The sequence below is a fragment of the Kitasatospora sp. NPDC054939 genome (assembly GCF_053610105.1).
The window spans coordinates 1-51,537 of record NZ_JBSGXP010000017.1; the positions used below are offsets into that span (position 1 = coordinate 1).

General features: G+C 72.9%; 48 protein-coding genes and 6 tRNA genes. 40 read left to right on the top strand and 14 right to left on the bottom strand.

Annotated elements, in window-relative coordinates; translation table 11 throughout:
* Positions 1-23 precede the first annotated feature (23 nt).
* The 4 genes from ACWGB8_RS07300 to ACWGB8_RS07315 all read right to left on the bottom strand — a co-directional run bounded on the left by ACWGB8_RS07300 (position 24) and on the right by ACWGB8_RS07315 (position 428).
* A tRNA-Val gene (locus ACWGB8_RS07300) sits at positions 24-95 on the bottom strand.
* 41 nt (positions 96-136) lie between these two features.
* Positions 137-208 (bottom strand) — tRNA-Val (locus tag ACWGB8_RS07305).
* Between the two features lie 36 nt (positions 209-244).
* A tRNA-Cys gene (locus tag ACWGB8_RS07310) sits at positions 245-315 on the bottom strand.
* Between the two features lie 40 nt (positions 316-355).
* Positions 356-428, bottom strand: a tRNA-Gly gene (locus ACWGB8_RS07315).
* 298 nt (positions 429-726) lie between these two features.
* On the opposite strand from ACWGB8_RS07315, the gene ACWGB8_RS07320 reads away from it, so the two are divergent.
* The 3 genes from ACWGB8_RS07320 to ACWGB8_RS07330 are packed head-to-tail and all read left to right on the top strand — an operon-like array spanning position 727 to position 3,544.
* Positions 727-1,776 carry a chorismate-binding protein gene (locus tag ACWGB8_RS07320; protein WP_452211126.1) on the top strand — a complete coding sequence of 350 codons (1,050 nt, stop codon included), beginning with the start codon at positions 727-729 and terminating at the stop codon, positions 1,774-1,776.
* 48 nt (positions 1,777-1,824) lie between these two features.
* Complete coding sequence (locus ACWGB8_RS07325) at positions 1,825-2,655, top strand: aminotransferase class IV (RefSeq protein WP_452211128.1); 831 nt, start codon at positions 1,825-1,827, stop codon at positions 2,653-2,655.
* Between the two features lie 46 nt (positions 2,656-2,701).
* A complete protein-coding gene (locus tag ACWGB8_RS07330) occupies positions 2,702-3,544 on the top strand; it encodes a GNAT family N-acetyltransferase (protein ID WP_452211130.1) in 843 nt (280 codons plus the stop codon).
* Between the two features lie 7 nt (positions 3,545-3,551).
* Here ACWGB8_RS07330 and ACWGB8_RS07335 read toward each other — a convergent pair whose 3' ends face one another.
* Positions 3,552-4,052 (bottom strand): DsbA family protein, encoded by a 501-nt coding sequence (locus ACWGB8_RS07335; protein ID WP_452211131.1) that lies wholly within the window; start codon positions 4,050-4,052, stop codon positions 3,552-3,554.
* A gap of 113 nt (positions 4,053-4,165) precedes the next feature.
* On the opposite strand from ACWGB8_RS07335, the gene ACWGB8_RS07340 reads away from it, so the two are divergent.
* Complete coding sequence (locus ACWGB8_RS07340) at positions 4,166-4,636, top strand: hypothetical protein (RefSeq protein ID WP_452211133.1); 471 nt, start codon at positions 4,166-4,168, stop codon at positions 4,634-4,636.
* Between the two features lie 79 nt (positions 4,637-4,715).
* Here ACWGB8_RS07340 and ACWGB8_RS07345 read toward each other — a convergent pair whose 3' ends face one another.
* Both ACWGB8_RS07345 and ACWGB8_RS07350 read right to left on the bottom strand, forming a co-directional pair.
* Positions 4,716-5,285: a CGNR zinc finger domain-containing protein gene (locus ACWGB8_RS07345; protein WP_452211135.1), complete on the bottom strand. Its 570-nt coding sequence runs from the start codon at positions 5,283-5,285 to the stop codon at positions 4,716-4,718.
* A gap of 354 nt (positions 5,286-5,639) precedes the next feature.
* Positions 5,640-6,053: an SsgA family sporulation/cell division regulator gene (locus ACWGB8_RS07350; protein WP_030056266.1), complete on the bottom strand. Its 414-nt coding sequence runs from the start codon at positions 6,051-6,053 to the stop codon at positions 5,640-5,642.
* Positions 6,054-6,247: 194 nt separating this feature from the next.
* Here ACWGB8_RS07350 and ACWGB8_RS07355 point away from each other — a divergent pair, with 194 nt between their 5' ends.
* The 3 genes from ACWGB8_RS07355 to ACWGB8_RS07365 all read left to right on the top strand — a co-directional run bounded on the left by ACWGB8_RS07355 (position 6,248) and on the right by ACWGB8_RS07365 (position 7,186).
* Entirely contained in the window at positions 6,248-6,730 is a 483-nt protein-coding gene (locus tag ACWGB8_RS07355; RefSeq protein ID WP_452211137.1) for a TIGR02611 family protein, read from the top strand.
* A gap of 76 nt (positions 6,731-6,806) precedes the next feature.
* Positions 6,807-6,878, top strand: a tRNA-Val gene (locus tag ACWGB8_RS07360).
* A 236-nt stretch (positions 6,879-7,114) separates the two neighbouring features.
* Positions 7,115-7,186: transfer RNA gene (locus tag ACWGB8_RS07365), tRNA-Val, on the top strand.
* Between the two features lie 61 nt (positions 7,187-7,247).
* Here ACWGB8_RS07365 and ACWGB8_RS07370 read toward each other — a convergent pair.
* Entirely contained in the window at positions 7,248-8,015 is a 768-nt protein-coding gene (locus ACWGB8_RS07370) for an exonuclease domain-containing protein (protein WP_452211139.1), read from the bottom strand.
* A 180-nt stretch (positions 8,016-8,195) separates the two neighbouring features.
* Here ACWGB8_RS07370 and ACWGB8_RS07375 point away from each other — a divergent pair, with 180 nt between their 5' ends.
* From ACWGB8_RS07375 to ACWGB8_RS07390, 4 genes are all read left to right on the top strand, one after another.
* Entirely contained in the window at positions 8,196-8,750 is a 555-nt protein-coding gene (locus ACWGB8_RS07375; RefSeq protein ID WP_452211141.1) for a DUF4365 domain-containing protein, read from the top strand.
* Between the two features lie 35 nt (positions 8,751-8,785).
* Positions 8,786-9,943: a hypothetical protein gene (locus ACWGB8_RS07380; RefSeq protein ID WP_452211143.1), complete on the top strand. Its 1,158-nt coding sequence runs from the start codon at positions 8,786-8,788 to the stop codon at positions 9,941-9,943.
* An 84-nt stretch (positions 9,944-10,027) separates the two neighbouring features.
* Entirely contained in the window at positions 10,028-12,007 is a 1,980-nt protein-coding gene (gene thrS, locus ACWGB8_RS07385; RefSeq protein WP_452211145.1) for a threonine--tRNA ligase, read from the top strand.
* 76 nt (positions 12,008-12,083) lie between these two features.
* Positions 12,084-12,644, top strand: coding sequence for an HIT family protein (locus ACWGB8_RS07390; RefSeq protein WP_452211146.1), 561 nt, complete (start codon positions 12,084-12,086; stop codon positions 12,642-12,644).
* A 68-nt stretch (positions 12,645-12,712) separates the two neighbouring features.
* On the opposite strand, the gene ACWGB8_RS07395 is transcribed toward ACWGB8_RS07390, so the two are convergent.
* Complete coding sequence (locus ACWGB8_RS07395) at positions 12,713-14,359, bottom strand: hypothetical protein (RefSeq protein ID WP_452211148.1); 1,647 nt, start codon at positions 14,357-14,359, stop codon at positions 12,713-12,715.
* 186 nt (positions 14,360-14,545) lie between these two features.
* Between ACWGB8_RS07395 and ACWGB8_RS07400 the strand changes: the two genes are divergently transcribed.
* Positions 14,546-14,971 (top strand): thiol-disulfide oxidoreductase DCC family protein, encoded by a 426-nt coding sequence (locus ACWGB8_RS07400; RefSeq protein ID WP_452211149.1) that lies wholly within the window; start codon positions 14,546-14,548, stop codon positions 14,969-14,971.
* Here the strand turns inward: ACWGB8_RS07400 and ACWGB8_RS07405 are convergent.
* Positions 14,962-17,040 (bottom strand): elongation factor G-like protein EF-G2, encoded by a 2,079-nt coding sequence (locus tag ACWGB8_RS07405; RefSeq protein ID WP_452211150.1) that lies wholly within the window; start codon positions 17,038-17,040, stop codon positions 14,962-14,964. The two genes, ACWGB8_RS07400 and ACWGB8_RS07405, sit on opposite strands and share 10 nt — an antisense overlap.
* A 310-nt stretch (positions 17,041-17,350) precedes the next feature.
* Between ACWGB8_RS07405 and pgsA the strand changes: the two genes are divergently transcribed.
* The 16 genes from pgsA to ACWGB8_RS07485 all read left to right on the top strand — a co-directional run bounded on the left by pgsA (position 17,351) and on the right by ACWGB8_RS07485 (position 33,325).
* A complete protein-coding gene (gene pgsA / locus ACWGB8_RS07410) occupies positions 17,351-17,998 on the top strand; it encodes a phosphatidylinositol phosphate synthase (protein ID WP_452211152.1) in 648 nt (215 codons plus the stop codon).
* A gap of 10 nt (positions 17,999-18,008) precedes the next feature.
* Positions 18,009-18,980, top strand: coding sequence for a phosphatidylinositol mannoside acyltransferase (locus tag ACWGB8_RS07415; RefSeq protein ID WP_452211154.1), 972 nt, complete (start codon positions 18,009-18,011; stop codon positions 18,978-18,980).
* Between the two features lie 28 nt (positions 18,981-19,008).
* On the top strand, positions 19,009-20,193 hold the full coding sequence (locus ACWGB8_RS07420) for a glycosyltransferase family 4 protein (RefSeq protein ID WP_452211156.1): 1,185 nt from the start codon (positions 19,009-19,011) through the stop codon (positions 20,191-20,193).
* Positions 20,194-20,340: 147 nt separating this feature from the next.
* Entirely contained in the window at positions 20,341-20,706 is a 366-nt protein-coding gene (locus ACWGB8_RS07425; RefSeq protein ID WP_452211158.1) for a 5-carboxymethyl-2-hydroxymuconate Delta-isomerase, read from the top strand.
* 29 nt (positions 20,707-20,735) lie between these two features.
* On the top strand, positions 20,736-21,281 hold the full coding sequence (locus ACWGB8_RS07430) for a hypothetical protein (protein ID WP_452211160.1): 546 nt from the start codon (positions 20,736-20,738) through the stop codon (positions 21,279-21,281).
* A gap of 220 nt (positions 21,282-21,501) precedes the next feature.
* A complete protein-coding gene (gene pdxS, locus ACWGB8_RS07435) occupies positions 21,502-22,413 on the top strand; it encodes a pyridoxal 5'-phosphate synthase lyase subunit PdxS (protein ID WP_452211162.1) in 912 nt (303 codons plus the stop codon).
* 87 nt (positions 22,414-22,500) lie between these two features.
* Positions 22,501-23,130: a pyridoxal 5'-phosphate synthase glutaminase subunit PdxT gene (gene pdxT / locus ACWGB8_RS07440; RefSeq protein ID WP_452211164.1), complete on the top strand. Its 630-nt coding sequence runs from the start codon at positions 22,501-22,503 to the stop codon at positions 23,128-23,130.
* A 78-nt stretch (positions 23,131-23,208) separates the two neighbouring features.
* Positions 23,209-23,967 (top strand): YebC/PmpR family DNA-binding transcriptional regulator, encoded by a 759-nt coding sequence (locus ACWGB8_RS07445; RefSeq protein WP_049651428.1) that lies wholly within the window; start codon positions 23,209-23,211, stop codon positions 23,965-23,967.
* Between the two features lie 148 nt (positions 23,968-24,115).
* Positions 24,116-24,682: a crossover junction endodeoxyribonuclease RuvC gene (gene ruvC / locus ACWGB8_RS07450; RefSeq protein ID WP_452211166.1), complete on the top strand. Its 567-nt coding sequence runs from the start codon at positions 24,116-24,118 to the stop codon at positions 24,680-24,682.
* Complete coding sequence (gene ruvA / locus ACWGB8_RS07455) at positions 24,679-25,290, top strand: Holliday junction branch migration protein RuvA (RefSeq protein WP_452211168.1); 612 nt, start codon at positions 24,679-24,681, stop codon at positions 25,288-25,290. The genes ruvC and ruvA overlap by 4 nt, the downstream gene beginning before the upstream one ends.
* A gap of 65 nt (positions 25,291-25,355) precedes the next feature.
* Positions 25,356-26,441, top strand: a complete 1,086-nt coding sequence (gene ruvB / locus ACWGB8_RS07460; protein WP_452211170.1) for a Holliday junction branch migration DNA helicase RuvB — start codon at positions 25,356-25,358, stop codon at positions 26,439-26,441.
* A 227-nt stretch (positions 26,442-26,668) separates the two neighbouring features.
* On the top strand, positions 26,669-27,100 hold the full coding sequence (gene yajC, locus ACWGB8_RS07465) for a preprotein translocase subunit YajC (RefSeq protein ID WP_452211172.1): 432 nt from the start codon (positions 26,669-26,671) through the stop codon (positions 27,098-27,100).
* A gap of 142 nt (positions 27,101-27,242) precedes the next feature.
* Positions 27,243-29,042 (top strand): protein translocase subunit SecD, encoded by a 1,800-nt coding sequence (gene secD / locus ACWGB8_RS07470; RefSeq protein WP_452211174.1) that lies wholly within the window; start codon positions 27,243-27,245, stop codon positions 29,040-29,042.
* 4 nt (positions 29,043-29,046) lie between these two features.
* Positions 29,047-30,147: a protein translocase subunit SecF gene (secF, locus tag ACWGB8_RS07475; protein WP_452211176.1), complete on the top strand. Its 1,101-nt coding sequence runs from the start codon at positions 29,047-29,049 to the stop codon at positions 30,145-30,147.
* 28 nt (positions 30,148-30,175) lie between these two features.
* Positions 30,176-30,727 carry an adenine phosphoribosyltransferase gene (locus ACWGB8_RS07480; RefSeq protein WP_452211178.1) on the top strand — a complete coding sequence of 184 codons (552 nt, stop codon included), beginning with the start codon at positions 30,176-30,178 and terminating at the stop codon, positions 30,725-30,727.
* 165 nt (positions 30,728-30,892) lie between these two features.
* Positions 30,893-33,325, top strand: a complete 2,433-nt coding sequence (locus tag ACWGB8_RS07485) for a RelA/SpoT family protein (protein ID WP_452211180.1) — start codon at positions 30,893-30,895, stop codon at positions 33,323-33,325.
* 108 nt (positions 33,326-33,433) lie between these two features.
* Here the strand turns inward: ACWGB8_RS07485 and ACWGB8_RS07490 are convergent, their stop codons facing one another.
* Positions 33,434-34,663, bottom strand: a complete 1,230-nt coding sequence (locus ACWGB8_RS07490; protein ID WP_452211182.1) for a DUF349 domain-containing protein — start codon at positions 34,661-34,663, stop codon at positions 33,434-33,436.
* Between the two features lie 256 nt (positions 34,664-34,919).
* The gene (locus tag ACWGB8_RS07495; protein WP_452211247.1) at positions 34,920-35,750 is read right to left on the bottom strand and encodes a peptidylprolyl isomerase; all 831 of its coding nucleotides are present in this window, start codon (positions 35,748-35,750) and stop codon (positions 34,920-34,922) included.
* 259 nt (positions 35,751-36,009) lie between these two features.
* Between ACWGB8_RS07495 and ACWGB8_RS07500 the strand changes: the two genes are divergently transcribed.
* From ACWGB8_RS07500 to rpsD, 8 genes are all read left to right on the top strand, one after another.
* Complete coding sequence (locus tag ACWGB8_RS07500; protein WP_452211184.1) at positions 36,010-36,717, top strand: MBL fold metallo-hydrolase; 708 nt, start codon at positions 36,010-36,012, stop codon at positions 36,715-36,717.
* A gap of 11 nt (positions 36,718-36,728) precedes the next feature.
* The gene (gene hisS, locus ACWGB8_RS07505) at positions 36,729-37,991 is read left to right on the top strand and encodes a histidine--tRNA ligase (RefSeq protein ID WP_452211186.1); all 1,263 of its coding nucleotides are present in this window, start codon (positions 36,729-36,731) and stop codon (positions 37,989-37,991) included.
* The gene (gene aspS, locus ACWGB8_RS07510) at positions 37,988-39,769 is read left to right on the top strand and encodes an aspartate--tRNA ligase (RefSeq protein WP_452211188.1); all 1,782 of its coding nucleotides are present in this window, start codon (positions 37,988-37,990) and stop codon (positions 39,767-39,769) included. Before hisS ends, aspS begins: the two co-directional genes overlap by 4 nt.
* Before the next feature lie 180 nt (positions 39,770-39,949).
* On the top strand, positions 39,950-40,456 hold the full coding sequence (locus tag ACWGB8_RS07515) for a GNAT family N-acetyltransferase (protein WP_452211190.1): 507 nt from the start codon (positions 39,950-39,952) through the stop codon (positions 40,454-40,456).
* 93 nt (positions 40,457-40,549) lie between these two features.
* Positions 40,550-41,383 (top strand): polyphosphate kinase 2, encoded by an 834-nt coding sequence (gene ppk2 / locus ACWGB8_RS07520; RefSeq protein ID WP_452211191.1) that lies wholly within the window; start codon positions 40,550-40,552, stop codon positions 41,381-41,383.
* A gap of 131 nt (positions 41,384-41,514) precedes the next feature.
* Complete coding sequence (locus ACWGB8_RS07525; protein WP_452211193.1) at positions 41,515-42,129, top strand: hypothetical protein; 615 nt, start codon at positions 41,515-41,517, stop codon at positions 42,127-42,129.
* Positions 42,130-42,189: 60 nt separating this feature from the next.
* Entirely contained in the window at positions 42,190-43,539 is a 1,350-nt protein-coding gene (locus tag ACWGB8_RS07530) for a replication-associated recombination protein A (RefSeq protein ID WP_452211194.1), read from the top strand.
* A gap of 316 nt (positions 43,540-43,855) precedes the next feature.
* Complete coding sequence (rpsD, locus tag ACWGB8_RS07535) at positions 43,856-44,470, top strand: 30S ribosomal protein S4 (protein ID WP_452211196.1); 615 nt, start codon at positions 43,856-43,858, stop codon at positions 44,468-44,470.
* A gap of 83 nt (positions 44,471-44,553) precedes the next feature.
* Here the strand turns inward: rpsD and ACWGB8_RS07540 are convergent, their stop codons facing one another.
* The gene (locus tag ACWGB8_RS07540; RefSeq protein WP_452211197.1) at positions 44,554-44,883 is read right to left on the bottom strand and encodes a tetratricopeptide repeat protein; all 330 of its coding nucleotides are present in this window, start codon (positions 44,881-44,883) and stop codon (positions 44,554-44,556) included.
* A 52-nt stretch (positions 44,884-44,935) separates the two neighbouring features.
* Positions 44,936-47,134: an ATP-binding protein gene (locus ACWGB8_RS07545; protein WP_452211199.1), complete on the bottom strand. Its 2,199-nt coding sequence runs from the start codon at positions 47,132-47,134 to the stop codon at positions 44,936-44,938.
* 226 nt (positions 47,135-47,360) lie between these two features.
* Between ACWGB8_RS07545 and ACWGB8_RS07550 the strand changes: the two genes are divergently transcribed.
* From ACWGB8_RS07550 to ruvX, 4 genes are read left to right on the top strand one after another with little or no spacing between them, the layout of a single operon-like run.
* Positions 47,361-47,837: a DUF948 domain-containing protein gene (locus tag ACWGB8_RS07550; protein WP_452211200.1), complete on the top strand. Its 477-nt coding sequence runs from the start codon at positions 47,361-47,363 to the stop codon at positions 47,835-47,837.
* A gap of 4 nt (positions 47,838-47,841) precedes the next feature.
* A complete protein-coding gene (locus ACWGB8_RS07555) occupies positions 47,842-48,267 on the top strand; it encodes a DUF6167 family protein (protein ID WP_452211202.1) in 426 nt (141 codons plus the stop codon).
* A complete protein-coding gene (gene alaS, locus ACWGB8_RS07560) occupies positions 48,267-50,936 on the top strand; it encodes an alanine--tRNA ligase (protein WP_452211204.1) in 2,670 nt (889 codons plus the stop codon). The genes ACWGB8_RS07555 and alaS overlap by 1 nt, the downstream gene beginning before the upstream one ends.
* Positions 50,936-51,415: a Holliday junction resolvase RuvX gene (gene ruvX / locus ACWGB8_RS07565; protein ID WP_452211205.1), complete on the top strand. Its 480-nt coding sequence runs from the start codon at positions 50,936-50,938 to the stop codon at positions 51,413-51,415. The genes alaS and ruvX overlap by 1 nt, the downstream gene beginning before the upstream one ends.
* Positions 51,416-51,537 lie beyond the last annotated feature (122 nt).

Here is a 51,537-nt window from a genome sequence, read left to right on the forward strand (position 1 = left end):
AGCGGACCCCGGAGGATCCGACGTGCGCGATACTGGGATTGAACCAGTGACCCCTACCGTGTCAAGGTAGTGCTCTCCCGCTGAGCTAATCGCGCCTGGTAAGGCGTTCCTGCAGCGGACCCCGGAGGATCCGACGTGCGCGATACTGGGATTGAACCAGTGACCCCTACCGTGTCAAGGTAGTGCTCTCCCGCTGAGCTAATCGCGCGGGGAGGGCTCCCGGCGAACCGGGGGCACCTCTCGGAGGTGGAGACGGGATTTGAACCCGTGTAGACGGCTTTGCAGGCCGTTGCCTCGCCTCTCGGCCACTCCACCAGGCAACACTCGAAGGACGATCTTACACTGTCCTTCATCGAGCGGACGACGAGATTCGAACTCGCGACCCTCACCTTGGCAAGGTGATGCTCTACCAACTGAGCCACGTCCGCCTGTCTCCCGGGGGCTTCACCGCTTTTCCTCGGCTGCGCTCCCTGGCGACGTGTTGAACTCTAGCGGATTCCCGGGCCAGCTAAAAATCCGTTCCCGCAGCGTGCCGCCCCGGTCCCCGCCGAGCCCCCGGGCGACGGCCGCTCCACGGCCCCGACCGGGGCGGCCGGACGGCTCGCGACAGCACCCTCCGTGACACCCGCAGGTCACCCGGCGCACGCCCGCGCGACGCACCACTGTGCCCGCGCCCCCGACCTACACTTCAGGCACCGCACCCGAGCAAGCCCGCGCAGGAGAACCGTGTCCGGCCCCACCGACCCCCGTACCCCCCTCGCCCGTTTCGGCGGCCTCCTCGCCACCGGACTGCGCGACGTCACCTCGGACCCGGCCGCGCTCGACTCCGCCGGCCACTGGGCGGTCGCGTACGACTTCGAGGGCCGGCTCACCTGCGCCCGCTTCGAACACGTCCGCCCCGACCCGGCGCCCCCAGCCACCGCCGGCTGGCTCGGCCCCGACCCGGCGGGCTGGCACACCTCCCTCGACCGCGCCGCCTACACCGCGGGCGTCCGCCGCATCCGCGAGCACATCGCGGCCGGCGAGGTCTACCAGGCCAACCTCTGCCGGGTCCTCACCGCGCCGCTGCCCGACCCCGCCCGCACCGACGTCGACGCCCTCACCGGCCTGCTCGCGCGCGGCAACCCCGCCCCGTACGCGGGCACGATCCGGCTGCCCGACCACGGCATCGAGATCGCCACCGCCTCGCCCGAGCTCTACCTGCGCCGCGACGGCCGCACCGTCTCCTCCGGGCCGATCAAGGGCACCGGACGCACCGAGCACGACCTGCTCGACAAGGACCACGCCGAGAACGTGATGATCGTCGACCTGGTCCGCAACGACCTCGGCCGCGTCTGCGACACCGGCACCGTCACCGTGCCCGACCTGTGCGCGGTCGAGAAGCACCCCGGCCTGGTCCACCTGGTCTCCACCGTGCAGGGCACCCTGCGCCCGGACGCCGGCTGGCCCGAGCTCTTCGCGGCGACCTTCCCGCCCGGCTCGGTCACCGGAGCCCCCAAGTCCAGCGCCCTGCGCATCATCGACGCCCTGGAGACCGCCCCCCGCGGCCCCTACTGCGGTGCCGTCGGCTGGGTCGACGCCGACCGCGGCACCGGCGAACTCGCCGTCGGCATCCGCACCTTCTGGATCGACCGGAGCGCGCCCGGAGCCCCGCTGCTGCGCTTCGGCACCGGCGCCGGCATCACCTGGGAGTCCGACCCCGAGCGCGAATGGGCCGAGACCGAACTCAAGGCCGCCCGCCTGGTCGCGATAGCGTCGGGCACCGGCACCGGCTGACCGCAGCGCCGCGCGCAGCCGCAGCACCCCACAAGGAGCAGCCCCCCGATGCAGAACCCGAACCAGAGCTGGGTCAACGGCACCCTCGTCGACTCCGCCACCGCCGCCCTGCCCGTCCTCGACCACGGGCTCACCACCGGCGACGGCGTCTTCGAGACCGTGAAGGCCGTCGACGGCCGGGTCTTCGCGCTCACCCGCCACCTCGACCGCCTCACCCGCTCCGCCCGCGGCCTCGGCCTGCCCGACCCCGACCACGACCGGGTCCGCGAGGGCTGCGCCCGGGTGCTCGCCGCCAACCCGATGCCGCTCGGACGCCTGCGCATCACCTACACCGGCGGCACCGCCCCGCTCGGCTCCGAGCGCGGCGACGACGGCCCGACCCTGGTCGTCTCCCTCGGCACCGCCGCCCGCCGCCCCGACACCACCGCCGTGGCCACCGTCCCGTGGCGGCGCAACGAGCACAGCGCCGTGGCCGGCCTCAAGACCACCTCGTACGCGGAGAACGTGGTCGCGCTCGCCGCCGCCCACCGGGTCGGCGCCTCCGAGGCGCTGTTCGCCAACACCGCCGGCCGGCTCTGCGAGGGCACCGGCTCCAACGTCTTCGTCGTCCTCGGCGGGCGGCTGCTCACCCCCGTCCTGGAGTCCGGCTGCCTGGCCGGCATCACCCGGCAGCTGGTCGTCGACTGGTGCGGCGCCGAGGAGGCGGACCTGCCCTTCGAGGCCCTGGCCGAGGCGGAGGAGGTCTTCCTGACCTCCACGCTGCGCGACGTGCAGGCCGTCACCCGGGTCGACGACCGCGAACTGCCCGGCCCCGGCCCGGTCACCGCCAAGGCGATGGCGGTCTTCACCGAGCGCAGCGGCGACGACCTCGACCCCTGAGCGGCCCCGGGATAGAACACCCGGGCGGCGGGGAAGGGACCTCCACATGACCACCACGCTGCGGCCCGAGGGCCCCGAGACCACCGCCGCGAACGGCGGACGCACCAGACGCTGGCAGATCTGCGCCAACGGCCGTCCGGTCGGCGCGGTCCGCACCACCGCCACCCCGCGGGGCAGCCAACTGTGGGGGGAGATCGCCGAGTTGGAGGTCTACGAGGGGCGCGGCCGAGGGCGCGGGACGTTCGCCGCGCTGGCCGCCGAGGAGGTCCTGCGCGGCTGGGGCTGCACCCGGACCGACGCCGACATCCCGGAGGCGGCCGACGTCGCCCGCGGCCTGGCCGCCGCCCTCGGCTACACCGAGCGGATGCGGAACATGGCCAAGGAACTCGGCGCGGCGCCCGAGCTGCCGCCCGGGGTCACCGCCCGCCGGATCGGCCCGGCCGAGTTCCCGGAGTGGCTGGCCGGCGCCAAACGCGGCTACCTGCGGGACCTGGTCGCCTCGGGCCTCTCCGAGGAGCAGGCCCGGGCCAAGTCGGACGCCGACCACCTGCACATGCTGCCGCAGGGTGCCGACACCCACGGGGTCGCGCTGCGCCGGCTGGTCGGCGCCGGGTCGGACCCGCTGGGCGGCCTCTGGCTCGCCCTGCGGGTCACCGACCTGCCGGACGGCCGCCCGCTGGCCTGGGTGATGGTGGTGGAGGTGGCCGAGGCCCACCGGGGGCAGGGCCACGGCCGCTCGCTGATGCTGCTCGCCGAGCGGGAGTGCCTGGCCGCCGGGGTGCGCGACCTCGGACTGAACGTCTTCAGCAGCAACGAGGTCGCGATCCGGCTCTACGAGTCGCTCGGCTACCGCGTCACCAACCGGGTGTACGGCAAGCCGCTGATCTGATCCCGGATCAGGCCGCCGCGGCGGCCCGGAGGGCGGCGACGATGCGGTCCCGCAGCCCGGTCTGGTCCTTGCTGCCGTCCAGCGTCCGCCCGGCGACCAGGTAGGTCGGCGTGCCCTTCACCCCGATCGCCCGGCCCTCGGCCTGGTCGGCGTCGACGATCAGCGTGTGCCGGCCGTCGACCAGCGCGGTGTCGATCTCCTCGGGGTCCGCCCCGACCTCCCGGGCGACCTCCAGCAGGACCTCCTCACCGCGCGCGGCCAGCTCCTCGACCCGGGCGAGCAGCGCCTCCACGTACGGCCAGCCGAGCCCCTGCGCGAACGCCTCCTCGGCGGCCTGGGCGGCGGCGTACGCGTGCTTGTGCTTCTCCAGCGGGAAGTGCCGCAGCTCGATCGGCAGCGCGTCACCGTACTCGGCGCGCAGCGCCCGTACGTCGTCCAGGGCGGTACGGCAGTCCGAGCACTGGAGGTCGCACCAGAGCTCCAGGCGGGGGAGGGAACCTTCGATCATGCCCCCAGTGTTCCACTAGTGGGCGCCGCGCCGGGTCGCGGTGCCCGGCCATGGCCGACGGGAGGACCGATGATCAGATCGATGACCGGGGTACGCGACCACCGGGGGCTGCCGTGCTGACGGCGGCGGTCAGTTTCGTGCTCACCGCGGGCGGGGTGGCGGTCTCGGGCCTGCGGGCCTTCCGCCGCCGCTGGCGCTCCGCCGTCCGGTGGTTCGCGGTGGCCCTGCTGCCGGCCGGGCTCTACCTGGCGGGCCTGTTCCCGCTGGCCACGACGATCGCCGGGGCGCTCGGCGACTGGGCCACCGACCTGGTGTTCAAACCCACCGTCTGGATCGGGTTGGCGCTGCTCGCGGTGTCCGGCGGGATGCTGGCCACCACCCGTTGGGCGGACCGCCGCCGGGCGGCCGTGCAGGGCGGTGCCGCGGCGGGGGCGGCGGGCGGCACGGCGGGGGTGGACGCGGCCGCGGCCCGTCCCGCGGTCGCACCCGCGGCGGCCCCGAAGGCCAAGCGGTCCGGGCGCGCGGACACCGGACTGGGGGAGTTCGCCGACGTCGAGGAGATCCTGCGGCGCCGTGGCATCTGAAACGGCCGTGCCATCTGAACCGAATGTGGCGGGCGGCCCAACTGGGCCGCCCGCACCCGGGGGCCGGGCCGGTCGGCCGTCAGGCGGACGGCACGGCCTCCGCCGAGCGCTGGCGGGCCCGGTACGCGGCGACGTGCAGGCGGTTGCCGCAGGTGCGGCTGTCGCAGTAGCGGCGGGAGCGGTTGCGCGACAGGTCGACGAAGACCCGGGCGCAGTCCGGCGCCTCGCAGCGGCGCAGCCGCTCGCGCTCGCCGGCCATCAGGATGAAGGCGAGCGCCATGCCCAGCTCGGCGGCCAGGTGGTCGGCGAGGGCGGCGTGCGGGGCGAAGTAGTGGATGTGCCAGTCGTGGTGGTCGTGGTCGGTCAGCCGGGGCGTGGTGCCGGCGGCGGCGACCAGGGCGTTGACCAGGTCGGCGGCCTCGGCGGTGGACTCGGTGGCGAAGACCTCGCGCAGCCGGGTGCGCAGCTCCTGCACCCGCCGCAGGTCGTCCTCGGTGAGCGAGTCGACCTCGCTGATCTCCCGGCGGACCACGAGGGCGTCGAGCGCGGCCACGTCCGGCAGCAGCTCGGTGCCGCACACCTCGGGCGCCGTGTTGAGCAGCTCGACGAGGATGCCCAGGGCGCACTCGGTGTCATGGGTGATCAGCACGTGGAGGCTCCTCGCGCGGAGGGGGCCGACGGCACCCCGCGTCTACGGTCACTCCAGACCTTACCGGGCCGTGCGGACAAAGGGCGGCCCGTTCGTTCGAATGGGCATACGGAGAGGGAACGCGCGTGCACGCACAGGAACGCCCGGCAGCGAGGCCGGCCACCCGTGCGGATGGCCGGCTCCGTTGCCGGGCGCCTGCGGTACCCGCCCGCCCCGGTGGGGACGGGCCGGACACCGGCCCCGAGGCCGCGCCGTACGCGGCTGAGTCTGCTGCCGTGCCCCCGAGTAGGACGGCTGCGTGGCGGCAGGGGGTACGGCCCCGCCGACAGCGGGGCGGACCGCCTCCGGTCGGGGTCAGCTTTCGGCGAGGATGTGGGACAGCTCCCGGTCGAGGTCGAAGTGACGGTGTTCGGTGCCGGGGGGCACCGCGGCGTCCGTCCGCTTGAGGAAGGACTCAAGCGCGCGGGCCGGGGCCTCCAGCAGGGCTTCTCCTTCCGGAGAGCTCAGCGCGATGCAGACCACCCCTTGACCGTGGCTGCGCGAGGGCCACACCCGGACGTCTCCGGTACCGGTCGGTCGGTGCAGCCCCTCCGCAAGGAGATCTCGGGCGAACACCCACTCGACGGTCTCGTCGGCGCCGGTGTGGAAGGTGGCGTGCACGGCATAGGGGTCGGCGGTGTCGTAGCGCAGGCCCGCGGGGACGGGCAGCGAGGACTCGCTGGACACGATGAGGCGCAGGTGCAGCTCGCAGCTGACCGTGGTGTTCATAAGCGCCATGGCCTTTCGCTCAGTGTGCGCTCGGGGAATCGCACGTCGGCGAACGGACCATCCCACCTCCAAGACCGATGTAAACCCCTCTGTCCCGATTCGAGCGCGAGTCGTACCCCTTCCGGCGCATTGCGGAATCGGAACAGTGCGGGCCGGGGTCCATTAGCGGAGCGGATCTCGGCTAGTTTCCTGGCATGGCTGTACGAAGCGACAAGACGAGAACGGGTGATGAGGGCGTGCACGACGACACGGGGGCGGAGAACGGCCGCGGCACGGAGGATCAGGAGACGGCTGCGGAGGGTGGTCGCCCGCTCGGCTCGCGGGCCCCGCACTTCATCCGGCGGTCCCGGCCGCTGCACCTGAGCTGGCAGGTGGCCGTCTTCCTGGTCGGCCTGGCCGTGGTGGTGCTCGGCGTGATCATGCTGCCGCTGCCCGGGCCCGGCTGGGTGGTCATCTTCCTGGGCATGGGCATCTGGGCGACCGAGTTCGTCTGGGCCCAGCTGGCCCTGCGCTGGACCCGGCGCAAGGTGGCCGAGGCCGCCCAGAAGGCCCTGGACCCGAAGGTCCGCCGGCGCAACATCACGCTCACCGTGATCGGCGTGACGATCATCGCGGTGCTCGGCGGTCTGTACCTGTGGAAGTACGGGCTGACCATGCCGTGGAAGATCAACCGCTGAGGCGGGGGGCGGACCGGTGCCGGACGGGGGTGGCACGGAGCACCCTCCGGGATGCGGTAATGTTTTCCCTGCACCCGGGCGATTAGCTCAGCGGGAGAGCACTTCGTTCACACCGAAGGGGTCACTGGTTCGATCCCAGTATCGCCCACCGGAATGCATTGTGTGACGTAAGGCCCAGTCGATTATCGGCTGGGCCTTACGGCTATTTCCGGATCAATCCGATTGTCTGTCCGCCGGAAAACTCCGGGGCGATACTGCGGAATCCCGCCTGAGGCACAGTCATGTTCCCTGGAGGGCACCGGATCTGCCCGTCCGTCGGCGGTCGGCGACGGAACCGGGTTGTACGACACCCCCCGAACGGTGCTACTGTTCATCTCGTTGCCCGGGCGATTAGCTCAGCGGGAGAGCACTTCGTTCACACCGAAGGGGTCACTGGTTCGATCCCAGTATCGCCCACCCGGACAGCACGCAGGCCCCGGTCGGATCTCCGACCGGGGCCTGCTGCGTATCCGCACCGCTACGCGGCCACCTCGCAGCTGTGCTCCGGCGACAACCGCCGGCCGCAACCGCACCGGGCCGGGCGCAACGGCCACGAACAGTCCACCCGCTCCGGACTGCCCGAGCGGTCGAACCAGTTCTGCAGCCCCCGCGCCTGCGCCGCGTGCCAGACCGCCTGCCGAAGGTGCAGTTCGGCCGGCGAGAAGGCGCCCAGCGCCGCCGGGTACCGCCCCACGATCGCCCGCACCAGGTCCATCGCCGCCGCCGCGTCCGCCGCCGCGTCGTGCGCCCCGGTCAGCTCCACCCCGTAGTGCGCGCAGAGGTCCGTCAGCGTCCGGCGGCCCTTGCGGTAGCGGTCCGCATGCTTGTCCAGCACCCGCGGGTCCAGCACCAGCAGTTCGGCCGCGCCCAGTGCGTCCGCCAGCGAACTGCCCCGGTGCCGGCGCAACTCCCGGTCCAGCAGCGTCAGATCGTACGGCGCGTTCATCACCACCAGCGGCCGTCCGGCCCGGGCCTGCTCCCCGAGCGCCCGCGCGATCTCCGCCACCACCGCCCGCGGCGCCCGGCCGAACGCCCGCACCCGCTCGTCCGATATGCCGTGCACCGCCCGCGCCGCCTCCGGGATCGGCACCCCCGGATCGGCGAGCCAGGTGGAGACGCGCAGGGCTACACCGGGAGCCGACTGGACCACCAGTGCGGCGGAGACGATCCGGTCGGACTCCACGTCCACGCCGGTGGTCTCGGTGTCGAAGGAGGCCAGCGGACCGGTGAACCAGTGCTGCTTCATGACTGCCCCTCAGCTACTGCGCTTCGCCCGGTTGATACCCACCGCCGACGCCACCTCAACCACCCTGCGCACCGGCCCGTTTGGCGCCACCCCGGCCGGGGATGCTCCCAAGGGGGCCGCGCCGGCGGGGACGTGCACCGGCGGGGCCGGGGGAGCGGCACCGGGGGAGGCGGCGGGGCGATGACAGTGGTACAGCCGCAGCCGGGGGCGGCTCCGGCCGTCCTGCGCGGCGATCTCGCGGTGACCGCCTGCATGGAGACCCTCCAGGTCGCCTACCTGCACGCCGTCGTCGCCGCGGCCGGCTGCTCGCTCTCCCAGCCCTTCCCCGACAACGGCATCGACTGGCACGTCAGCCACGGCTCCCGCACGCACCTCGTCGACGACGAGGTCACCGTCAAGATCCAGCTGAAGGCCACCCAGCAGATCGCCGCCGCCCCCGGCGGCAGCCACTTCAGCTTCACGCTCGACAACGACCACCTGCGCAAGCTCGCCCGGGCCCGGGTCGCCGTCCCCAAGATCCTCGTGGTCATGCTGCTGCCCCGCCGCGTCGACCACTGGCTGCAGGCCCGCCCGGACGCCCTGGAGCTGCGCCACTGCTGCTACTGGGTCAACCTGGCCGGCCACCCGGTCACCGGGCAGCGGAGGACCAACGTCCGGGTGCCCACGGCGAAGGTGTTCGACGACCGCGCACTGTGCGACATCATGGCGCGGGTCGGCGCGGGCGGCAGCCCGTGACCGCCCCCGCGCCCCGGCGAGGAGGAGCAGGCAGCATGACGGCGCTACGCGGAGCACAGGACGGCGGCGCCCACGCCCTCCCCGACCCGGCGGCCGTCGACCCCGCCGTCCTCGCCACCCTGCTCGCCCGGCACGGCTGGGTCCGGCGCGGCGGCCCCGCCGCCCGCTACGGACGCTGGACGCCCCCCGGCGACACCGACCCCGGCACCAGCCTGCTCGTCCCCGCCGCCGACGGCTTCGACGACGCCGTCGACCTGCTGGCCGACGCCGTCACCGCGCTCGCCCAGTCCCGCAGCCCCTCGGCCCGCTCCATCCTGCTCGCGCTCGCCGTCCCCGGTGACGAACTCCGCTGGAGCCGCGACCTCCCCGGCCCCGCGGCGGCCGTCCCCTGGGAGGACGCCGAACGCCTCCACCGCGCGGCCCGCACCATGCTCGCCGCCGGCGCCAAGGCCGGCCGCAGCCGCGCCGCCTACTTCGGCGCCCGCCTCGACGCCTGGGCCGACGGCTTCCTGGAGCGCGTCCTGATCGTCGAGCACGGCACCGGCCTCACCGCCCACGCGCCCGCCCCCGACGGCCGGAGCGCCACCACCACCCTGGTCCGCGCCCTGGAGGCGCTGCGCGACGCCGTCGACTACCGGCGGGCCGGCGGCGGCACCGACGCGTTCGAGAACGCGGTGCAGGCCGGGCTCAGCCGCGAACTCGTCCAGGCCGTCCAGGAACTCGTCCGCGGCGCCACCGCCGGCCGGCTCGCCGTCGCCTGGTCCGCGGTCGCCGGCACCCCCGGCGGCTTCGGCGACCGGCGCATCGCCCTGGAGTTCTCGCCCGGCGACCTGCCCGCCCTCGACGAGGCCGCGGACCTCCTCGAACGCATCGAACCCGCCGTCGCCGTCACCCTCACCGGCCTGGTCGTCCGCCTCAAGCGCGCCGACCCCACCGGCAGCGGTACCGTCCGGCTGCGCGTCCTCGGCGGCGCCGAGGTGGCCGAGGTCCGGGTCCGCCTCGCCGACCCCGCCTACCGGCTCGCCGCCGAGGCCCACCTGACCGGCACCCCGGTCCGGATCAGCGGCCGGCTGGAGCGACGCGGCGGCTTCCGCCGGCTCGCCCACCCGCACGCTCTGGAGGCCTGCGGACTCGAAGAGGCCGAGCGGCAGCGGCTGCTGAAGACCCTGGGGGAGACGCCCGAGGGTGTGTAAGCGGTGGACCCACCGCTCTCGGTACCATCGGTCAGGCGCAGCACCGTGCTGCGTCCACTGAATCCAGCACGTCAGGAGAGACCGGTGACGGACGTCCGGGTAATCATCAGCCGCGAACCCGATCGGGAAGAGCGCGTGGTGACCACGGGCACTACGGCCGCCGAGCTCTTCGCCGACGACCGCTCGATCATCGCCGCCCGCGTGGCCGGCCAACTCAAGGACCTCGCCTACGCCGTCCAGGACGGCGACGAGGTCGAGCCCGTCGAGATCGGCAGCAAGGACGGCCTCGACATCCTGCGCCACTCCACCGCGCACGTCATGGCCCAGGCCGTGCAGCAGCTCTTCCCGGAGGCCAAGCTCGGCATCGGCCCGCCGGTCAAGGACGGCTTCTACTACGACTTCGACGTCGAGAAGCCCTTCCACCCCGATGACCTCAAGGCTATCGAGAAGAAGATGCAGGAGATCATCAAGCGCGGGCAGAAGTTCTCCCGCCGCGTGGTCACCGACGAGGACGCCCGCGAGGAGCTGTCCGCCGAGCCGTACAAGCTGGAGCTGATCGGCCTCAAGGGCTCCGCCGCCACCGCCGGCGAGGGCGCGGCCGTCGAGGTCGGCGCGGGCGAGCTGACCATCTACGACAACGTGGACGCCAAGAGCGGCGAGCAGTGCTGGGGCGACCTCTGCCGCGGCCCGCACCTGCCCAGCACCCGGCACATCCCGGCCTTCAAGCTGATGCGCAACGCCGCCGCCTACTGGCGCGGCAGCGAGAAGAATCCGATGCTGCAGCGCATCTACGGCACCGCCTGGCCGTCGAAGGACGAGCTGAAGGCGCACCTCGACTTCCTGGTCGAGGCCGAGAAGCGCGACCACCGCAAGCTCGGCAACGAGCTCGACCTCTTCTCCATCCCCGAGGAGATCGGCTCCGGCCTCGCCGTCTTCCACCCCAAGGGCGGCATCATCCGCCGCGCCATGGAGGACTACTCGCGCCGCCGGCACGAGGAGGAGGGCTACGAGTTCGTCTACACCCCGCACGCCACCAAGGGGAAGCTCTTCGAGAAGAGCGGCCACCTCGACTGGTACGCGGACGGCATGTACCCCCCCATGCAGCTGGACGAGGGCGTCGACTACTACCTCAAGCCGATGAACTGCCCGATGCACAACCTGATCTTCGACGCGCGCGGCCGGTCGTACCGTGAACTGCCGCTGCGCCTCTTCGAGTTCGGGACGGTCTACCGGTACGAGAAGTCCGGCGTGGTGCACGGCCTGACCCGTGCCCGCGGCTTCACCCAGGACGACGCGCACATCTACTGCACCCGCGAGCAGATGGCGGACGAGCTCGACGCGACGCTGACCTTCGTGCTCAACCTGCTGCGCGACTACGGCCTGAACGACTTCTACCTGGAGCTGTCCACCAAGGACCCGGAGAAGTTCGTCGGTTCGGACGAGGTGTGGGAGGAGGCCACCGCCGTCCTCGCCGCCGTCGCCGAGAAGCAGGGCCTCCCGCTGGTGCCGGACCCGGGCGGCGCGGCCTTCTACGGCCCGAAGATCTCGGTGCAGGCGAAGGACGCCATCGGCCGCACCTGGCAGATGTCGACCATCCAGCTCGACTTCAACCTGCCCGAGCGCTTCGACCTGGAGTACACCGCGGCGGACGGCTCGCGGCAGCGGCCGGTCATGATCCACCGTGCGCTGTTCGGCTCGATCGAGCGGTTCTTCGCGGTGCTGCTGGAGCACTACGCCGGCGCCATGCCGCCGTGGCTGGCCCCGGTCACCGTGACCGGCATCCCGATCACCGACGAGCACGTGCCGTACCTGCTGGAGGTCGCGGCGGGGCTGAAGAAGCGCGGTATCCGGGTCGAGGTGGACACCTCGGACGACCGCATGCAGAAGAAGATCAGGAACGCCCAGAAGACCAAGGTCCCGTTCATGCTGATCGCGGGCAACGACGACGTCGAGGCGGGCGCGGTCTCCTTCCGCTACCGCAACGGCGAGCAGAAGAACGGCGTGCCGGTCGCGGACGCGATCGCCGAGATCGTCGACGCCGTGGAGCGCCGCATCCAGGTGTGACGCGGTAGGGCACGAGTGCGGGGCGGGCTCCTGAGGAGTCTGCCCCGCACTGCTTTGCAAGCACCGCCGGGCGAATATGCTGATCAGCATGACGACTGAGCCGGAACTGCAGCGGGGTGTCGGTGAGCCGGACGGCTTCCGCCGCCTGTGGACCCCCCATCGGATGGCGTACATCCAGGGCGAGAACAAGCCCACCGGCCCGGCTCCGGGCGACGGCTGCCCGTTCTGCTCGATTCCCTCGCTGAGCGACGAGGACGGCCTGGTCGTGGCGCGCGGCACCGCGGTGTTCGCGGTGCTGAACCTGTACCCGTACAACGGCGGCCACCTGATGGTGGTCCCGTACCGGCACGTCGCGGACTACACGGAGCTGGACGAGGCGGAGACGGCCGAGCTGGCGGCGTTCACCAAGCGGGCGATGACCGCGCTGCGGGCGGCCTCGGGGGCGCACGGGTTCAACATCGGGATGAACCAGGGGGCGGCGGCCGGCGCCGGGATCGCGGCGCACCTGCACCAGCACGTGGTGCCGCGCTGGGGCGGGGACACCAACTTCATGCCGGTGGTCGGCCACACCAAGGTGCTGCCGCAGCTGCTCGCGGACACCCGCAAGATGCTCGCGGAGGTCTGGCCGCAGGACTGACACCGTACGCCGAAGGGCCCCCCGGATCGCTTCGGGGGGCCCTTCGGCGTTCGGTCGCGGCGCCCGGCTCAGACCGGGTCGAAGCCGTCCACCTTGTACGGGCGGGCGCCCTGGGACTCGCTGCGGACCATGCCGGCCCGGAGCTTGAAGCGCTCGGCGTCCAGGTCGTGCTCCTCCAGGAACTCCACCGCGGCCTCCTGGACGGCGCTGAGCAGCGGGTAGGCGGCGAGCTGGGCGTTGTCCGCCATGGACTTGGTCTCCCAGGCGGGCAGGGCCCAGGCGTGCCGCAGGCCGAAGGGCTCGGGCAGGCCGACGCCGCCGCCGAGCCAGCCGAGCAGGCCGGGCGCGTTGCGCAGGGGGGCCCGGACGGCCTGGCGGACCACCTCGTCGTTGTCGATCAGGGGGAGCTTGATCGTCCGCTCCTCCCAGAACTTCCCGGTCTTCTGGACGGTCTTCTCCTTGTCCTTCGGCTTGTCGAAGAAGAAGCCGTTGACCGGGCCGAGGGCGTGCGCGGCGAAGCTGATCGTGAGGGTGTTGGCGAGCAGGGCGATGCGGATCGTGTAGGTGATGATCAGCTTGCCGTCGTGGGTGATGAACTGGGCGGCGATCGCGTGCCAGGAGCCGGTGCCGGCGAAGTTCTGCTTGTCGGCGACGGCCTGGACGGCGAAGTCGCGCATCCGGTCGCCGTCCATGTCGGCGTTGCCGGGGCGGCTGATCTCCTCGGCGCCCTGGCCGACCTCGTGGATCACCCACTGGTTGATCGAGAGGTTGGGCATCGCACTGTTGGCGACATGGCTGATTCCGAGCATCTTGAGGTGCGCGGCGATCTTGCGGACGAGGTCGGAGGGGTGGAACTGGCGGTAGTCGATCTGGCCCTCGGCGGGGCGCAGCACGTCCGAGATCCGCCATTCCGCCCAGACCCGGCCGGCCCCGAGGATGCCCTTGGCGCCGGCGTAGTGCTGGATGTTGGTCTCCTGCTCGGCCTCCAGGCGGCCGAGCTTGGCGCGCAGGTCGGCGGCCTTCTTGTCGAGGTCGTCGCGGGGCACGGCCTTGGGGACGGTGGCGCCGACGGCGCTGCCCTCGACGAGGGCGAGCCAGCGGGCGCGCAGGTCCAGGGCGGTGGTGTGGACGATGCGCTTGGCGAGGTACCAGCCGAGGACGGGGGCGAGCATCATGATCCGGACGTAGCCGCCGAGGAGGCCGGTGGCCGGGGGCCGCAGGGCGAGCAGGACGGCGAGGGCGACGGCGGCGGCGAGGACGATCCCGCCGTAGACGCCGGCGTTCTTGGGGTTGTCGCGCTTGAGCCAGGCGCGGAGCTGGAAGGCGCCGAGCCAGAGCAGGGTGCCGGGGAGGAAGAGGACGCCGGTGGTGACGCTGACGGTGGTGAGCCGGCGGTCGCGGGTGGTCCGGATGTCCTCGGCGGCGAGGCAGTGCTCGACGACCTGGCGGGTGTCGATGCCGAAGGCGGGGACGACGGGCTTGCGGTCGCCGCCGAGGGTGCGGGCGATCACGGCGCGGCTGAAGGCCTCGCCGACGTTGGGGCGGAAGAGCGCGAAGCGGCCCTTCTTGGCCTTGGCCTCGGGGACCTTGTCGACGAAGTCGGTGATCTCGCCGTCGCGGTACGCGGCCGAGGAGAGCGCCTGGGTGACGGCGGTCTGCGGTCCGGCGTCGGTCCGGGGTATCTGCGCACCCGGGGTCATGTCCAGTGTGGTCACGGTGGCGTCCCGTCCTCCCCTTGTCAGCGGCAGGTTACCGTGCCGCGGCTCGCTCGTGCGGGTGATCGTCTGAACCGCCGTCACGTTCCGGCCCGGACGGGGCCCGTGGGGAGTGATGCCCAGGATCGGGGGCGGTGACGCGTCCCCGGGGAGGGGTGGCGGTGTCAGGTGGTGCACGATGGCGGCATGAATGGTGCTGCGGTGAAGGATCCGGTCCTGGTCTTCGACGGCGACTGTGCGTTCTGCACCTCGTGCAAGGTGTGGGCGGAGCGGTACCTGCGGCAGACGCTGGCGTCGGGGGGCTGGGAGGCGGTGCCGTTCCAGTTCGCGGACCTGGCGGAGCTGGACGCCCGGGCCGGGGGGCGCGGGGAGGTGTCGTGGGAGCGCGCGGAGCAGGAGCTGCTCTGGGTGACGCCGGGCGGCGCGGTGTACGGCGGGGCGCAGGCGGTGGCGCGGCTGCTGATGCGCACCGGCGGCGCGTGGGCGTACCTGGGCGGGCTGCTGGCGCTGGCGCCGGTGCGTCCGGTGGCGGGCGCGGCGTACCGCTGGGTGGCGCGCAACCGGCACCGGCTGCCCGGGGGGACGCCGGCCTGCGAGCTGCCTCAGCGCTGACCGGTGTGCTTGGCGGCGAGGGCGGGGGGCATGGGTTCGTGGCGCAGGTGGGAGCGGGTGAACTCGGCGGTGCCGTGGGTGAGTGAGCGCAGGTCGACGGGGTAGCGGGCGAGTTCGAGTTCGGGGACCTCGGCGCGCAGCAGGGTGAGGCCGGGGCCGCCGGTCTCGGTGCCGAGCACGCGGCCGCGGCGGGCGGAGAGGTCGCCGAGGACGGCGCCGAGGTAGTCGTCGGGGAGCAGGATGCCGACGGCGGCGACGGGTTCGAGCAGGCGGATGACGGCGTGGTCGGCGGCGTCGCGCAGGGCGAGGGCGGCGGCGGCCTGGAAGGAGGCGTCGGAGGAGTCGACGGAGTGCGCCTTGCCGTCGGTGAGGGTGACCCGGATGTCGACCAGGGGGTGGCCGGTGGCGACGCCCTTGGCGAGCTGGGCGCGCAGGCCCTTCTCGACGGAGGGGATGAAGTGCTTGGGGACGGCGCCGCCGACGACGTGCTCCTGGAACTCGAATCCCGAGCCGGCCGGGAGCGGTTCGACCTCCAGGTCGCAGATGGCGTACTGGCCGTGGCCGCCGGACTGCTTGACGAGGCGTCCGTGGCCGGCGGCGGCGGTGCCGAAGGTCTCGCGGAGGGCGACCCGGTGCTCGACGGTGTCGACGTGGACGCCGTGCCGGCTGCGCAGGCGGTCGAGGACGACCTCGGCGTGGGCCTCGCCGGTGCACCAGAGGACGAGCTGGTGGGTGTCGGGGTTCTGTTCGAGGCGCAGGGCCGGGTCCTCGGCGGTGAGCTTGGTGAGGGCCTGGGAGAGCTTGTCGTCGTCGGCCTTGCTGTGGGCCTCGACGGCGATCGGCAGCAGGGCCTCGGGGAGGGTCCAGCCGTCGAGTTCGACGGGGTGGCCGGGTTCGTGGGCGGTGTCGCCGGCCCGGGCGGTGGTGAGTTTGGCGGCGCAGACGAGGTCGCCGGCGGTGGCGTGCGGGACGGGCCGCTGGGTGCGGCCGAAGGGGCTGGTGAGGCCGGTGACGCGTTCGCCGGCGGTCTGGCCGTCGGGGTGGTCGGGGCCGGTGAGGTGCAGGTGGGTGTCGGGGCGCAGGGTGCCGGCGTAGACGCGCAGCAGGGCGATGCGGCCGACGTAGGCGTCGCCGGTGACGCGGACGACCTGGGCGGCGAGCGGGGCGTCGGGGTCGCAGGCCGGGGCGGGGCGGGTGCGCTCGGTGGGGTCGGGGAAGGCGGTGGTGACGAGGTCGAGGAGTTCGGCGGTACCGAGGCCGCTGTCGCTGGTGGGCAGGGCGGGGTGGAGGGTGCAGGCGAGGACCTCGCGGCGCAGGCCGGCCTCCAGGGCGTCGGTGTCGAGCTCCTCCCCGGCGAGGTAGCGCTCCATCAGGGTGTCGTCCTGGCCGGAGATGGCTTCGACGAGGCTCTCGCGGGCGGGCGCGGTGTCGGGGACGTCGGCGGGGTCCGGGGGGTTGGCCGGGTCGGTGCCGTAGGCGCGTCCGGTGAGGAGGTCGACGGTGCCGGTGGGGCGGCCGCCGTGGTGGACGGGGTAGTGGAGCGGGCGGAGGGTGTCGGGGCCGAGGTCGAAGGCGTCGTGGACGGTGCGGAGGATGTCCTCGTAGTCGGTGCGGGCGAGGTCGAGCTTGGCGACGGCGATGGCGCGCGGGAGGTTCTCGGCGGCGCATTCGCGCCAGAGGGCGCGGGTGGGGGCGCTGACCGGGTCGGTGGCGGAGACGACGAAGACCGCGGCGTCGGCGGCGTGCAGGGCGGCGCGCAGGTCGGCGGTGAAGTCGGGATGGCCGGGCGGGTCGAGGAGGTTGACCTTGACGCCGTTCCATTCGAGGGGGATCAGCGAGAGCTGGACGGAGCGCTGCTGCTGGTGCTCGATGTCCTCGTGGTCGGAGACGGTGGTGCCGTCGGCGACGCGTCCGGGGCGGCCGATGGCGCCGGCGGTGAGGGCGAGGCTCTCGGCGAGGGTGGTCTTGCCCACTCCGCTGCAGCCGATCAGGACGACGTTGCGCAGGTGGCTCGGGCCGGGGACGGTGGGTGCCGTCTGGCCCGCTCGGGCCGTGCTGCGGTCGGGCATCGGAGGTCTCCTCCCGTTGCGCCGAGGCTGCCCGGTGGGCGGCCGGCTGTGCTGACGAGTCTAGGAGGGGTGACTGCCGGGGCGCGTGTCGTACACGCCTGCGGTGACGCCGGGTGTGCGGCCGGTGTGCGGTGGGTAGCGGCCCGGGGCGGGGGCGGGGGCCGGGGGCGGCCGGTGGGCGGTGCGGTGCGCGGGGGCGTGTCGTCGGCGTGGCTACGATGGGGTCGCCGGGTGGGCTGATCCATTCGGCCGTCTGCCGCACATCTCGCCGCAGGCGGGTACCAGGGAGATCGGAGCGGTCGGGAAGGCCATGCTCAACAAATACGCGCGTGCCTTCTTCACACGTGTCCTGACCCCGTTCGCCGCGTTCCTGATCCGGCTGGGTGTGAGCCCGGACACCGTGACGCTGGTCGGTACGGCCGGTTCGGTGGCGGGTGCACTGGTGTTCTTCCCGCGCGGGGAGTTCTTCTGGGGCACCATCACGATCACGCTGTTCATCTTCTCGGACCTGGTGGACGGGAACATGGCGCGGCAGCTGGGCCGGTCGACCAAGTGGGGGGCGTTCCTGGACTCCACGCTGGACCGGGTCGCCGATGCGGCGATCTTCGGCGGGCTCGCGCTGTGGTACGCGGGCAAGGGGGACAACGACCTGCTGTGCGCGGTGGCGGTGTTCTGCCTGGCGAGCGGTCTGGTGGTGTCGTACACCAAGGCGCGGGCGGAGAGCCAGGGGCTGCCGTGCGACGTGTCGGGGCTGGTGGAGCGGGCCGAGCGGCTGGTGATCAGCCTGGTGGCGGCCGGTGTGGCGGGGCTGTCGACGTTCGGGGTGCCGTACGTGGAGTGGCTGCTGCCGGTGGCGCTGTGGCTGGTCGCGGCGGGCTCGCTGGTGACGGTGGTGCAGCGGATGGTGACGGTGCGCCGCGAGGCGTTCGAGGCGGACCGGCTGCCGGCCGGGAATTGAGGGGGCTGGGGTGAAGGACCGACTCGTCTACTCGGCGTACGCACTGGGCTGGGCGGCGCTGAAGCACCTGCCGGAGCCGGCGGCGCGCGGGCTGTTCGAGCGGCTGGCCGATTCGGCGTGGCGCCGGCGCGGCAAGCGGGTGCTGCAGTTGGAGGCGAACCTGCGCCGGGTTCACCCGGAGGCCGGCGAGGAGCGGCTGCGGGAGCTGTCCCGCGCGGGGATGCGGTCCTACCTGCGGTACTGGATGGAGTCGTTCCGGCTGCAGACCTGGAGCCGGGAGCGGATCGCCCGCGACGTGCGGGTGGAGGGCTTCGAGCAGGTCCGCGAGGCGCTGGAGTCGGGCCGGGGCGCGGTGCTGGCGCTGCCGCACATGGGCAACTGGGACCTGGCGGGCGCCTGGGTGGCGGTCGAGGGCCTTCCGTTCACGACGGTCGCGGAGCGGCTGAAGCCGGAGCGGCTGTTCGAGCGCTTCGTGGCGTACCGGGAGAGCCTCGGCATGGAGGTGCTGGCGCTGACCGGCAGCAGCGTCTCCGTGGTGGGGACGCTGGCGCGGCGGCTGCGCGCGGGGAAGCTGGTCTGCCTGGTGGGCGACCGCGACCTGTCCGAGGCCGGCGTGGAGGTGTCCTTCTTCGGGGAGGCGACCCGGATGCCGGCCGGCCCGGCCTCGCTCTGCGCGCGGACCGGGGCGGCGCTGTTCCCGGCGTCGCTCTGGTACGACGGTCCGCTGCTGCGGGCCCGGGTGTACCCGGAGGTGGCGGTGCCGGCCGGCGACGACCGCCGGGAGCAGGTCCGGGTGATGGTGCAGGCGACGGCGGATGTGTGGGCGGGGGCGATCCGGGAGCACTCGGAGGACTGGCACATGCTGCAGCGGCTGTGGCTGGCCGACCTCCCGGTGCGGGAGCCCGCGCCCGCCCCCGCCCCCGCACCCGCGGCGGAGCCGCCCCCGCAGGCCGAGCCGGCCGCAGGGACCACCGGGCCGTGAACGGCCCCCGACGGAAGCGCGAGGCGCAGTGAAGATCGGCATCGTCTGCCCGTACGACTGGGACGTGCCCGGCGGCGTGCAGTTCCACATCCGGGACCTCGCCGAGCACCTGATCGGCCTGGGGCACGAGGTGTCGGTGCTGGCGCCCGCCGAGGACGACGAGGCGCTGCCGCCGTACGTGGTGTCGGCCGGGCGGGCGGTGGCGGTGCCGTACAACGGCTCGGTGGCGCGGCTGAGCTTCGGCATCCTGTCGGCGGCCCGGGTGCGGCGGTGGCTGCACGACGGGCGCTTCGACATCCTGCACGTCCACGAGCCGGCCTCGCCGAGCCTGTCGATGCTGGCCGCGTGGTCGGCGTCCGGGCCGATGGTGGGCACCTTCCACACCTCCAACCCGCGCTCGCGGGCGATGATCGCGGCCTCGCCGATCCTGCAGCCGGGCCTGGAGAAGATGCGGGCCCGGATCGCGGTGAGCGAGTACGCGCGGCGCACCCTGGTGGAGCACCTGGGCGGGGACGCGGTGGTGATCCCGAACGGGGTCGACGTCGGCTTCTTCGCCGAGGCCGAGCCGGACGCGCGCTGGACGGGCGGCGCGGCGGAGGGCGAGCCGGGCACGATCGGCTTCATCGGCCGGATCAACGAGCCGCGCAAGGGCCTGCCGACGCTGCTGGCCGCGCTGCCGCGGATCCTGGCGGAGCGCCCCGGCGTGCGGCTGCTGGTGGCCGGCAAGGGCGACGAGGAGGAGGCGGTCGCCGGGCTGGCGCCGGAGGTCCGCGCCCAGGTGGAGTTCCTGGGCATGGTCTCCGACCGGGACAAGGCCCGGCTGCTGCGCAGCGTCGACCTGTACGTGGCGCCGAACACCGGGGGCGAGAGCTTCGGGATCATCCTGGTGGAGGCGATGTCGGCGGGCGCCCCGGTGCTGGCCAGCGACCTGGACGCGTTCAAGCAGGTGCTGGACGGCGGGGACGCCGGCGAGCTGTTCCCGGTGGAGGACGCGGACGCGCTGGCCCGGACGGCGCTGAAGCTGCTGGGCGACCCGGGCCGGCTGGAGGAGCTGCGCAAGGCGGCCTCCCGGCACGTGCGGCGCTTCGACTGGTCGACGGTCGGCGCGGACATCCTGGCGGTGTACGAGACGGTGACGGCGGGCGAGGCGGCGGTGGTCGCGGAGGACGAGCGCGGCGGCCGGCGCGGGCGCTTCGGGCTGGCCAGGGACTGAGCCGGCGGGTTGGCCCGGGGCCGGGCCGGCGGCCGGGGCGGGCCCGTTGCGGAGGGCCAGCGTCCGGGTGCCGGAACCGGGAGTGTCCGGGGCCGGTCGGGGGTTAGGGTCTGGCGGACCCTTCCACCGCTCACTGGAGGCACCGAGATGCCGCAGATCTCCGTCGACTACTCGCCGTCCCTGGCCGGCTCCTTCGACCGCCGGGAGCTTGGCCTGGCGATCAACCGGCTCGCCGTGAAGACGATCAACGCCACCCCGGAGGCCTGCAAGCTGGTCTTCCGGCAGGTGGAGGAGCTGGTGGTGGGCGAGAGCGCCGGCCCGGACGCCCAGGTGTACGTGGAGTTCCAGATCTTCCCGGGCCGCACCCCGGAGGCGAAGGCGGAGCTGAGCGAGGCCGTGCTGGCGCTGCTGGCCGAGCGGGTCGCGGCGCCGGCGGGGGAGCGGCTGTTCACCGCGGTGAACGTCCAGGACATCGACCGCGACAGCTACCGCAGCGCGACCGTCGAGGGCTGAGCGGTGGCCACGGGGTAGCGTAGCGCCCCGTGACTACCTGGATCTGGGCCGCGCTGGCGGTGGTGCTGTTCGGCCTGTACTTGAGTTGGACGGCCGGTCGGCTGGACCGCCTGCACGCCCGGATCGACGCCGCGCGCGCGGCGCTGGACGCGCAGCTGGTCCGCCGGGCCTCGGTGGCGATCGAGCTGGCCACCTCCTCGGTGCTGGACCCGGCGGCCTCGCTGCTGCTGTACGACGCCGCGCACGCCGCCCGGCAGGCCGAGGACGAGGGCCGCGAGGTCGCGGAGAGCCGGCTGAGCCTGGCGCTGCGCGCGGTCTTCGCCGAGCCCGAGCAGGTCGCGGCGCTGGTCGGCCAGCCGGGCGGCGAGGAGGCCGTCCGGGACCTGACGGCGGCGGTGCGCCGGGTGCCGATGGCGCGGCGCTTCCACAACGACGCGGTGCGGGCGGCGCGGGCGGTGCGCGAGCACCGTCTGGTGCGCTACTTCCGGCTGGCGGGCAAGGCGCCGTTCCCGATGGCCTTCGAGATGGACGACGCGCCGCCGGTGGCGCTGACCCCGGAGGGCGCTCCGGCCTGAGGCCGCCCTGGCCGGGGGCCCGGTGGGCGCTCGTCCGGCGCCGGTCCGGTGCTCGGCGCGGCCTCGGCGGGACCTCTTCAGGGCGTGTCCGAACGACGTCCTGTTCCGGCCTGTTTGTCGTATCCCGTCGGCCGGGATGGACTTGATGGCGCATGGAGAGGGCGTTTCTTCCGCCTACCATAGGGCGATAGCACTGGTTCATCTTCGAGTGAGGTCTCACGTGTCCACCACCCCCACCACCGCAGACCAGCCGCAGATCGGTACCGCCCGGGTCAAGCGCGGCATGGCCGAGCAGCTCAAGGGCGGTGTGATCATGGACGTGGTCAACGCCGAGCAGGCCAAGATCGCCGAGGACGCCGGCGCTGTGGCCGTCATGGCACTGGAGCGGGTCCCGGCCGACATCCGCAAGGACGGCGGCGTGGCCCGGATGTCGGACCCGAACATGATCGAGGAGATCATCGGCGCGGTCTCGATCCCGGTCATGGCGAAGTCCCGTATCGGCCACTTCGTCGAGGCCCAGGTCCTGCAGTCGCTCGGTGTCGACTACATCGACGAGTCCGAGGTCCTGACCCCGGCCGACGAGGTCAACCACTCCGACAAGTGGGCGTTCACCACCCCCTTCGTCTGCGGCGCCACCAACCTCGGCGAGGCCCTGCGCCGCATCGCCGAGGGCGCGGCCATGATCCGCTCCAAGGGCGAGGCCGGCACCGGCAACGTGGTCGAGGCCGTCCGCCACCTGCGCCAGATCAAGAACGAGATCGCCAAGCTGCGCGGCTTCGACAACAACGAGCTGTACGCCGCCGCCAAGGAGCTGCGCGCCCCGTACGAGCTGGTCAAGGAGGTCGCCGAGCTCGGCAAGCTGCCGGTCGTGCTGTTCTCCGCCGGTGGCGTGGCCACCCCGGCCGACGCCGCGCTGATGCGCCAGCTGGGTGCCGAGGGCGTCTTCGTCGGCTCCGGCATCTTCAAGTCGGGCGACCCGGCCAAGCGCGCCGCCGCCATCGTGAAGGCCACCACCTTCTTCGACGACCCGAAGATCATCGCCGACGCCTCCCGCAACCTGGGCGAGGCCATGGTCGGCATCAACTGCGACACCCTGCCGGAGTCGGAGCGCTACGCGAACCGCGGCTGGTAGTCCCCGCCCGACGGCCCGCCGCGCCCCTCACCAGGTGCGGCGGGCCGCTGCGCGCCGTCCGTACGAGAAGTCTGAAGAGGTAGCAACATGTCCACCGGAACCCCGGTCATCGGCGTCCTCGCCCTGCAGGGCGACGTCCGCGAGCACCTGGTCGCGCTGGCGGAGGCCGACGCACTGGCCCGCCCGGTGCGCCGTGCCGAGGAGCTGGCCGAGGTCGACGCGCTGGTGATCCCCGGCGGCGAGTCCACCACCATGTCCAAGCTGGCGCTGCTGTTCGGCGTGATGGAGCCGGTGCGCGAGCGGGTGGCGGCCGGGATGCCGGTGTACGGCACCTGCGCCGGGATGATCATGCTGGCGGACAAGATCCTGGACGGGCGCGACGACCAGGAGACCGTCGGCGGCATCGACATGACCGTGCGCCGCAACGCCTTCGGCCGCCAGAACGAGTCCTTCGAGACCGCGATCCCGTTCAGCGGCCTGGAGGGCGGCCCGGTGCACGGCGTCTTCATCCGCGCCCCCTGGGTCGAGTCGGTCGGCGCGGGCGTCGAGGTGCTGGCCGAGCTGCCCGCCGCGGACGGCCCGGAGAGCCGGATCGTCGCGGTCCGCCAGGGCAACCTGCTGGCCACCTCGTTCCACCCGGAGCTGACCGGTGACCACCGGGTGCACGCCTACTTCGTGCGGATGGTCGAGGAGCACCTCGCGGGCGCCGCACGCTGACCGTGTGCCATCCACCGGTGACGGCACCGGTAAGATCTCATCTGTTCATTTCCCTTTGGCGACGTAAAGGAGCTGGCGATGTCCGGCCACTCTAAGTGGGCTACCACCAAGCACAAGAAGGCCGTGATCGACGCCAAGCGCGGCAAGCTCTTCGCCAAGATGATCAAGAACATCGAGGTGGCGGCGCGCACCGGCGGTCCCGACCCGGCCGGCAACCCGACCCTCTACGACGCCATCCAGAAGGCGAAGAAGAGCTCGGTCCCGATCGACAACATCAACCGCGCCGTCAAGCGCGGTGGCGGTCTGGAGGCCGGCGGCGCCGACTACCAGACCATCATGTACGAGGGCTACGGCCCGAACGGCGTCGCGGTGCTCATCGAGTGCCTCACCGACAACCGCAACCGCGCCGCCTCCGACGTGCGCGTGGCGATGACCCGCAACGGCGGCTCGATGGCCGACCCGGGCTCGGTGTCCTACCTGTTCACCCGCAAGGGTGTCGTCATCGTCCCCAAGGCCGACGGCGTGGACGAGGACAAGCTGTTCGAGGTCGTCCTCGACCAGGAGCCCGAGGAGATCAACGACCTCGGCGACTCCTTCGAGATCGTCTCCGAGGCGTCCAAGATGGTCGCCGTCCGCACCGCGCTGGTGGACGCCGGTGTCGACTACGACTCGGCCGAGGCCAACTTCCTCCCGAGCATGCAGGTCGAGCTGGACGTCGACGGCGCCCGCAAGATCCTGAAGCTGATCGACGCCCTGGAGGACAGCGACGACGTGCAGAACGTCTTCGCCAACTTCGACATCAGCGACGAGGTCGGTGCGCAGCTCGACGCCGAGTGACAGCCCGTGCTCCCCGGCCCGGTGGTCCCGCGACCACCGGGCCGGTGCCGTTCGCGGCGGTCGTTCGAGGAGTCGTCCGGGGCGTTGTCCGACCCGGGCGGTAGCCTTCGCGGGTCGGACGTGCGGTCGGACGGGAGACGGGGTCGAGGTGCGGGTACTGGGTGTGGACCCTGGGCTGACCAGGTGCGGTGTCGGCGTGGTCGACGGTGCGCCGGGCCGGCCGCTGCGGATGGCCGGGGTCGGCGTGGTGCGCACCCCCGCGGACGCCGAGATCGGGCAGCGGCTGCTGCTGGTCGAGCAGGGCATCGAGGCCTGGCTCGACGAGCACCGGCCCGACCTGGTCGCCGTCGAGCGGGTCTTCGCCCAGCACAACGTCCGCACCGTGATGGGCACCGCGCAGGCCAGCGCCGTCGCGATGCTCTGCGCCACCCGGCGCGGCATCCCGGTCACCCTGCACACCCCGAGCGAGGTCAAGGCGGCCGTCACCGGCTCCGGCCGGGCCGACAAGGCCCAGGTCACCGCCATGGTGCAGCGGCTGCTGCGGCTGGACGAGCCCCCGAAGCCGGCCGACGCCGCCGACGCGCTGGCGCTGGCCATCTGCCACATCTGGCGCGGCGGTGCCACCGACCGGATCGCCGCCGCCCTCGCCAAGGCCGCCCCGGCGGCCCCCCGAGCACCGCGCGCCGTCCGAGCACCCCGAGGAGCCGTCCGATGATCGCTTTCGTCCAGGGACCGGTGGCCGCGGTCTCCGCCGGCACCGTGGTGGTCGAGGTGGGCGGGGTCGGCATGGCCGTCCAGTGCACCCCCGCCACCGTCGCCGGCCTGCGGATCGGCGAGAGCGCCCGGCTGGCCACCTCGCTGGTGGTCCGGGAGGACTCGCTCACCCTGTACGGCTTCGCGGACGACGACGAGCGGGCCGTCTTCGAGATCCTCCAGGCCGCGCCCGGGGTCGGTCCCCGGCTGGCGCAGGCGATGCTGGGCGTGCACAGCCCGGACGAGCTGCGCGCCGCGGTCGCCGCGGGGAACGAGAAGGCGCTGATCGCGGTGCCCGGCATCGGCAAGGCCAAGGCGGCGAAGCTGCTGCTGGAGTACAAGGACAAGCTCGGCGCGCCGCACGGGGCGGTGCCCGCCCAGAAGCCGATCGCCGCCGGGCCCGCGCCGTGGAGCGAGCAGCTGCACTCCGCGCTGGTCGGCCTCGGCTACGCCCCGCGGGAGGCCGACGAGGCGGTCGCCGCGGTGACCCCGGAGGCCGAGGCGCAGTCCGTGCCGGACGTCGGCGCCCTGCTGCGGTCCGCCCTGCGCGGCCTCAACCGGGCCCGCTGAGCCGCCCCGTCCGCGGCCCGCCAACCTGACCATCTGTCACCTTGTCGACATTGGAGCCAGCACCGATGAGCCCGTACGACTCCGACCCGGCCGACCGGCTGGTGACGGCCGCCGCCGACGGCGAGGACCAGGCGGTCGAGGCGGCGCTGCGTCCCAAGCACCTGGACGAGTTCATCGGCCAGGAGCGGGTGCGCGAGCAGTTGTCGCTGGTGCTCCAGGCGGCCCGCCAGCGCGGTGCCGCGCCCGACCACGTGCTGCTGAGCGGCCCGCCCGGGCTCGGCAAGACCACCCTGTCCATGATCATCGCAGCCGAGCTGGGCGCCCCGATCCGGATCACCTCGGGGCCGGCCATCCAGCACGCGGGCGACCTCGCGGCGATCCTCTCCTCGCTCACCGAGGGCGAGGTGCTCTTCCTCGACGAGATCCACCGGATGTCGCGGCCCGCCGAGGAGATGCTCTACATGGCGATGGAGGACTTCCGGGTCGACGTGATCGTCGGCAAGGGCCCGGGCGCCACCGCCATCCCGCTGGAGCTGCCGCCGTTCACCCTGGTCGGCGCGACCACCCGGGCGGGGCTGCTGCCGCCCCCGCTGCGCGACCGCTTCGGCTTCACCGGCCACATGGAGTTCTACGCGCCCGCCGAGCTGCAGCGGGTGGTGCACCGCTCGGCCGCCCTGCTGGACGTCGAGATCGACCCGGCCGGTGCCGCGGAGATCGCCGGCCGCTCCCGGGGCACCCCCCGGATCGCCAACCGGCTGCTGCGCCGGGTGCGCGACTACGCCCAGGTGCGGCACGACGGGGTGGTCACCGCGGGGATCGCCGCGCAGGCGCTGGACGTCTACGAGGTGGACGCCCGCGGGCTGGACCGGCTGGACCGAGCGGTGCTGGACGCGCTGCTGCGGCTGTTCGGCGGCGGGCCGGTCGGTTTGTCGACACTGGCGGTCGCCGTGGGGGAGGAGGCCGAGACGGTCGAGGAGGTCGCCGAACCGTTCCTGGTCCGCGAGGGCCTGCTCGCCCGGACCCCGCGCGGGCGGATCGCCACCGCCGCGGCCTGGCAGCACCTCGGGCTCACCCCTCCGGTCCAGACCACGCGGGGCGCGGTGCCGGCCCAGTCGGAGCTCTTCCCGGCCGACGGTGATCCGAACGGGTGAGGATTCCCCCCGTTCCGGATAAGTGCCGCGTGAGGTGAGTCGGCTCACGGGCGGCCCGACCAATACGTGCAGGCGGAGGGTCGCCACTTTCGGCGGCAGGATGCGATGCTTGGCGTTGTCCGATCAGTTCGGGGTCGCCTAGACTCCGCCGGACCGCCCCTCTCACCCGACGGGCCGACCAATACCACAGGCCGCCCGTCGGTGGCCCGTAAAGGACCCTGGCTGCAGTGAACCTCATCATTCTCCTCCTCCCGATCCTCGCGATCGTGCTCATGTTCCGGGCCCAGAAGAAGCGCCAGCAGCAGATGTCGCACATGCAGAGCGCTCTGGAGCCGGGCGCCGGGGTGCGCACCATCGGCGGTCTGTACGCCCGGGTGAAGGCGGTCAACGAGGAGACCGTCGAGCTTGAGATCGCGCCGGGCGTGGTCTCGCACTTCACCAAGAGCGCGGTCGCGGCCGTCCTGGAGCCCTCCGAGTACGACGCGATCATCAACGGCCGCCCGGCCGACGACGAGCTGCCCGTGGACGGCGACGACTCCGACGAGGCCGAGCCGGCCGAGGAGAAGGCGCTGACGCCCGCCAAGGACGGCGCGCTGACGCTCACCAAGGACGGCGCCGACAAGGGCGAAGCCGAGGGCGGGGCTCCCGCGAGCAAGTAGTACGGTCGGGCGCAGTCCGGCCGCGCGGCACCGTGCCGCGAGCCCACAGGACCTCAGGGCCGCGCCCCGCCATGCCCCCGTCCCGCCACGAGCCGGACGGGGGTCCGGTCGGGGGTGGCATGGACAGGGAGAAACGAGCAAGGTGGCAACACCCAAGTCGCGCCCGCGCGACGGCTACCCAGGGAGGGCGCTCGCCCTCATCCTGGTCGTCACCGTCGGACTGGTCGCCCTCATGTTCGGGACGGGCCACACCAAGCCCCGCCTGGGTATCGACCTCGCCGGCGGTACCAGCATCACTCTGACCGCGACGTCGGACGACCCCAAGGCGATCAACAAGACCAGCATGGGCATCGCCGTCGGGATCATCGAGAAGCGCGTCAACGGGATGGGTGTCTCCGAGGCGGAGGTCCAGACCCAGGGCGACCGGAACATCATCGTCAACATCCCCAAGGGCGGTGACAAGCAGACGGCGGCCGACCAGGTCGGCACCACCGCCAAGCTGTTCTTCCGCCCGGTCCTGGCCGTGGCTCCCAGCGGCATCGCGGCCCAGGTGCCGAGCACCGCCCCGTCCGCGAGCGGCAGCGCCACCCCGGGCGCCACCCCCTCGGCGACCGCGAGCACCGGCGCCACCGCCTCCGCGAGCGCCGGCACCCCGAGCGCGAGCGCCACCAAGCAGGGCCGCCCGGTGGGCGAGGCCCTGGCGGCCGACGCCACGCCGTCCGCGACGGCCACGGGCAGCGCCGCCGCCAGCCCGAGCGCCCCGGCCCCCAGCGCCCCCGTCGGCGAGCCGGACCTCTCCGCCGCGATGACCACCGGCACCGTGCCGCCGGAGCTGTCCGCCGCGTTCGCCGCCCTGGACTGCTCCAAGCCCGAGCAGCGGATCAACTACCAGGACCCGGACACCGCCAAGCCGTCCGTCGCCTGCACCGAGAAGCCGGAGGAGGGCGGCGTCTACTACAAGCTGGCCCTCGGCCCGGTCGCCGTGAACGGCTCCGACGTCGACAAGGCGCAGGCCTCCATCGACGTCCAGCAGGGCGGCGGCTGGCAGGTCCAGCTGCAGTTCAACGGCAGGGGCACCGACGCCTTCACTGCGATCACCGGCCAGCTCGCCGCCCAGCAGTCCCCGAACAACCAGTTCGCCATCGTGCTGGACGGCCAGGTCGTCTCCCACCCGTACGTGCGCGGCGCCATCCCCGGCGGCTCCGCGGTGATCTCCGGCAACTTCAAGCAGCCGGAGGCCCAGGACCTCGCCAACATCCTGAGCTTCGGTGCGCTGCCGCTGGAGTTCGCGCAGAGCGACATCACCACCGTCTCCCCGCAGCTCGGCGGCGACCAGCTGCACGCCGGCCTGATCGCCGGCATCATCGGCCTGCTGCTCGTGGTCGTCTACTCGCTGGTCTACTACCGCGGCCTCGGCCTGATCTCGATCGCCGGTCTGGTCGTCTCCGGCGTCCTGACCTACGCGATCATGAGCCTGCTCGGCGCGGCCATCGGCTTCGCGCTGAACCTGCCCGCCGTCTGCGGCGCGATCGTGGCGATCGGCATCACCGCGGACTCCTTCATCGTGTACTTCGAGCGCATCCGCGACGAGGTCCGCGACGGCGCCCCGCTGCGCCCGGCCGTCCAGCGCGCCTGGCCGCGCGCCCGGCGCACCATCCTGGTGTCGGACTTCGTGTCCTTCCTCTGTGCCGCGGTGCTGTACGTGGTCTCGGTCGGCAAGGTGCAGGGCTTCGCCTTCACCCTCGGCCTGACCACCGCGCTCGACGTCGTGGTGATCTTCCTCTTCACCAAGCCGCTGATCACCCTGATGGCCCGCACCAAGTTCTTCGCCAACGGCCACAAGTGGTCCGGCCTGGACCCGAAGCGGCTCGGTGCCCGCCCGCCGCTGCGCAGCAGCCGTCGCCGCAGCTCCTCCTCCTCTGCCGCCGTGAAGGAGGCCTGACGCCATGTCGCGCTTCTCCAACCTGGGCCACCGGCTCTACCAGGGCGAGGTGAGCTTCGACTTCGTCGGCCGCCGCAAGCTCTGGTACAGCATCTCCGCCGTGATCGTGCTGGTCGCCGGCATCGGTCTGGCCATGGGCCTGCACCTGGGCATCGAGTTCAAGGGCGGTTCGGTCTACACGGTCGCCAAGCCGGGCCTGTCGGTCTCGCAGGCGCAGACCGCGGCGGACAAGATCGTCGAGTCGCACCCGCTGGTGCAGTCGACCGAGAACGGCAAGATCCGCATCCAGGTCAGCTCGGAGGAGAAGGTCACCGCGGCGACCTTCACCGAGAAGCTGTCCAAGGAGCTGGACGTCCCGGTCAAGGAGATCGACACCCAGGTGATCGGTCCCAGCTGGGGTGAGCAGATCTCCCAGAAGGCCCTGCTCGGCCTGGTGATCTTCATGGTGCTGGTCACCGTGTACCTGGCCATCGCCTTCGAGTGGCGGATGGCGGTGGCCGCCCTGGTCGCCCTCATCCACGACCTCCTGATCACCATCGGGGTGTACGCCCTGGTGGGCTTCGAGGTCACGCCGGGTACGGTGATCGGCTTCCTGACGATCCTCGGGTACTCGCTCTACGACACGGTCGTCGTCTTCGACACCGTGAAGGAGAACACCCGCGGGATCACCAAGCAGAACAAGCTCACCTTCTCCGAGGCCGCCAACCACGGCCTCAACCAGACCCTGGTGCGCTCCATCAACACCACCGTGGTGGCCCTGCTGCCGGTGGCGGCGCTGCTCTTCATCGGCGGCGGCCTGCTGGGCGCCGGCACCCTGAACGACATCTCGCTCGCGCTGTTCATCGGCCTCGCGGCCGGTGCCTACTCCTCGATCTGCGTGGCCACCCCGCTGTACGCGCAGCTCAAGGAGGAGCAGCCGGAGATCAAGGCGCTCACCAAGCGGGTCGCCCAGCGCCGCGCGGCGGACGCCAAGGCGGCGGCCGAGCGGACCGGGGCCGGCGAGGACGAGGAGATCGCGGACGAGGACCTGCCTGCGGGTATGGTCGGTCAGCGAGGCCGATCGGCCGGGACCACCCGGGCCCGGCGGTCGTCCGGCAAGCGCTGACCACTCCCCACAGGTGAGGACCCCCTTCGTGACCACCGCCGACACCGCCCTGGCCGAGCTGCTGAACAGCCGGATCCGGGACGTCCCGGACTACCCGAAGCCCGGCGTGCTGTTCAAGGACATCGCGCCGCTGCTCGCCGACGCCGAGGCCTTCGGCGCCCTCACCCGGGCGCTGGCGGACCGGGCGGCGGCGCTCGGGGCGACCAAGGTGGTGGGCCTGGAGGCGCGCGGCTTCGTGCTGGCGGCCCCGGCGGCCTTCGCGGCCGGGCTCGGCTTCGTGCCGATCCGCAAGCAGGGCAAGCTGCCCGGCGAGGTCTTCCGCCGCTCGTACGAGCTGGAGTACGGCTCGGCGACGCTGGAGGTCCAGTGCGACGCCTTCGCGCCCGGTGAGCGGGTGCTGGTGGTGGACGACGTGCTGGCCACCGGCGGCACGATCGGTGCCTCGCTGGACCTGGTGAAGGAGGCCGGCGCCGAGCTCGCGGGCGTCGTGGTCCTGATGGAGCTGGGCTTCCTGGACGGCCGGGAGCGGCTGGCCGGGCACCTGGGCGACGCGCCGCTGGAGACGCTGGTCACGGTCTGAGCAGGACATCGGAGGGCGGCGGTCGGATCATCCGACCGCCGCCCTCCGCGTGTCCCCACCCAGGCGGCTGAACACCCGGCGGCCGGGCTCGGTACCATGAAGGTTCATCCCCTCCGGTAGCGCGAGCCCCGCGGGGGGCAGGCCCCAGTGCCCCGAGGAGTGTCCTTGCCCGACGAGGTTGTGCCCACGGCCGCATCGGCCGCCCCCGACAACCGTCCCACGCCCTCGGGGGCCACCCCGGTACGCCCGGCGCCGACCTCCTCGCGGCCGCTGGCCCCCGCCCTGCGCCCGTCGAGCCCCGGCGGCATGCGTGCCCGCCTGGCCCGCCTCGGCGGCCAGCGCTCCAGCGTGCTCAACCCCGTGCTGGAGCCGCTCTTCCGCTCCATCCGGGCCAACGACCCCAAGGCCGACCCGGCCCTGCTGCGCGACATCGAGAAGGCGTACGCGGTCGCCGAGAAGTGGCACCGCGGCCAGAAGCGCAAGAGCGGCGACCCGTACATCACCCACCCGCTGGCGGTCGCCACCATCCTCGCCGAGCTCGGCATGGATGCCCCGACCCTGATGGCCGGGCTGCTCCACGACACCGTCGAGGACACCGACTACGGGCTGGAGACCCTGCGCAAGGACTTCGGCGACTCGGTGGCCCTGCTGGTCGACGGCGTCACCAAGCTGGACCGGGTCAAGTTCGGCGAGGCCGCGCAGGCCGAGACCGTCCGCAAGATGGTCGTCGCGATGGCCAAGGACCCGCGGGTCCTGGTGATCAAGCTGGCCGACCGCCTGCACAACATGCGCACCATGCGCTACCTCAAGCGGGAGAAGCAGGAGAAGAAGGCCCGCGAGACGCTGGAGATCTACGCCCCGCTGGCGCACCGGCTGGGCATGAACACCATCAAGTGGGAGCTGGAGGACCTCGCCTTCGCGATCCTCTACCCCAAGATGTACGACGAGATCGTCCGGCTGGTCGCCGAGCGCGCGCCCAAGCGGGACGAGTACCTGGCGACCGTCATCGACCAGGTCCAGGGCGACCTGCGGGGCGCCCGGATCACCGCCTCCGTCACCGGCAGGCCGAAGCACTACTACTCGGTCTACCAGAAGATGATCGTCCGGGGCCGGGACTTCGCCGAGATCTACGACCTGGTGGGCATCCGGGTCCTGGTCGACACCGTCCGCGACTGCTACGCGGCGCTGGGCACCATCCACGCGCGGTGGAACCCGGTGCCGGGGCGGTTCAAGGACTACATCGCGATGCCCAAGTTCAACATGTACCAGTCGCTGCACACCACGGTGATCGGTCCCGGCGGCAAGCCGGTCGAGCTGCAGATCCGCACCTTCGACATGCACCGCCGGGCCGAGTACGGCATCGCGGCGCACTGGAAGTACAAGCAGCGCGCGGTGGCCGGCGCCTCCAAGGTCCGTACCGACACCCCGACCCAGACCCGCAAGGACGACAAGGCCGGCGCCGTCAACGAGATGGCCTGGCTGCGGCAGCTGCTCGACTGGCAGAAGGAGACCGCCGACCCCAGCGAGTTCCTGGAGTCGCTCCGCTTCGACCTGGCGAGCAACGAGGTCTTCGTCTTCACCCCCAAGGGCGACGTCATAGCGCTGCCGGCCGGCGCCACCCCGGTGGACTTCGCCTTCGCCGTGCACACCGAGGTGGGCTACCGCTGCATAGGCGCCCGGGTCAACGGACGCCTGGTGCCGCTGGAGTCCACCCTGGAGAACGGCGACGCGGTCGAGGTCTTCACCTCCAAGGCGGAGAACGCCGGACCCTCCCGGGACTGGCTGGGCTTCGTCAAGTCGCCGCGCGCCCGCAACAAGATCCGCGCCTGGTTCTCCAAGGAGCGCCGCGAGGAGGCGATCGAGCACGGCAAGGAGGCCATCGCCCGGGCGATGCGCAAGCAGGGCCTGCCGATCCAGCGGATCCTGACCGGCGACTCGCTGGTCACCCTGGCCCACGAGATGCGCTACCCCGACATCTCCTCGCTCTACGCCGCGATCGGCGAGGGCCACGTCGCCGCGCAGAACATCGTCCAGAAGCTGGTCCAGGCGCTGGGCGGCGAGGACGGGGCCACCGAGGACCTCGCCGAGACCGCCACCCCGACGCACGACAACCGGCGCGCGGCGCGCCGCCGGGCCAAGGGCGACCCGGGCGTGATCGTCAAGGGCGTGGACGACGTCTGGGTCAAGCTCTCGCGCTGCTGCACCCCGGTGCCGGGCGACCCGATCGTGGGCTTCGTCACCCGCGGCAACGGCGTCTCGGTGCACCGCGCCGACTGCGTCAACGTGGACGCGCTCAGCCAGCAGCCCGAGCGGATGATCGACGTCGAGTGGGCGGCCACCCAGTCCTCGGTGTTCCTGGTCGCCATCCAGGTCGAGGCGCTGGACCGCTCCCGCCTGCTGTCGGACGTCACCCGGGTGCTGTCCGACCAGCACGTCAACATCCTCTCGGCGGCGGTCCAGACCTCCCGCGACCGGGTGGCGATGAGCCGCTTCACCTTCGAGATGGGCGACCCCAAGCACCTGGGCCACGTCCTGAAGGCCGTCCGCGGCGTGGAGGGCGTCTACGACGTCTACCGCGTCACCTCGGCCCGCAAGTAGTACCCCGGGCGGCGCCGCCCGCGGTACCGGCACACGGCGAAGGGCCCGGGTTCAGAACCCGGGCCCTTCGCCGTGCGTGCCGTACGCGTCGTGCGGGGAGGGCGGCGATCAGCCGCTGAACTCCTCCTGCGACTTGTGCGCCTGCTCCAGCAGGGTCTCCACACCGGCCAGCTCGGACTCCAGCTTGGCCGCCTTCGAGGAGTTGCCGGCCGCGCGGGCCTTCTCCAGGTCGGTGCGCAGCTTGTCGGCCTTGGCCTGGAAGAGGCCCACCATGCCGGCCGCGCGGGCCTTCGCCTCCGGGTTGGAGCGCTTCCAGTCGGCCTCCTCGGCCTCGCGGATCGCCCGCTCGACCGCGTTCAGCCGGCCGTCCAGCTTCGGACGGGCGTCGCGCGGCACGTGCCCGATCGCCTCCCAGCGCTCGTTGACGTCGCGCAGGGCGGCCTTGGCGGCCCTGAGGTCGGTGATCGGCAGGATCGCCTCGGCCTCGGTGGCCAGCGCCTCCTTCAGCTTCTGGTTGCCGACCTGCTCGGCGTCGCGCTCGCTGAAGACCGCGGAACGGGCCTGGAAGAAGACGTCCTGGGCGCCGCGGAACCGCGCCCACAGCTCGTCCTCGACGTCGCGCTGCGCCCGGCCGGCCGCCTTCCAGCGGGCCATGAGGTCGCGGTAGCGCGCGGCGGTGTCGCCCCACTCGGTGGAGGAGGAGAGCGCCTCGGCCTCGGTGACCAGCTGCTCCTTGGCGACCCGGGCCTGCTCGCGCTCGGCGTCCAGGGTGGCGAAGTGCGCCTTGCGGTGCTTGGAGAAGACCGAGCGGGCGTGCGAGAAGCGGTGCCACAGCTCGTCGTCGCTCTTGCGGTCCAGGCGCGGCAGGCCCTTCCAGGTGTCCACCAGCGCGCGCAGCCGGTCGCCGGCCTCCCGCCACTGGGTGGACTCGGCGAGCTGCTCGGCCTCGGCGACCAGCGCCTCCTTGGCCGTGCGGGTCTCGTTCTGGGCCTTGGCGCGGGCGGCCTTGCGCTCCTCGCGGCGGCTCTCGATCTCGCCGGTGAGGGTCTCCAGCCGCTTGGCCAGGGCCTCCAGGTCGCCGACCGCGTGCCCCTCGGCCACCTGCGCGCGCAGGTGCTCCAGCGCGGTCTGGGCGTCCTTGGCGGCCAGGTCGGTGGTGCGCACCCGCTTCTCCAGCAGGCCGATCTCCACCTCGATGCCCTGGTACTTGCGCTCGAAGTAGGCGAGCGCCTCCTCGGGCGAGCCGGCCTGCCAGGAACCCACGACGCGTTCGCCGTCGGACGTCCTGACGTAGACCGTGCCCTGCTCGTCGACACGGCCCCACGGGTCGCTGCTCATAGCGCGTCCTCCACATGACGTCGCGCCCGCGCCGGGGCGGTTACGCGTCCGTCGTCCACAGTTGATGTGCGGCGGACCGATGGGTCCGCCGTCCCGTCCGCCGTGACTTCCGTACTGCCGAGGGTGTCGGCCGGCGGGTCTGGGCACCCTTAACAACGCCAACATAGGCGACCGGGCCCGGTGCTGTCCGCATCCGGGCCGGGCGATTTCGGTCCGGCGGCGCTCCGCGGGAGTCCGGGCGCGCCGCCGGAGCGGATCAACTCTTCGCGACCGTCACCGAGTTGAAGGTGACGTCGGCCATCGGCCGACCGTCCCGGCCACCCTCCAGGGTGCCCGCGGCGGCGATCTTCTGGATCGCCTCCAGGCCGCCGGTGATCGTGCCGAACGGGGTGTAGTTCGGCGGCAGCTCGGTCTCCTTGTAGACCAGGAAGAACTGGCTGCCGTTGGTGTTCGCGCCGGAGTTGGCCATCGCCACGGTGCCGGCCGGGTACTTCGCGCCGGCCAGGTTCTCGTCCGCGAACTTGTAGCCCGGGCCGCCCATGCCGCCCTTGACGGTGGCGCTGGCCGTCGGGTCGCCGCACTGCAGCACGAAGATGCCGTCGGTGGTCAGACGGTGGCACTTGGTGGCGTCGAAGTACTTCTCGGCGGCCAGGAACACGAAGGAGTTCACCGTGTGCGGCGCCTTCGCGGCGTCCAGATCGATGACCACCTTGCCGCAGTTGGTGTCCAGCGTCGCCGTGTACTCGGCGCCGTTCTCCAGCGTCATCGCGGGCTCGGTCTGCCACTGCTTGCCGTTCGGCGCCGCCGTCGACGGGTCGGTGCAGCCCTCGACCGGCTTGCGGGTCGGCGCGGCCTGCGGGGTCTGCGACAGGGACGGCGCGGCCTGCGCGGTGTCCTTCTTGTCGTCGGAGTCGAACACCCCGCCCGCCACCAGCGCACCGCTGCCGGCGAGCACCACCACGGCCAGCGAGGCGCCGAGGATCGTGTTGCGGCGCTTGGACTTCGCCTGCGCCTCCGCCCGGCGCTGGGCCTGGCGCTCGTACTTCTCGCGGGCGAGCTGCCGCCGCCGCTGTTCGCTGCTGACCACCGGCCGGTTCTCCTGAAGATGCTGGTACTGGTGAACGGATTCGATGCGGATCATCGCATCCATCGGCGGCCAAGTGTAGGTACCCCGGCCGTAAGAGCGGGGTGAAACGCAAGGGACCTGTCACCGCCGATCTGGTTCGCAACCGGACCCGCCCCGCCGGTAGGCTGCCCCTACCACCATCGTGTGCAGCTCCGTTCCGCCCACCCGCCGCAGTCGACCGGGCCCCCGTCGACCGCCCGACCGACCACGAAGGACGCGCGTGTTCATCGCCGGATTTCCCGCTGGAGCCTGGGGCACCAACTGCTACCTGGTCGCGCCGGCGCCCGGCGAGGAGTGCGTCATCGTCGACCCCGGCCACCAGGCCGCGCAGGGCGTCGAGGAGCTGATCCGCGAGCACCGGCTGAAGCCCGTCGCCGTGGTGCTCACCCACGGCCACATCGACCACATCGCCTCCGTGGTCCCGGTCTGCGGCGCCCGCGGCGTCCCGGCCTGGATCCACCCCGAGGACCGCTACATGATGGCGGACCCGGAGAAGGCGCTCGGCCGCTCCCTGGGCACCCAGCTGATGGGCGAGCTCACCGTCGGCGAACCCGACGACGTGCGCGAGCTCACCGACGGCAGCGTCCTGGAGCTGGCCGGCCTGCAGCTCACCGTCGACCACGCGCCCGGCCATACCAAGGGGTCGGTGACGTTCCGGACGCCCGCCGCCGGGGAGATCCCCCCGGTGCTGTTCTCGGGCGACCTGCTCTTCGCCGGCTCCATAGGGCGTACGGACCTCCCGGGCGGGGACAGCGCGGCGATCATGCACTCGCTGGCCCGGGTCTGCCTGCCCCTCGACGACGCCACCGTGGTCCTCTCCGGCCACGGCGGACAGACCACCATCGGCCGTGAGCGCGCCACCAACCCCTACCTCCGACAGGCAGCGGGGGCGTCCGGCGCCCCGGCCTTCCCTCGACGAGGAATGTGACGGAAGAGAAGTTGAGCACCTTCACCGCCCCCAAGGGCACCTACGACCTGCTGCCCCCCAGCTCCGCGACCTTCCTGGCGATCCGCGAGCGCCTCTCCGCGCCGGCCCGCCTGGCCGGCTACGGCTACATCGAGACCCCGGTCTTCGAGGACGTGAAGCTGTTCTCCCGCGGCGTCGGCGAGTCCACCGACATCGTCACCAAGGAGATGTTCTCCCTCACCAAGCGCGGCAAGGAGGACCTCGCGCTGCGCCCCGAGGGCACCGCCTCGGTGCTGCGCGCCGCGCTCCAGGCCAACCTGCACAAGCAGGGCAACCTGCCGGTCAAGCTCTGGTACTCCGGCTCGTACTACCGCTACGAGCGCCCGCAGGCCGGCCGCTACCGCCAGTTCGCCCAGGTCGGCGCCGAGGCGATCGGCGCCGAGGACCCGGCACTGGACGCCGAGCTGATCATCCTGGCCGACGACGCCTTCCGCTCGCTGGGCCTGCGCGACTACACGCTGCTGCTCAACAGCCTCGGCGACAAGCAGTGCCGCCCGGTCTACCGCGCCGCCCTGATCGAGTTCCTGGCCGGCCTGGACCTCGACGAGGACACCCGCCGCCGCGCCGAGATCAACCCGCTGCGGGTGCTGGACGACAAGCGCGAGTCGGTGCAGGCCCAGCTGGGCGGCGCGCCGATGCTGCGCGACTACCTCTGCGAGGACTGCAAGTCCTACGACGAGCAGGTCCGCGCCCTGCTGACCGCCAACGGCGTGGCCTTCACGGACGACCCCAAGCTGGTCCGCGGCCTGGACTACTACACCCGCACCACCTTCGAGTTCGTCCACAACGGCCTCGGCGCGCAGTCCGCGGTCGGCGGCGGCGGCCGCTACGACGGCCTGTCCGAGATGATCGGCGGCCCGGCGCTGCCCTCCGTCGGCTGGGCGCTCGGCGTGGACCGCACCTACCTGGCGATGGAGGCCGAGGGCATCGTCCTCGACCTGCCCGCCACCACCTCCGTCTACGCCGTCGCGCTGGGCGAGGAGGCCAAGAACGTCCTGTTCGCCAAGGTGGTCGAGCTGCGCCGGGCCGGCGTCGCCACCGATCTGGCCTTCGGCGTCAAGACCATCAAGAACGCCATGAAGTCCGCCGACCGTTCCGGTGCCCGCTTCGCTCTCGTCGCGGGGGACCGGGATCTCGCCGCCGGTGTCGTCCAGCTCAAGGACCTGACCACCGGCGAGCAGACGCCCGTCGACCTCGAAGCACTCGTCACCACCCTGAAGGAGAAGCAGCTGTGATCCGCACGCACGACGCGGGGACGCTCCGCGCGGAGCACGCCGGAGCGACCGTCACCCTGGCGGGCTGGGTCGCCCGCCGCCGCGACCACGGCGGCGTGGCCTTCATCGACCTGCGGGACGCCTCCGGCACCGTGCAGATCGTGGTCCGCGACCTGGAGTCGGTGCACGGCCTGCGCGCCGAGTACTGCGTCAAGGTCGTCGGCGACGTCCGGGTCCGCCCCGAGGGCAACGAGAACCCGGACATCCCGACCGGCGGCATCGAGGTCGTCGTCAGCGACATCGAGGTGCTCTCGGAGGCGGCCCCGCTGCCCTTCCCGGTCGCCGAGTACGAGCCGGGCACGGTCAACGAGGAGGTGCGCCTGCGCTACCGCTACCTCGACCTGCGCCGCGAGGGCCCCGCCAAGGGCCTGCGCCTGCGCTCCAAGGTGAGCAACATCATCCGCCGGGTGATGGAGGAGAACGACTTCCTCGACATCGAGACGCCGTACCTCACCCGCTCCACCCCCGAGGGCGCCCGCGACTTCCTCGTCCCGGTCCGCCTGCAGCCCGGTCACTGGTACGCCCTGCCGCAGTCGCCCCAGCTGTTCAAGCAGCTGCTGATGGTGGCCGGCATGGAGCGCTACTACCAGATCGCCCGCTGCTTCCGCGACGAGGACTTCCGCGCCGACCGGCAGCCGGAGTTCACCCAGCTGGACATCGAGGCCTCGTTCGTCGACCAGGAGGACATCCTGGCCCTCGGCGAGAAGATCATCGGCGCCGTCTGGCGCGAGGTGCACGGCTACGAGATCCCGAACCCGCTGCCGCGGATGAGCTACGCGGACGCCATGGGCCGCTACGGCTCCGACAAGCCGGACGTCCGCTTCGGCCAGGAGCTGACCGACCTCACCGCGTACTTCAAGGGCACCTCCTTCCGGGTCTTCCAGGCCCCGTACGTCGGTGCGGTCGTCATGCCCGGCGGCGCCTCGCAGCCGCGCAAGCAGCTCGACGCCTGGCAGGACTGGGCCAAGGCGCGCGGCGCCAAGGGCCTCGCCTACGTCCTCATCGACGCCGAGACCGGCGAGCTGCGCGGCCCGGTCGCCAAGAACCTCTCCGAGGAGCACCTGGCCGGCCTCGCCGCCGCGGCCGGCGCCAAGAACGGCGACGCGATCTTCTTCGCGGCCGGCAAGGAGCGCCCCTCCCAGGAGCTGCTGGGCGCCGCCCGCCTGGAGATCGGCCGCCGCTGCGAGCTCATCGACGAGTCGCAGTGGGCCTTCCTCTGGGTCGTCGACTTCCCGATGTTCGAGCCGATCGAGGACGACAAGGGCGAGTTCCAGGGCTGGCACGCGGTGCACCACCCCTTCACCGCCCCGACCGCGGAGTCGCTGGACACCTTCGACACCGACCCGGGCAGCGCGCTCTCCAACGCCTACGACCTGGTCCTCAACGGTTCGGAGCTGGGCGGCGGTTCGATCCGTATCCACCAGCGCGAGGTGCAGAAGCGGGCGTTCGACGCGATCGGCCTCTCCGAGGAGGAGGCCGCCTCGCAGTTCGGCTTCCTGCTGGACGCCTTCAACTACGGCCCGCCGCCGCACGGCGGTGTCGCCTTCGGCCTCGACCGGGTGGTCACCCTGCTCGGCGGGTACGACACCATCCGCGACGTCATCGCCTTCCCGAAGACGTCCACCGGTGGCGACCCGCTGACCGGCGCCCCCACCCCGATCACCCCCGCGCAGCGCCGCGAGGCCGGCGTCGACGCCCAGCCGAAGGTGCGCGAGGAGGCCAAGGGCGAGGCCAAGTAGGTCCTCGGTCGGGTGCTCCGGCAAACGGAGACCGAACATCCGACAACGATGAGGACACCAAGTCCCCTGCGGCTTCCGGGGACTGAGGCTTGATCGGCTAGCCTGTCACGGCCCCGGACGGTGCACCCACCGTCCGGGGCCGGTCCACAACGGCGTGCGACACAGGGAGGTTCCCCCCACATGACGGTCAGTACCAGGGTCGAGTGTCCCGAGGACGCACCCGCGACCAGACGGGTGCACATGGCGGCCTTCCCCGGCCCCGACGAGGCCGACCTGGTGGACGCGCTGCGCCGCGACCCCGCCTGGCTGCCGGCCCTGTCGCTGGTCGCGGTCGACGCGGGCGGGCTGGTCGTCGGCCACGCCCTGCTCACCCGGCTGCGGGTCGGCGACGGCCACGGGCTGGCCCTGGCACCGGTGGCGGTCGCCCCGGAGTGGCAGCGCAAGGGCGTCGGCGAGCTGGTCGTCCGGGCCGCGCTCGCCGCGGCCGAGGAGGCCGGCGAGAAGCTGGTCGTCGTGCTCGGCGACCCCGCCTACTACGGCCGCTTCGGCTTCGGCCCGGCCGCCGCGCACGAGGTCACCGGCCCGTTCGACGTGCCGGAGGTCTACTTCCAGGCGCTGGCGCTGCCCGCGTACGACGGCGGACCGCGGGGCCTGTGCCACTACCCGGAGCCCTTCGAAGCGGCCTGATCATCTGCCTTCCGCGTGCTGGTCCGACGCGGACCGCCGGACCCGTCCTACCGTGGGTGCTCGACCCAGTACCCCGCGCGGACGGAGACCCAGGTGGCAGCCGAGGACCGGCACGAGCGCCCCGCCAAGCCCCCGCGGCTGGCCAGGAAGGCCTACGAGCGCGAGCTGCTGCGCCTCCAGAACGAGCTGGTGAAGCTCCAGGAATGGGTGCGGGCGGAGGGCGTCCGGCTGGTCGTGGTCTTCGAGGGGCGCGACGCCGCCGGCAAGGGCGGGGCGGTCAAACGGGTCACCGAGTACCTCAACCCCCGCATCGCCCGGGTCGCCGCGCTCCCCGCCCCCACCGAGCGCCAGCGCACCCAGTGGTACTTCCAGCGGTACGTCGAGCACCTGCCGGCGGCCGGGGAGATCGTCCTGTTCGACCGCAGCTGGTACAACCGGGCCGGGGTCGAGAAGGTGATGGGCTTCTGCACCGAGGAGGAGCACCGGCAGTTCCTCCACCAGTGCCCGACCTTCGAGCAGATGCTGATCGGGTCCGGGATCCTGCTGCGCAAGTACTGGTTCTCGGTCAGCGACTCCGAGCAGGAGCGCCGCTTCCGCGACCGCCTGGAGGACCCGATGCGGCGCTGGAAGCTCTCCCCGATGGACGTCGAGTCGATCACCCGCTGGGAGGACTACTCGCAGGCCAAGGACGAGATGTTCCAGCACACCGACACGCCGGACTCGCCCTGGTACGTGGTGGAGAGCGACGACAAGCGGCGGGCCCGCATCAACATGATCGCCCACCTGCTCTCCGGCGTCCCGTACCGCGAGGTGGCCCCGCCCGCGATCGGCCTCCCGGACCGGCCCGCCCCGCGCGGCTACCGGCGGCCCCCGCGCGGCCTGCAGACCTTCGTCCCCGACCACGCGGCCACCGTCGGGAAGGCGTAGCGGTCGGGGCGGTCCTCCTCCGAACGGCCCGCCCGGCGTTGCCGGTGCCGCCTCCCGGACGTGCGATGGAGGTGCCCGCACCGACCCCGGGCGCCCGGTGCGGCGCCCGCCCCACGCCAGGAGACCCGCCCATGTTCGTACGTACCGTCTACGCCACCGGTGACCCGGCCGCGCTCGACAGCTGCCTCGACGGCCTGCGCGCCGAAGCGGTCGGGCTGCTCTCCGGGCAATCCGGCTACCGGGGTTACGGGCTCTTCGCCAACCGGGAGCTCGGCATCGTCACCATGGGCTCCTGGTGGGCGGACCGGGAGGCCGAGCGCAGTAGCGACGCCCAACTGGCGGACCGGCGCGCCGAACTGCTGTCGCCCTTCGCGGGGACGGCGACCACCGACGTCTGGGAGGCCGTGGTCGCGGACCGGCCGGTCGAGGTGGCCCCCGGCGCCTGGTTCCGGCTGGCCAAGTTCGACCTCGACCGGAGCAAGGCCGACCGGCTGGCCGGCGCCTTCCGGGAGGACGTCCTGCCGGCCCTGCGGCGGCTCGACGGCTTCCTGGGCGGATCCATGCTGTTCAGCACCGAGGACGAGCGCGGCGCGGTGGGCATCCTCTTCGCCGACCGGGCCGCCCTTGCGGCCTCCCGCGGACCGGTCGCCCGCGCCCGGGCCAAGGCCGTGGCCGGCGGCGGGGCGACGCTGCGCTCGCTGGAGGAGTTCGAGGTCGTCCTGCTGGACCTGCCCCGGCCGGCCTGACCGCCCCCGAGGCTCCGCGATCCGGGCCGGGCTGTCCGCGGCCTCGCATAGGCTTCCGGTGTGGACGAACCGGACCTCTTCACCGCTGCCGCCGAGGAGCGCCGGGCCAAGGAGCCCGGCCGCGCCCCGCTCGCCGTACGGATGCGCCCGCGCACCCTGGACGAGGTGGCCGGCCAGCGGCAGCTGCTGAAGCCCGGCTCGCCGCTGCGCCGGCTGGTGTCCGGCTCGCGCGGCCCGGCGGCCACCAGCTCGGTGATCCTCTGGGGCCCGCCCGGCACCGGCAAGACCACTCTCGCGCACGTCATCAGCCAGGCCGTGGAGGGCCGCTTCGTCGAACTGTCGGCGATCACCGCCGGGGTCAAGGAGGTCCGCGCGGTGATCGACGGCGCCCGGCGGGCCGTCGGCATGTCCGGCCGGGAGACCGTGCTCTTCCTGGACGAGATCCACCGCTTCTCCAAGGCCCAGCAGGACTCGCTGCTGCCCGCGGTGGAGAACCGCTGGGTCACCCTGATCGCCGCGACCACCGAGAACCCGTACTTCTCGGTGATCTCGCCGCTGCTGTCCCGCTCGCTGCTGCTCACCCTGGAGTCGCTGACCGACGAGGACGTCCGGGCGCTGCTGCACCGCGCGGTTGCCGATGAGCGCGGGCTGGAGGGCGCGCTGGAGCTGACCGGCGAGGCCGAGGACCACTTGGTGCGGCTGGCCGGCGGGGACGCCCGCAAGGCGCTGACCACGCTGGAGGCGGCGGCCGGGGCGGCGCTGGAGAAGGGCGAGGCGAGCATCACGCTGGCCACCACCGAGACCGCCGTCAACCAGGCGGCGGTGCGCTACGACCGGGACGGCGACCAGCACTACGACGTCGCCAGCGCGCTGATCAAGTCGATCCGCGGCAGCGACGTGGACGCCACCCTGCACTACCTGGCCCGGATGATCGAGGCGGGCGAGGACCCGCGCTTCATCGCCCGCCGGCTGATGATCTCGGCCAGCGAGGACGTCGGGCTGGCCGATCCGACCGTACTGCCGACCGCGGTGGCCGCCGCCCAGGCGGTGGCGCTGATCGGCTTCCCGGAGGCCCGGATCATCCTCTCCCAGGCGGCGATCGCGCTGGCCCTGGCCCCCAAGTCGAACGCGGCCTACCTGGCGATCGACGCGGCGCTCGCCGACGTCCGGCAGGGGCTGGCCGGCCCGGTGCCGGCGCACCTGCGGGACGCCCACTACGGCGGCGCGGGCAAGCTGGGCCACGGCCAGGGGTACCGGTACCCGCACGACCTGCCGGAGGGCATCGCCGCGCAGCAGTACGCGCCGGACGCGGTGCACGGCAAGCAGTACTACCGGCCGACCCGGCGCGGCGGGGAGGCCCGCTATGCGGACGTCGTGGAGTGGACCAGGGGGCGGCTCAAGGGGGAGTGAACGCCCGGTATACTCACTGGCAGTGCCGTGTCCCGGGTACGGCGGCGGGGGAGACCCCGACCGACCGGCCGCACCAGCGGGGCACCGGCCCGCCGCCCTCGCGGGCGGCAAGGAGCGTCGCGCACCGTTTCGGTGTCGCGTGCAGCCCACCAGCCCCGGTTCGGTGGGCCGTTCGTGTGCAAGCACTTCCGTGCCCGGCCCCGGAGAGCGGCTGATCGCACTGCCCTCGGGCGGTGGGGTTTTCTCCGGACCGCGACAGGCGACCTCCGTCAACACCTGGTGAAGCCGTATTCGCAAAGCAAGGAAGGTTTGGTTCATGGCGAACCAGAAGCGCCCCAAGGTCAAGATCGCGCGTGCGCTCGGCGTGCCGCTGACCCCGAAGTCCGTCAAGTACTTCGAGGCCCGCCCGTACCCGCCCGGCCAGCACGGCCGTGGTCGCAAGCAGAACTCGGACTACAAGGTCCGTCTGGTCGAGAAGCAGCGTCTGCGCGCTCAGTACGACCTGAGCGAGAAGCAGATGGCGCGTGCGTTCGACCGCGCGAAGAAGGCCGAGGGCAAGACCGGTGAGGCGCTCGTCGCCGAGCTGGAGACCCGCCTCGACGCCCTGGTGCTGCGTTCGGGCATCGCCCGCACCATCTACCAGGCCCGTCAGATGGTCGTCCACGGCCACATCGAGGTCAACGGCGGCAAGGTCAACAAGCCGTCGTACCAGATGAAGCCGGGCTTCGTGGTGACCGTCCGCGAGCGCAGCAAGGAGAAGGTCCCCTTCCAGGTCGCCCGTGAGGGTGGCAACGCTGGTGAGGGCCAGACCCCGAAGTACCTTGAGGTCAACCTGAAGGCCCTGGCCTTCCGCCTGGACCGTGCGCCGCAGCGCAAGGAGGTCCCGGTGGTCTGTGACGAGCAGCTGGTCGTCGAGTACTACTCGCGCTGACCCGCGAGCGGTGCCCCTGCGGTACCGCTGCGAGCCCCCGTCGCCTTCCGAGGCGGCGGGGGCTCGTGTCGTTGTGCGGCGCCCTAGGGGAGTTCCTCGCCAGCCATCGCGGCGGCCAGCCGCAGGTGCGGGCGGGCCTCCTCGGGGCGGCCCAGGCGCTCCAGGGTGCGGCCGAGCATCAGCCGGGCGTAGTCCTCGGCGGGCGCGGCGTCCAGGATCCGGCGCAGCTCCGCCTCGGCCCGGCCGAGCCGGGCGGAGTGGTAGTAGCTGCGGGCGAGCAGCAGCCGGACGGAGAGGTTGCCCGGCTCCTCGGCGAGGACGCCCTCCAGCATCCGGGCGGCGTCGCCGTACGCCTTGGAGTCGAACCAGAACCGGGCGAGGCGGTACTCGTCGGCGGTCGTGCGGACGGTCATGGCGGCTCTCCTTCGGTGCGGTGGTGCCGCCCGCTCCAGCAATGGACAAGTTTCAACTATTCCCGACCGGCGACGGCTCCGGGGCCGGCGGCCGGGGGGACGGCCCGGTGCCGGGCTGCGGGTTTGCTCCGCCCGGGAAGTCGTCGCCCAGCGCCCGGCCGACCGCCGCGTCCAGGTCCAGCCCGGCGCCGCAGTCGAAGAACTCGGTGAACTCCTGCTCGGTCAGCCCCGCCCGGGCCCGCTCGGCGCACGCCAGGTGCGGCCCGTTGAAGGTGCGCGACCCGAAGAACGGCTTGCCCACCGCCCGCCAGATCCGGTGCGCCGCGCCCTGCAGCACCCGCGCCTCGCGCAGGTCGCCGCTGGTCCCGGGGCCGTCCGGCTCGGTCTCCAGCAGCGCCAGCAGGTCGATCGCCAGCACGATGCCGAGCAGGTCCCGGAAGAGGTAGTTCAGCCGGACGCTCTCCCGGGCGTGCGCCCGCGCCAGCCGGACGTCCCCGCCCAGCCAGTCCGAGTACGCCATCGCGTACAGCCCGTACGCGTAGGCCCACTGCTCGCCGTGCTCCTCGCACACCGCGCGGACCTGGCCCAGCCAGACCTCGCCGCTCTCCTGGTCGCCCTGGAACAGGTAGGCGATGCCCAGCTCGAACATCGCCATCAGGACGTTGCTGTTGAGCTCGCCGATCGTCCGGTAGTGCCAGAGCGCCTCCTCGAACAGCTCGGCGGCGCGTACCGGCTGGTCGCCGATCAGCGCGGCGCAGCCCTGCCGGTGGACGGCGTAGGCCAGCGCCCGGTCGTCGCCGGTGGCCAGTGCCTGGCGGCGGCACTCCTCCAGGGCCGGGCGGGCGGCGGACAGGTCGCCCTGGAGGGTGGCCATGTAGCCGGTCACCCAGAGCGCCTTGGCCCGCGCCTCGGTGGGCTCGGTGCCGAGGGCGAGCGCGCGGTCCAGCCAGTGCCGGCCCTCGCCGAGGTGGCCGCAGCCGACCCAGTAGAACCAGAGCGTTCCGGCCAGCAGCAGCGCGAGCTGCTCCTCGCCGGGCTCGGCCAGGCAGAACTCCAGGGCCGCGCGCAGGTTGGGGTGGGCGAGTTCGGTGCGCTGGGCGGTCTCGGCCTGCCGGGGGCCGAACCACTCGACCTCGCCCCAGGTGGCCACGCCGAGGTACCAGTCGCGGTGGCGGCGCAGCATCCGGCGGTCGTCCCCGGCCGCGCGCAGCCAGTGGCCGCCGTACTCGCGCAGGGTGTCCAGCAGCCGGAACCGCACCCCGTAGGCGCTGTCCTCGCGCAGGACGACGGACTTGGCGACCAGGTCGGTGACCAGGTCCAGGATCCCGTCCGGGTCGATGCCGTCGCCGGCGCAGACGTACTCGGCCGCTTCGAGGTCGAAGCTGCCCGCGAAGACCGAGAGGCGGGCCCAGAGTAAACGTTCCTGCGCCGTGCAGAGCTCGTGACTCCAGCCGATCGTCGTGCGCAGGGTCTGATGGCGCGGCAGGGCCGACCGCGCGCCCCCGGTGAGCAGCCGGAAGCGGTCGTCGAGCCGCGCGGTGATCTGCTCCACCGACAGCGCCCGCAGCCGCCCGGCGGCCAGCTCCACGGCCAGCGGGATGCCGTCCAGCCGGCGGCACAGCAGCGCCACCTCCTCCGCCGCGGCCGGGCCGGGACCGAAGCCCGGCAGCACCGCCCGCGCCCGGTCCAGGAACAGCTGCACCGCGTCCGGGTGGCGCCCGCCCACCGGGCCCACCGGCAGCGGAGCCAGCGTCAGCACGTGCTCGCCCGGCGACTGCAGCGCCTCCCGGCTGGTGGTGAGCACCCGCAGCCCCGGCAGCGCGCGCAGCAGTGCGTCGGCCAGCTCGGCGCAGGCGTCCACCAGGTGCTCGCAGCCGTCCAGCACCAGCAGCACCCGGCGCCCGGCGAGCTGCTCGGACAGCACGTCCAGCGGCGGCCGGGCGGTGCCGTCGGTCAGCCGCAGCGCCTCCAGCACGGCGTGGCCCAGCAGCAGCGGGTCCTGCACCGCCGCCACCTCCACCAGCCAGGCGCCGTCCGGGAAGGCCCCCGCGGCCCGGGCCGCCGCACGCAGCGCCAGCCGGCTCTTGCCGACCCCGCCCGGCCCGGTGACGGTGACCAGCCGGGCCCCGGTGAGCAGCCCGGCCAGCGCGGCCAGCTCCTCGCGGCGCCCGACGAAGCTGGTGACCTCCGCCGGGAGCCGACCCGGCCCGCCCGGCACCGCCGGCGGGTGTGCTGCCGATTCGCCGGACAAAGCGCCGCTCCCTTCTCGGTGTCCGAACCGTCCCGCTCGGAACGTGCCCGGGCCGCCGGTGGGCGGTCCACCCGGCGCAACGAGGCGACCGGCCGGGGGGTTACGCGGGCGGCACCCGCAGCCGGGGGCCCGCGGCGGGGCGCGGAGGGGAAACCCGGTCCGGGAACACGCCGTGGTCGCGATAGGGTTCCCCCTGGGAGAACAGCAAGGCGAGGGAGCGCGCAAGGTGTCCGTGGGAGAGCTGGCCGGATTGCTGGTGGCCGTGTTCTGGGCGGTCCTGGTCACGCTGCTCGCGGTCGTGCTGGTCCGGCTCGCGCGGGTGCTCCGGGAGGCCACCGTGCTGGTCTCGGCCGTCACCGAGCAGGCCGTGCCGCTGCTGACCGAGGCCGGCGCCGCCGTGCGCAGCGCCAACGAGCAGCTGGAGCGGGTGGACGAGATCACCGCCAACGTGCAGGACGCCGCCGCCAACGCCAACGCGCTCTCCTCCACCGTCGCGGCCACCCTGGGCGGGCCGCTGGTCAAGGTCGCGGCCTTCAGCTACGGCGTCCGCAAGGCCGTCGCCAAGCAGCAGGGCGGGCCGCTGCTGCCCGCGCAGCCCGGTGAGCGCGAGGAGCTGGCCCGGCTGATCCGGGCCGAGGTGCGCGCCGCCACCGCCCCGCGGAGCGGTCTGATTGCCCGGGTCCGGCGCGCGGTGAGGGGCTGACGGCATGGTGCGACGCATCTTCTGGATGGCGGTCGGCGCCGGCGCCACCGTCTGGGCCATGAACAAGGCCAACGAGGCCGTCCACCGGCTCACCCCGGACAGCCTCTCCGGCACCGCCGCGCGCGGTGCGCTGCAGCTGGGCGACGCCGCCAAGCGGTTCGCCCGGGACGTGAAGGCCGGGATGGCCGAGCGCGAGGAGCAACTGCGCGGCGACCTGGGGCTGGACGGCACCGCCGTCGTCGAGCCCCGGCGCGCGCGCGGGGCGCTGCGCGGCGAGCCGCAGTACCGAGCTATCTCGGCGGCGCCCGGCAGCCCGGCCGCCGCCCTGCCTCCGTCCCGCAGTGCCCGCACCACCCCCCAAGCCATCGAAGACACGCCCCGCCGCGCACTGCCGCCGCGGGGCGGCACCCCGAACCGGAAGGACCACTAATGGAGTCGGCAGAGATCCGCCGCCGCTGGCTGCGCTTCTTCGAGGAGCGCGGCCACACCGTCGTTCCGTCGGCGTCCCTGGTCGCCGACGACCCCACCCTGCTGCTCGTCAACGCCGGCATGGTGCCCTTCAAGCCGTACTTCCTCGGCGAGATCAAGCCGCAGTTCTCGCGCGCCACCAGCGTCCAGAAGTGCGTGCGCACCCTGGACATCGAGGAGGTCGGGAAGACCACCCGGCACGGCTCCTTCTTCCAGATGTGCGGCAACTTCTCCTTCGGCGACTACTTCAAGGAAGGCGCCATCAAGTTCGCCTGGGAGCTGCTCACCACTCCCGTCGCGGACGGCGGCTACGGCCTGGAGAAGGAGAAGCTCTGGATCACCGTCTACAAGGACGACGACGAGGCCGAGCAGATCTGGCGCGACGTCATCGGCGTGCCGTCCGAGCGCATCCAGCGCCTCGGCATGAAGGACAACTTCTGGTCGATGGGCGTCCCCGGCCCGTGCGGCCCGTGTTCGGAGATCAACTACGACCGCGGCCCCGCGTACGGCGAGGAGGGCGGCCCGGCGGTCAACGGCGAGCGCTACCTGGAGATCTGGAACCTGGTCTTCATGCAGTACGAGCGCGGCCACGGCGACGGCAAGGACGGCTTCGAGATCCTCGGCGACCTGCCGAGCAAGAACATCGACACCGGCCTGGGCCTGGAGCGCCTCGCCGCCATCCTGCAGGGCGTCGACAACCTCTTCGAGATCGACACCAGCCGGATGATCCTGGACCGCGCCGCGGAGCTCACCGGCCACACCTACGGCGCCGACCACAAGTCGGACGTCTCGCTGCGCGTGGTCACCGACCACATCCGCACCGCGCTGATGCTGATCGGTGACGGCGTCACCCCGGGCAACGAGGGCCGCGGTTACGTGCTGCGCCGCATCCTGCGCCGCGCCATCCGCAACATGCGCCTGCTCGGCGCCACCGGTGTGGTCGCCAAGGACCTCACCGACACCGCCATCAAGGCGATGGCCCCGCAGTACCCGGAGCTGGAGAGCGACCGCAAGCGCATCGAGACGGTCGTCGTCGGCGAGGAGACGGCCTTCCTGCAGACCCTGAAGGCCGGCACCAGCCTGCTGGACGCCGCGGTCACCGAGACCAAGCAGTCCGGCGGCGCGGTGCTCTCCGGTGACCAGGCGTTCAAGCTGCACGACACCTACGGCTTCCCGATCGACCTGACCCTGGAGATGGCCGAGGAGCAGGGCCTCCAGGTGGACGAGGCAGGCTTCCGCCGCCTGATGCAGGAGCAGCGGGACCGCGCCAAGGCCGACGCCAAGGCCAAGAAGATGGGCCACGCCGACGTCGCCGCGTACCGTGAGGTCGCCGACCGGTCCGGCGCCAGCGTCTTCACCGGCTACCACCTGACCGAGGGCGAGGCCACCGTGGTCGGCCTGCTGGTGGACGGCGTCCCGGCGCCGGCCGCCACCGAGGGCGACGAGGTCGAGATCATCCTCGACCGCACCCCGTTCTACGCCGAGGGCGGCGGCCAGCTCGCCGACCAGGGCCGGATCCGGCTGGACTCCGGCGCGGTCGTCGAGATCCGCGACGTGCAGCAGCCCGTCCCGGGCGTGGTCGTGCACTCCGGCGGCGTGCTGTTCGGCGAGGTCGTGCTCGGCGCGTCCGCGTACGCCACCATCGACGTCGACCGCCGCCGGGCGATCGCCCGCGCCCACTCGGCCACCCACCTGACCCACCAGGCGCTGCGCGACGCGCTCGGCCCGACGGCCGCCCAGGCCGGTTCGGAGAACGCCCCGGGCCGCTTCCGCTTCGACTTCGGCTCGCCGGCCGCGGTGCCGGGCAGCGTGCTGGTCGACGTCGAGCAGAAGATCAACGACGTGCTGACCCGCGAACTGGAGGTCACCGCCGAGGTCATGACGATGGACCAGGCCCGCAAGGCCGGCGCCATCGCGATGTTCGGCGAGAAGTACGGCGACGAGGTCCGGGTCGTCACCATCGGCGACTTCTCCAAGGAGCTGTGCGGTGGCACGCACGTCGGCAACACCGCCCAGCTGGGCCTGGTGAAGCTGCTCGGCGAGTCGTCGATCGGCTCCGGCGTGCGCCGGGTGGAGGCGCTGGTCGGCACCGACGCGTACAAGTTCCTGGCCCGTGAGCACACCGTGGTCGCCCAGCTCACCGAGCTGGTCAAGGGCCGCCCGGAGGAGCTGCCGGAGAAGATCTCGGGCATGCTCGCCAAGCTGAAGGACGCCGAGAAGGAGATCGAGCGCTTCCGCGCGGAGAAGGTGCTGGCCGCCGCGGCGGGCCTGGCCTCCTCGGCCGAGGACGTGCACGGCATCGCGGTCGTCGCGGCCCGGGTCGCCGACGGCACCGGCGCGGACGAGCTGCGCAAGCTCGTCCTGGACGTGCGCGGCCGGCTGGGCGCGCGCCCAGCCGTGGTCGCCGCGTTCACGGTGGCCAACGACCGCCCGCTGACCGTGATCGCCACCAACGAGGACGCCCGCGGGCGCGGCATCAAGGCCGGCGAGCTGGTCCGGGTCGCGGCCAAGACCCTCGGCGGCGGCGGTGGCGGCAAGGACGACGTCGCCCAGGGCGGCGGCTCCAACCCGTCCGCCGTGGACGAGGCGATCGCCGCGGTGCGCGGCCTGGTCGCGGAGCGCGCCTCCTGATGGAGCAGCTCGACAGGCCCTTCCGACGCGGGCGGCGGATCGCCGTCGACGTCGGCGACGCCCGGATCGGGGTCGCGTCCTGCGACCCCGACGGGGTGCTCGCCACACCGGTGGAGACCGTCCCCGCAGGGGTGAAGTCGCAGGCCAGGATCGCCGCGATCGTCGAGGAGTACGACGCGATCGAGGTCGTCGTCGGCCTGCCCCGCTCGCTGAGCGGCAAGGAGGGCCCGGCGGCGGAGAAGGTCCGGGCGTACGCGGCCCGGCTGGCCGACCGGCTCTACCCGGTGCCGGTCCGGCTGGTCGACGAGCGGATGACCACCGTCACCGCCACCCAGGGGCTGCGCGCCTCGGGCGTCCGGGCGAAGAAGGGCCGCTCGGTGGTCGACCAGGCCGCCGCGGTGGTGATCCTGCAGACCGCCCTTGAGTCCGAACGGGTGAGCGGACGCCCGCCCGGTGAGAGCGTCGGGGCGGCGGGCTGACCGCCCTGGTCTAACGTCCCGGTGAGGGGTCCGTGGGGTCCCGGCCGCACGGGACCCCCGACGGGATTCGGGGGCCCGCATGGGGGGGGGATAGACCCCCGGGCATGGAACCCGGGGGGACA

What these genes read in the sequence shown, in the direction of transcription:
- ACWGB8_RS07400 (WP_452211149.1), top strand. Translation starts at nt 14,546, where the DNA reads ATGAATGGTGCTGCGGTGAAGGATCCGGTCCTGGTCTTCGACGGCGAC.
- ACWGB8_RS07390 (WP_452211146.1), top strand. Translation starts at nt 12,084, where the DNA reads ATGCTGATCAGCATGACGACTGAGCCGGAACTGCAGCGGGGTGTCGGT.
- secF (WP_452211176.1), top strand. Translation starts at nt 29,047, where the DNA reads ATGTCGCGCTTCTCCAACCTGGGCCACCGGCTCTACCAGGGCGAGGTG.
- ACWGB8_RS07370 (WP_452211139.1), bottom strand. Translation starts at nt 8,015, where the DNA reads ATGAAGCAGCACTGGTTCACCGGTCCGCTGGCCTCCTTCGACACCGAG.
- rpsD (WP_452211196.1), top strand. Translation starts at nt 43,856, where the DNA reads ATGGCGAACCAGAAGCGCCCCAAGGTCAAGATCGCGCGTGCGCTCGGC.
- ACWGB8_RS07375 (WP_452211141.1), top strand. Translation starts at nt 8,196, where the DNA reads ATGACAGTGGTACAGCCGCAGCCGGGGGCGGCTCCGGCCGTCCTGCGC.
- ACWGB8_RS07325 (WP_452211128.1), top strand. Translation starts at nt 1,825, where the DNA reads ATGCAGAACCCGAACCAGAGCTGGGTCAACGGCACCCTCGTCGACTCC.
- ACWGB8_RS07540 (WP_452211197.1), bottom strand. Translation starts at nt 44,883, where the DNA reads ATGACCGTCCGCACGACCGCCGACGAGTACCGCCTCGCCCGGTTCTGG.
- ruvA (WP_452211168.1), top strand. Translation starts at nt 24,679, where the DNA reads ATGATCGCTTTCGTCCAGGGACCGGTGGCCGCGGTCTCCGCCGGCACC.
- ACWGB8_RS07490 (WP_452211182.1), bottom strand. Translation starts at nt 34,663, where the DNA reads ATGAGCAGCGACCCGTGGGGCCGTGTCGACGAGCAGGGCACGGTCTAC.
- ACWGB8_RS07425 (WP_452211158.1), top strand. Translation starts at nt 20,341, where the DNA reads ATGCCGCAGATCTCCGTCGACTACTCGCCGTCCCTGGCCGGCTCCTTC.
- ACWGB8_RS07355 (WP_452211137.1), top strand. Translation starts at nt 6,248, where the DNA reads ATGGCTGTACGAAGCGACAAGACGAGAACGGGTGATGAGGGCGTGCAC.
- ACWGB8_RS07350 (WP_030056266.1), bottom strand. Translation starts at nt 6,053, where the DNA reads ATGAACACCACGGTCAGCTGCGAGCTGCACCTGCGCCTCATCGTGTCC.
- ACWGB8_RS07380 (WP_452211143.1), top strand. Translation starts at nt 8,786, where the DNA reads ATGACGGCGCTACGCGGAGCACAGGACGGCGGCGCCCACGCCCTCCCC.
- pdxT (WP_452211164.1), top strand. Translation starts at nt 22,501, where the DNA reads ATGTCCACCGGAACCCCGGTCATCGGCGTCCTCGCCCTGCAGGGCGAC.
- ACWGB8_RS07515 (WP_452211190.1), top strand. Translation starts at nt 39,950, where the DNA reads ATGACGGTCAGTACCAGGGTCGAGTGTCCCGAGGACGCACCCGCGACC.
- pgsA (WP_452211152.1), top strand. Translation starts at nt 17,351, where the DNA reads ATGCTCAACAAATACGCGCGTGCCTTCTTCACACGTGTCCTGACCCCG.
- ACWGB8_RS07335 (WP_452211131.1), bottom strand. Translation starts at nt 4,052, where the DNA reads ATGATCGAAGGTTCCCTCCCCCGCCTGGAGCTCTGGTGCGACCTCCAG.
- ACWGB8_RS07555 (WP_452211202.1), top strand. Translation starts at nt 47,842, where the DNA reads ATGGTGCGACGCATCTTCTGGATGGCGGTCGGCGCCGGCGCCACCGTC.
- ruvB (WP_452211170.1), top strand. Translation starts at nt 25,356, where the DNA reads ATGAGCCCGTACGACTCCGACCCGGCCGACCGGCTGGTGACGGCCGCC.
- ACWGB8_RS07525 (WP_452211193.1), top strand. Translation starts at nt 41,515, where the DNA reads ATGTTCGTACGTACCGTCTACGCCACCGGTGACCCGGCCGCGCTCGAC.
- ruvX (WP_452211205.1), top strand. Translation starts at nt 50,936, where the DNA reads ATGGAGCAGCTCGACAGGCCCTTCCGACGCGGGCGGCGGATCGCCGTC.
- ACWGB8_RS07330 (WP_452211130.1), top strand. Translation starts at nt 2,702, where the DNA reads ATGACCACCACGCTGCGGCCCGAGGGCCCCGAGACCACCGCCGCGAAC.
- ACWGB8_RS07405 (WP_452211150.1), bottom strand. Translation starts at nt 17,040, where the DNA reads ATGCCCGACCGCAGCACGGCCCGAGCGGGCCAGACGGCACCCACCGTC.
- ACWGB8_RS07445 (WP_049651428.1), top strand. Translation starts at nt 23,209, where the DNA reads ATGTCCGGCCACTCTAAGTGGGCTACCACCAAGCACAAGAAGGCCGTG.
- alaS (WP_452211204.1), top strand. Translation starts at nt 48,267, where the DNA reads ATGGAGTCGGCAGAGATCCGCCGCCGCTGGCTGCGCTTCTTCGAGGAG.